This is a genomic window from Tomitella gaofuii (assembly GCF_014126825.1).
Classification (GTDB): Bacteria; Actinomycetota; Actinomycetes; order Mycobacteriales; family Mycobacteriaceae; genus Tomitella; species Tomitella gaofuii.
On record NZ_CP059900.1, the window covers coordinates 4182831 to 4238549 of the forward strand.

Annotated in this window: 55 protein-coding genes and 1 pseudogene (2 of these 56 running past the window's edge); 28 read left to right on the forward strand and 28 right to left on the reverse strand. The window is 71.5% G+C overall.

Going from position 1 to position 55719, the window contains the following annotated elements; translation table 11 throughout:
• The 3 genes in view from H4F70_RS19340 to H4F70_RS19350 are tightly spaced (at most 55 nt apart) and all read right to left on the reverse strand, a layout consistent with a single transcriptional unit that may run on beyond the window.
• A protein-coding gene (locus H4F70_RS19340; RefSeq protein WP_182358405.1) for an acyl-CoA dehydrogenase crosses the window boundary here: on the reverse strand, nt 1–59 show its start. Its footprint begins 1801 nt before the window's first position; the window shows 59 of its 1860 coding nt (coding positions 1–59); it begins with the start codon at nt 57–59; its stop codon lies beyond the left edge, outside the window.
• A gap of 55 nt (nt 60–114) precedes the next feature.
• The gene (locus H4F70_RS19345) at nt 115–573 is read right to left on the reverse strand and encodes a MaoC family dehydratase (RefSeq protein WP_182358406.1); all 459 of its coding nucleotides are present in this window, start codon (nt 571–573) and stop codon (nt 115–117) included.
• Nucleotides 570–1325, reverse strand: coding sequence for an SDR family oxidoreductase (locus H4F70_RS19350; protein ID WP_182358407.1), 756 nt, complete (start codon nt 1323–1325; stop codon nt 570–572). Before H4F70_RS19350 ends, H4F70_RS19345 begins: the two co-directional genes overlap by 4 nt.
• A 138-nt stretch (nt 1326–1463) precedes the next feature.
• Here H4F70_RS19350 and H4F70_RS19355 point away from each other — a divergent pair, with 138 nt between their 5' ends.
• From H4F70_RS19355 to H4F70_RS19375, 5 genes are all read left to right on the forward strand, one after another.
• Nucleotides 1464–2147: a TetR-type transcription factor C-terminal domain-containing protein gene (locus H4F70_RS19355; protein ID WP_182358408.1), complete on the forward strand. Its 684-nt coding sequence runs from the start codon at nt 1464–1466 to the stop codon at nt 2145–2147.
• Nucleotides 2144–3013 carry an MBL fold metallo-hydrolase gene (locus H4F70_RS19360; RefSeq protein WP_182358409.1) on the forward strand — a complete coding sequence of 290 codons (870 nt, stop codon included), beginning with the start codon at nt 2144–2146 and terminating at the stop codon, nt 3011–3013. Before H4F70_RS19355 ends, H4F70_RS19360 begins: the two co-directional genes overlap by 4 nt.
• Before the next feature lie 146 nt (nt 3014–3159).
• Entirely contained in the window at nt 3160–4671 is a 1512-nt protein-coding gene (locus H4F70_RS19365; RefSeq protein WP_182358410.1) for an AMP-binding protein, read from the forward strand.
• Nucleotides 4668–5720 carry an NADP-dependent oxidoreductase gene (locus H4F70_RS19370; RefSeq protein ID WP_182358411.1) on the forward strand — a complete coding sequence of 351 codons (1053 nt, stop codon included), beginning with the start codon at nt 4668–4670 and terminating at the stop codon, nt 5718–5720. Before H4F70_RS19365 ends, H4F70_RS19370 begins: the two co-directional genes overlap by 4 nt.
• Nucleotides 5721–5806: 86 nt before the next feature.
• Nucleotides 5807–7465: an amidohydrolase gene (locus H4F70_RS19375; protein ID WP_182358412.1), complete on the forward strand. Its 1659-nt coding sequence runs from the start codon at nt 5807–5809 to the stop codon at nt 7463–7465.
• On the opposite strand, the gene H4F70_RS19380 is transcribed toward H4F70_RS19375, so the two are convergent.
• The 5 genes from H4F70_RS19380 to H4F70_RS19400 form a co-directional block, all read right to left on the reverse strand.
• Nucleotides 7455–8093, reverse strand: coding sequence for an HAD family hydrolase (locus H4F70_RS19380; RefSeq protein ID WP_182358413.1), 639 nt, complete (start codon nt 8091–8093; stop codon nt 7455–7457). The two genes, H4F70_RS19375 and H4F70_RS19380, sit on opposite strands and share 11 nt — an antisense overlap.
• On the reverse strand, nt 8090–8770 hold the full coding sequence (locus H4F70_RS19385) for a TetR/AcrR family transcriptional regulator (protein WP_182358414.1): 681 nt from the start codon (nt 8768–8770) through the stop codon (nt 8090–8092). Before H4F70_RS19385 ends, H4F70_RS19380 begins: the two co-directional genes overlap by 4 nt.
• A 59-nt stretch (nt 8771–8829) precedes the next feature.
• On the reverse strand, nt 8830–10263 hold the full coding sequence (locus tag H4F70_RS19390; RefSeq protein WP_182358415.1) for an MFS transporter: 1434 nt from the start codon (nt 10261–10263) through the stop codon (nt 8830–8832).
• 187 nt (nt 10264–10450) lie between these two features.
• Nucleotides 10451–12088 carry an AMP-binding protein gene (locus H4F70_RS19395; RefSeq protein WP_182358416.1) on the reverse strand — a complete coding sequence of 546 codons (1638 nt, stop codon included), beginning with the start codon at nt 12086–12088 and terminating at the stop codon, nt 10451–10453.
• Nucleotides 12088–13062, reverse strand: coding sequence for a phosphotriesterase family protein (locus H4F70_RS19400; RefSeq protein ID WP_182358417.1), 975 nt, complete (start codon nt 13060–13062; stop codon nt 12088–12090). The genes H4F70_RS19395 and H4F70_RS19400 overlap by 1 nt, the downstream gene beginning before the upstream one ends.
• Before the next feature lie 116 nt (nt 13063–13178).
• Between H4F70_RS19400 and H4F70_RS19405 the strand changes: the two genes are divergently transcribed.
• A complete protein-coding gene (locus H4F70_RS19405; protein ID WP_182358418.1) occupies nt 13179–13739 on the forward strand; it encodes a QsdR family transcriptional regulator in 561 nt (186 codons plus the stop codon).
• Between the two features lie 53 nt (nt 13740–13792).
• Here the strand turns inward: H4F70_RS19405 and H4F70_RS19410 are convergent, their stop codons facing one another.
• Nucleotides 13793–14113 carry a YbjQ family protein gene (locus H4F70_RS19410; protein ID WP_182348455.1) on the reverse strand — a complete coding sequence of 107 codons (321 nt, stop codon included), beginning with the start codon at nt 14111–14113 and terminating at the stop codon, nt 13793–13795.
• A gap of 50 nt (nt 14114–14163) precedes the next feature.
• Here H4F70_RS19410 and H4F70_RS19415 point away from each other — a divergent pair, with 50 nt between their 5' ends.
• Nucleotides 14164–14568 (forward strand): MmcQ/YjbR family DNA-binding protein, encoded by a 405-nt coding sequence (locus tag H4F70_RS19415; RefSeq protein ID WP_182348454.1) that lies wholly within the window; start codon nt 14164–14166, stop codon nt 14566–14568.
• A 26-nt stretch (nt 14569–14594) separates the two neighbouring features.
• Here H4F70_RS19415 and H4F70_RS19420 read toward each other — a convergent pair whose 3' ends face one another.
• Together H4F70_RS19420 and H4F70_RS19425 are read right to left on the reverse strand one after the other, a co-directional pair.
• Nucleotides 14595–15212, reverse strand: coding sequence for a CE1759 family FMN reductase (locus H4F70_RS19420; protein ID WP_182358419.1), 618 nt, complete (start codon nt 15210–15212; stop codon nt 14595–14597).
• Nucleotides 15209–16324: an LLM class flavin-dependent oxidoreductase gene (locus tag H4F70_RS19425; protein WP_182358420.1), complete on the reverse strand. Its 1116-nt coding sequence runs from the start codon at nt 16322–16324 to the stop codon at nt 15209–15211. Before H4F70_RS19425 ends, H4F70_RS19420 begins: the two co-directional genes overlap by 4 nt.
• A 368-nt stretch (nt 16325–16692) precedes the next feature.
• Between H4F70_RS19425 and H4F70_RS19430 the strand changes: the two genes are divergently transcribed.
• Entirely contained in the window at nt 16693–17013 is a 321-nt protein-coding gene (locus H4F70_RS19430; protein ID WP_182358421.1) for a hypothetical protein, read from the forward strand.
• A gap of 201 nt (nt 17014–17214) precedes the next feature.
• On the opposite strand, the gene H4F70_RS19435 is transcribed toward H4F70_RS19430, so the two are convergent.
• Nucleotides 17215–17550, reverse strand: a complete 336-nt coding sequence (locus tag H4F70_RS19435) for a cold-shock protein (protein WP_182358422.1) — start codon at nt 17548–17550, stop codon at nt 17215–17217.
• 120 nt (nt 17551–17670) lie between these two features.
• Entirely contained in the window at nt 17671–18183 is a 513-nt protein-coding gene (locus H4F70_RS19440) for a GNAT family N-acetyltransferase (RefSeq protein WP_182358423.1), read from the reverse strand.
• Nucleotides 18184–18361: 178 nt separating this feature from the next.
• On the opposite strand from H4F70_RS19440, the gene H4F70_RS19445 reads away from it, so the two are divergent.
• Both H4F70_RS19445 and H4F70_RS19450 read left to right on the forward strand, forming a co-directional pair.
• Nucleotides 18362–19600 (forward strand): cation:proton antiporter, encoded by a 1239-nt coding sequence (locus tag H4F70_RS19445; RefSeq protein WP_182358424.1) that lies wholly within the window; start codon nt 18362–18364, stop codon nt 19598–19600.
• A gap of 241 nt (nt 19601–19841) precedes the next feature.
• On the forward strand, nt 19842–19979 hold the full coding sequence (locus H4F70_RS19450) for a hypothetical protein (protein ID WP_182358425.1): 138 nt from the start codon (nt 19842–19844) through the stop codon (nt 19977–19979).
• 10 nt (nt 19980–19989) lie between these two features.
• On the opposite strand, the gene H4F70_RS19455 is transcribed toward H4F70_RS19450, so the two are convergent.
• The 3 genes from H4F70_RS19455 to prpD are packed head-to-tail and all read right to left on the reverse strand — an operon-like array spanning nt 19990 to nt 23626.
• Nucleotides 19990–21210 carry a bifunctional 2-methylcitrate synthase/citrate synthase gene (locus H4F70_RS19455; RefSeq protein WP_182360551.1) on the reverse strand — a complete coding sequence of 407 codons (1221 nt, stop codon included), beginning with the start codon at nt 21208–21210 and terminating at the stop codon, nt 19990–19992.
• Complete coding sequence (prpB, locus tag H4F70_RS19460) at nt 21210–22124, reverse strand: methylisocitrate lyase (protein ID WP_182358426.1); 915 nt, start codon at nt 22122–22124, stop codon at nt 21210–21212. Before prpB ends, H4F70_RS19455 begins: the two co-directional genes overlap by 1 nt.
• Nucleotides 22124–23626, reverse strand: a complete 1503-nt coding sequence (prpD, locus tag H4F70_RS19465) for a 2-methylcitrate dehydratase PrpD (protein ID WP_182360552.1) — start codon at nt 23624–23626, stop codon at nt 22124–22126. The genes prpB and prpD overlap by 1 nt, the downstream gene beginning before the upstream one ends.
• A 191-nt stretch (nt 23627–23817) precedes the next feature.
• Between prpD and H4F70_RS19470 the strand changes: the two genes are divergently transcribed.
• Nucleotides 23818–24744 (forward strand): AEC family transporter, encoded by a 927-nt coding sequence (locus tag H4F70_RS19470; RefSeq protein ID WP_182358427.1) that lies wholly within the window; start codon nt 23818–23820, stop codon nt 24742–24744.
• A gap of 125 nt (nt 24745–24869) precedes the next feature.
• Here H4F70_RS19470 and H4F70_RS19475 read toward each other — a convergent pair whose 3' ends face one another.
• Together H4F70_RS19475 and H4F70_RS19480 are read right to left on the reverse strand one after the other, a co-directional pair.
• Complete coding sequence (locus tag H4F70_RS19475) at nt 24870–25781, reverse strand: hypothetical protein (RefSeq protein WP_182348443.1); 912 nt, start codon at nt 25779–25781, stop codon at nt 24870–24872.
• 152 nt (nt 25782–25933) lie between these two features.
• Nucleotides 25934–26455 carry a VOC family protein gene (locus H4F70_RS19480; RefSeq protein ID WP_182360553.1) on the reverse strand — a complete coding sequence of 174 codons (522 nt, stop codon included), beginning with the start codon at nt 26453–26455 and terminating at the stop codon, nt 25934–25936.
• Nucleotides 26456–26562: 107 nt separating this feature from the next.
• On the opposite strand from H4F70_RS19480, the gene H4F70_RS19485 reads away from it, so the two are divergent.
• Nucleotides 26563–27300, forward strand: a complete 738-nt coding sequence (locus H4F70_RS19485; protein WP_182358428.1) for a (2Fe-2S)-binding protein — start codon at nt 26563–26565, stop codon at nt 27298–27300.
• Between the two features lie 224 nt (nt 27301–27524).
• On the forward strand, nt 27525–28322 hold the full coding sequence (locus H4F70_RS19490) for a YdcF family protein (protein WP_182358429.1): 798 nt from the start codon (nt 27525–27527) through the stop codon (nt 28320–28322).
• 63 nt (nt 28323–28385) lie between these two features.
• Here H4F70_RS19490 and H4F70_RS19495 read toward each other — a convergent pair whose 3' ends face one another.
• Nucleotides 28386–29252: a class I SAM-dependent methyltransferase gene (locus tag H4F70_RS19495; RefSeq protein ID WP_220471737.1), complete on the reverse strand. Its 867-nt coding sequence runs from the start codon at nt 29250–29252 to the stop codon at nt 28386–28388.
• 128 nt (nt 29253–29380) lie between these two features.
• Here H4F70_RS19495 and H4F70_RS19500 point away from each other — a divergent pair, with 128 nt between their 5' ends.
• The 5 genes from H4F70_RS19500 to H4F70_RS19520 all read left to right on the forward strand — a co-directional run bounded on the left by H4F70_RS19500 (nt 29381) and on the right by H4F70_RS19520 (nt 35169).
• Nucleotides 29381–29764, forward strand: a complete 384-nt coding sequence (locus H4F70_RS19500) for a hypothetical protein (protein ID WP_182358431.1) — start codon at nt 29381–29383, stop codon at nt 29762–29764.
• Between the two features lie 314 nt (nt 29765–30078).
• The gene (locus tag H4F70_RS19505; protein WP_182358432.1) at nt 30079–31215 is read left to right on the forward strand and encodes a Glu/Leu/Phe/Val family dehydrogenase; all 1137 of its coding nucleotides are present in this window, start codon (nt 30079–30081) and stop codon (nt 31213–31215) included.
• A 93-nt stretch (nt 31216–31308) separates the two neighbouring features.
• Nucleotides 31309–32571 carry an aspartate aminotransferase family protein gene (locus H4F70_RS19510; RefSeq protein WP_182358433.1) on the forward strand — a complete coding sequence of 421 codons (1263 nt, stop codon included), beginning with the start codon at nt 31309–31311 and terminating at the stop codon, nt 32569–32571.
• Nucleotides 32572–32668: 97 nt separating this feature from the next.
• The gene (locus H4F70_RS19515) at nt 32669–33694 is read left to right on the forward strand and encodes a D-2-hydroxyacid dehydrogenase (protein WP_182358434.1); all 1026 of its coding nucleotides are present in this window, start codon (nt 32669–32671) and stop codon (nt 33692–33694) included.
• A 38-nt stretch (nt 33695–33732) separates the two neighbouring features.
• On the forward strand, nt 33733–35169 hold the full coding sequence (locus tag H4F70_RS19520; RefSeq protein WP_182358435.1) for an amidase: 1437 nt from the start codon (nt 33733–33735) through the stop codon (nt 35167–35169).
• Between the two features lie 35 nt (nt 35170–35204).
• On the opposite strand, the gene H4F70_RS19525 is transcribed toward H4F70_RS19520, so the two are convergent.
• The 4 genes from H4F70_RS19525 to efeU all read right to left on the reverse strand — a co-directional run bounded on the left by H4F70_RS19525 (nt 35205) and on the right by efeU (nt 39916).
• The gene (locus tag H4F70_RS19525) at nt 35205–36236 is read right to left on the reverse strand and encodes a siderophore-interacting protein (RefSeq protein WP_220471738.1); all 1032 of its coding nucleotides are present in this window, start codon (nt 36234–36236) and stop codon (nt 35205–35207) included.
• Nucleotides 36237–36300: 64 nt separating this feature from the next.
• Entirely contained in the window at nt 36301–37569 is a 1269-nt protein-coding gene (efeB, locus tag H4F70_RS19530) for an iron uptake transporter deferrochelatase/peroxidase subunit (RefSeq protein ID WP_235681607.1), read from the reverse strand.
• Nucleotides 37570–37702: 133 nt separating this feature from the next.
• Nucleotides 37703–38881, reverse strand: a complete 1179-nt coding sequence (gene efeO / locus H4F70_RS19535; protein WP_182358437.1) for an iron uptake system protein EfeO — start codon at nt 38879–38881, stop codon at nt 37703–37705.
• A gap of 84 nt (nt 38882–38965) precedes the next feature.
• Nucleotides 38966–39916 (reverse strand): iron uptake transporter permease EfeU, encoded by a 951-nt coding sequence (gene efeU / locus H4F70_RS19540; protein WP_182358438.1) that lies wholly within the window; start codon nt 39914–39916, stop codon nt 38966–38968.
• A 298-nt stretch (nt 39917–40214) separates the two neighbouring features.
• Here efeU and H4F70_RS19545 point away from each other — a divergent pair, with 298 nt between their 5' ends.
• The gene (locus H4F70_RS19545; RefSeq protein WP_182358439.1) at nt 40215–40829 is read left to right on the forward strand and encodes a phosphatase PAP2 family protein; all 615 of its coding nucleotides are present in this window, start codon (nt 40215–40217) and stop codon (nt 40827–40829) included.
• A 41-nt stretch (nt 40830–40870) separates the two neighbouring features.
• On the opposite strand, the gene H4F70_RS19550 is transcribed toward H4F70_RS19545, so the two are convergent.
• Complete coding sequence (locus H4F70_RS19550; RefSeq protein ID WP_235681229.1) at nt 40871–42598, reverse strand: penicillin-binding transpeptidase domain-containing protein; 1728 nt, start codon at nt 42596–42598, stop codon at nt 40871–40873.
• Nucleotides 42599–42851: 253 nt separating this feature from the next.
• Here H4F70_RS19550 and H4F70_RS19555 point away from each other — a divergent pair.
• Nucleotides 42852–43490 (forward strand): annotated as a pseudogene (locus H4F70_RS19555) (NUDIX hydrolase); the annotation flags it as partial.
• 183 nt (nt 43491–43673) lie between these two features.
• On the opposite strand, the gene H4F70_RS19560 reads toward H4F70_RS19555, so the two are convergent.
• Nucleotides 43674–44831, reverse strand: coding sequence for an MBL fold metallo-hydrolase (locus H4F70_RS19560; protein WP_220471739.1), 1158 nt, complete (start codon nt 44829–44831; stop codon nt 43674–43676).
• On the reverse strand, nt 44821–45687 hold the full coding sequence (locus H4F70_RS19565; RefSeq protein ID WP_182358441.1) for an SDR family oxidoreductase: 867 nt from the start codon (nt 45685–45687) through the stop codon (nt 44821–44823). The genes H4F70_RS19560 and H4F70_RS19565 overlap by 11 nt, the downstream gene beginning before the upstream one ends.
• Before the next feature lie 109 nt (nt 45688–45796).
• On the opposite strand from H4F70_RS19565, the gene H4F70_RS19570 reads away from it, so the two are divergent.
• From H4F70_RS19570 to H4F70_RS19600, 7 genes are all read left to right on the forward strand, one after another.
• On the forward strand, nt 45797–46480 hold the full coding sequence (locus H4F70_RS19570) for a TetR/AcrR family transcriptional regulator (RefSeq protein WP_182358442.1): 684 nt from the start codon (nt 45797–45799) through the stop codon (nt 46478–46480).
• A 77-nt stretch (nt 46481–46557) separates the two neighbouring features.
• On the forward strand, nt 46558–47823 hold the full coding sequence (locus H4F70_RS19575) for an esterase/lipase family protein (protein ID WP_235681230.1): 1266 nt from the start codon (nt 46558–46560) through the stop codon (nt 47821–47823).
• Between the two features lie 82 nt (nt 47824–47905).
• Nucleotides 47906–48526 (forward strand): 5,6-dimethylbenzimidazole synthase, encoded by a 621-nt coding sequence (gene bluB / locus H4F70_RS19580; protein WP_182360557.1) that lies wholly within the window; start codon nt 47906–47908, stop codon nt 48524–48526.
• A 124-nt stretch (nt 48527–48650) separates the two neighbouring features.
• Nucleotides 48651–49136, forward strand: coding sequence for a MarR family winged helix-turn-helix transcriptional regulator (locus H4F70_RS19585; protein ID WP_182358443.1), 486 nt, complete (start codon nt 48651–48653; stop codon nt 49134–49136).
• On the forward strand, nt 49133–50812 hold the full coding sequence (locus tag H4F70_RS19590; RefSeq protein ID WP_182358444.1) for an MDR family MFS transporter: 1680 nt from the start codon (nt 49133–49135) through the stop codon (nt 50810–50812). The genes H4F70_RS19585 and H4F70_RS19590 overlap by 4 nt, the downstream gene beginning before the upstream one ends.
• Before the next feature lie 109 nt (nt 50813–50921).
• Complete coding sequence (locus H4F70_RS19595) at nt 50922–52481, forward strand: HNH endonuclease signature motif containing protein (protein WP_220471740.1); 1560 nt, start codon at nt 50922–50924, stop codon at nt 52479–52481.
• A 204-nt stretch (nt 52482–52685) separates the two neighbouring features.
• A complete protein-coding gene (locus H4F70_RS19600; RefSeq protein ID WP_182358445.1) occupies nt 52686–53123 on the forward strand; it encodes a hypothetical protein in 438 nt (145 codons plus the stop codon).
• A 214-nt stretch (nt 53124–53337) separates the two neighbouring features.
• Here the strand turns inward: H4F70_RS19600 and H4F70_RS19605 are convergent, their stop codons facing one another.
• Nucleotides 53338–54780, reverse strand: coding sequence for an FAD-dependent oxidoreductase (locus H4F70_RS19605; protein WP_182358446.1), 1443 nt, complete (start codon nt 54778–54780; stop codon nt 53338–53340).
• A gap of 87 nt (nt 54781–54867) precedes the next feature.
• Nucleotides 54868–55341: a hypothetical protein gene (locus H4F70_RS19610; protein ID WP_182358447.1), complete on the reverse strand. Its 474-nt coding sequence runs from the start codon at nt 55339–55341 to the stop codon at nt 54868–54870.
• A 70-nt stretch (nt 55342–55411) separates the two neighbouring features.
• On the opposite strand from H4F70_RS19610, the gene H4F70_RS19615 reads away from it, so the two are divergent.
• On the forward strand, nt 55412–55719 hold the 5' end (the start) of the coding sequence (locus H4F70_RS19615) for a tocopherol cyclase family protein (RefSeq protein WP_182358448.1). It continues 766 nt past the right edge of the window; only the first 308 of its 1074 coding nucleotides appear in the window; its start codon is at nt 55412–55414; its stop codon lies beyond the right edge, outside the window.

A 55719-nucleotide genomic window follows, 5' to 3' on the forward strand; every position in this document is an offset into this window, starting at 1 on the left:
TCGTAGAGCAGGAAGGCGAGGTCTTCGCGGGACAGCGGGCGGGCGGGCGATCCGGTCATGGTTTCTCCAGGCGTGTCGGGCGGTCCGGGCGGGACTGTCAGGCGGCCGAGACTCTCAGGCCGCCGGGACGATGACGCTGACCATCTCGACCACGCATGCGGGCTTGTCGCCGCCCTCGCGCTCGACGGTCACCCGCGTCACCGCCTGGAACCCCTGGCCGGAGGGCTCCACCGCGAGCAGCTCCACGCCCGCCCGCACACGCGAGCCCGCGGGCACGGTGGACGGGAAGCGCAGCCGGTTGGCACCGTAGTTGATGCCCATCGCGATGCCCTCGACCGTGTAGACCTGCCATGCCAGCATGGGCACCAGGCTCAGCGTGAGGAACCCGTGCGCGATGGTGGTGCCGAAGGGCCCCTGCGCCGCCTTCTCCGGATCCACGTGGATCCACTGGTGATCGCCCGTGGCCTCGGCGAAGGTGTCGATCTGCTCCTGGGTGACCGTGTGCCAGCCGGAGTAGCCCAGGTGGGTGCCCGCCGCGGCCTGGAGCGCGGGGATGCCGTCGAAGACCCTCATGCCTTGGGCCCACCTGCCACGTAGAGCACCTGGCCGGAGACGTATCCGGCGCCCTCGCTCGCGAAGAACGACACCGCGTGCGCGATGTCCGCGGGCACGCCGGTGCGTGCCACCGGGATCTCGGTGGCCATGTGCGCCTTGAACTCGTCGAACGGCACCCCGATGCGCTCGGCCGTGGCCTGCGTCATCTCCGTCTCGATGAATCCGGGTGCGATCGCGTTGGCGGTGACGCCGAACTTGCCCAGCTCCAGCGCCAGCGTCTTGGTGAAGCCCTGCATGCCGGCCTTGGCCGCCGCGTAGTTGGCCTGGCCGCGGTTGCCCAGGGCCGAGGTGCTGGACAGGTTGACGATGCGCCCCCACCCGGCCCGGGTCATGTGCGCCTGCGCAGCCCGCGACATGAGGAACGCCCCGCGCAGGTGCACGCCCATCACCGCGTCCCAGTCGTCGACGCTCATCTTGAACAGCAGGTTGTCGCGGATGATGCCGGCGTTGTTCACCAGGATCGTCGGCGCGCCCAGCTCGGCGGCCACCCTGTCGACGGCGGCGGTGGCGGCGGCCTCGTCGGAGACGTCGGCCCCCACGGCCAGCGCGCGGCCGCCCGCGGATCCGATCCGCTCGACCACCGGGCGGCAGGCCTCCTCGTCCAGGTCGAGCACCGCGACGACGTGCCCGTCGGCCGCGAGCCGTTCGGCGACGCCGGCGCCGATGCCGCGCGCCGCGCCCGTGACGATGGCGATTCTGGAATCGTTCATGCAGATCCTCCTGTGGGGCCGCCCCCGCATCGAGATGCCGGATTGCAGGTTACTAAGCGCTTGCTTAGGCTTATCATGACGCATGACACGGCCCGCGTCAAGAGTCGACCGCACCACCGCGCCGGATGGGGAACCACAATGAACGACGACGAACACACCGGGGCCGCCGGACGGGAGGACGGCCCCGCACCGGCCAGTCCCGCACCCGACCGGGCCGCATCGACCCGCGACCGGCTCGCCGAGGCCGCCACCGCCGCGTTCGCGGAGAAGGGGTTCGCCGGCACCACCACCCGCGACATCGCGGCCGCCGCCGGCATGAGCCCTGCCGCGCTGTACGTGCATCACCGATCCAAGGAGGAGCTGCTCTACGTGATCTCCAGGGCGGGCCACCGGGAGGCGCTGCACACCGTGCGCTCGGCTGCGGCCTCCTCGGACGACCCCGCCACGGCCCTCCGCGCGCTGGTGCACGACTACGCCCTGCAGCACGCCCGCGGCAGCACCCGGGCGCGCATCGTCAACTACGAGCTCGGCGCCCTCACTCCCGAGCACTTCACCGAGATCCGCGCGCTGCGCCGGGACATCGAGCACGAGGTGCGCGCACTGGTGGAGCGGGGGATCGCCGCGGGGGTCTTCGACACGCCCGACCGCGACTTCGCCGCCCTGGCGCTGCTGTCGCTGGGCATCGACATCGCGCGGTGGTATCGCCCGCACGGCCGGTGGAGCCCGGAGGAGGTGGCCCGCGGCTACGCCGACATGGCGCTGCGCATCGTCGGCTGCGGCGCACATCATTCCGCGACCAGAAAGGACGAGGCGACGCGATGAGCGACCAGGCATCCCCTACGGGCGGCCGCGAGCTCCGCCTGAGCCCGCACGTCACGCAGCTGCGCGGGCCCCACGGCGGCAAGTACCCGGCCGGCAATCCGCTGCGGGTGACGGCGGGCGACACCACCGTCATCATCGACTCCACCTTCGGCACCGACGTCTCCGCGTGCGACCTGCTGTTGCTCAGCCACTACCACGAGGACCACGTCGTAGGCGCCGGCGTGCACCGCGGGCAGGTCGCCGTGCACGCACGCGACGCCGACGCCGTGCGCTCGTGGGACGGGTTCCGCGCGGCGCTCGGCGTGGAGCCGGGCGGCTGGGAGCACGACATGGTCGAGGAGTTCTCCTGGTCGGCGCTCCCGGACGCGTCCGCGTTCGGCGACGACGCCGTCTTCGAGGTGGGTGGCGGCGTGACGATCCGCGTCGTGCCGCTGCCCGGCCACGCCGCCGGGCACTGCGGGTTCATGATCGAGCCCGACGGGGTGCTGTACCTCGCGGACGTGGACATGTCGTCGTTCGGGCCCATGTACGGCGACGCCGGCTCCAGCCTGGCCGACACGCGCGCGACGCTCGCCGCGTGCGCCGCAATGGAGGCCGCGGTGTACGCGCCGTACCACCACAAGGGTCCGTACTCCGACCGCGACGAGTACCAGGCCGCCCTCGCCGCGCATTCCGCCGTGCTGGACCAGCGCGAGCGGCGGCTGCTGGACCTGGTGGCCCAGGGCCACGCCACGGCCGATGCGCTGGTGGGGCGCGGCGTGATCTTCCGGCCCGGGCCACGCCCCGTCTACGCCGACGCGGTGGAACGCACGATGTGCGCCGACCACCTGGCCGAGCTCACGCGCCGCGGAGTGCTGGGCGGGTAACGGGCACGCGCCGCCGCGGGCGCGCCCGCATCCGGGTAGTGACGCAGCTCTCACTACGCGCTATTGTTGAAGTTGTCGTCAACTTCAACTCGGCCCGCCGGCCGCGCCGTCGACGCGCTCCCGGGTCCGTCCTCCGAAAGGTGACCATGCCCAACGTCATCGACCCCGTCCGCCGCCACGCCGCGGACAGCCCGGACAAGACCGCCGTGCGCGAGGGCGCCACCGACTGGAGTTTCGGTCGGCTGTACGCGGCCGCCCTCGCCTACGGTGCGGCGCTGCGCCGCGACGGCATCACCACCGGCGACAGGGTCCTGCTGACCGCGCCCACCACACCGGAGTTCATCGTCGCCTACCTGGGCATCCAGGCCGTGGGCGCCATCGCGGTGCCGGTCAACACGATGTCCACGGCTGCCGAGGTGGAGTACTACCTGTCCGATTCTGGCGCGACGCTGGCCGTGGGCTGGCACGGGCTGGGCCCGGCCGTCGCCGACGGCGCCGGCACCGCGGGCGTGCCGTACCGGGCGCTGCCGTCGATGGACGCCGCCGCCGTGCACACTGCCACAAGCACGTATATCGACGTGGTGGACCGCGAAGCCGACGACACCTGCGCCATCCTCTACACCTCGGGCACCACCGGCCGTCCCAAGGGCGCCCAGATCACGGTGGACAACCTGCTGGCGGCGGGCGAGATCGGCGCACACGGCGCCCGCGGCGGGGCCGACGACCGCACCGGCACCGGGCTGCCGCTGTTCCACGTGTTCGGCCAGGCGTCGGTGATGATGGCGGCCTTCTGCGGCGGCGGCATGCTGTCGCTGCTGCCGCGCTTCGACCCGGTGGCGATGATCGAGATGCTGCGACGCGACAAGCTCACCATCATGTGCGGCGTGCCCACCATGTGGAACGCCATGCTGCACGCCGCCTCCGATGCCTCGCCCGCGGATTTCGCGAGCCTGCGCGTCGCCGTCTCCGGAGGGGCCTCACTGCCGGGCGAGGTGGCCCGGGCGTTCGAGGCGAAGTTCGGCTGCACCCTCCTCGAGGGCTACGGGCTCACCGAGACGGCCGCCATCGCCACGTTCAACGACATCGACAAGGGGGGCAAGATCGGTTCCGTCGGCGCGCCCATGACCCGCATGGCGGTGGAGATCCGCGACCCCATCGAGGGCCACGCGTGCCCGCCCGGCGAAGTGGGCGAGGTGTTCGTCCAGGGCCCCACCGTCACCACCGGCTACTGGAACCGCCCCGACGCAACAGAGGCCGCACTGCGCGACGGCTGGTTCCGCACCGGCGACCTGGGCGTGCTCGACGACGAGGGCGACCTGCGCATCGTCGACCGGCTCAAGGACCTCATCATCCGCGGCGGCTACAACGTGTACCCGGGCGAGGTGGAGGAGGTGCTCTACGCGCACCCCGACGTGGTGGAGGCGGCCGTGGTGGGCGTGCCCGACGACCACTACGGCGAGGAGGTCGCGGCGCTCATCGTCGTCCGCCCCGAATCCAGCGCCGACGCGGACGCGATCGACACCTGGTGCCGGGAGCGGCTGTCCGCCTACAAGGTTCCGCGGCTCGTCCGGTTCACCGACTCGCTGCCCAAGGGGGCCACGGGAAAGATCCTCAAACGCGCCATCGATCGCGCCGGGCTGCGGGGAGCAGACGCATGAGCGCCCTTTCCGCACACTGCACCGCCGGCGCTTCCCGGCAGGTGCGCCTCGCCGCACGGCCCCGTGGGCGCACGGACGGGGACACCTGGGAGATCACGACCGCCCCGGTGCCCGAGCCCGGCGACGGCGCGTTCGTCGTACGCACCGAGCTGATCTCCGTCGACCCGGCGATGCGCGGCTGGCTCGACGACGTCCGCTCCTACGTGCCGCCAGTCGGCGTCGGTGAGGTGATGCGCGCGCACGCCGTCGGCCGTGTCGTGACCTCGCGGCACCCGGACTACCCGGAGGGCTCCGTGGTGTCCGGGACGTTCGGGGTGTGCGAGCACGCGCTCGTCGGCCCGGGCGGCATCCCGCTGCGCGCCGCGGGCGTCGAGGTGGTCGACGAGTCCATCGCCCCCGCCTCGGTGTGGCTGGGGGCACTGGGGTTCCCCGGCAAAACCGCATACTTCGGGCTCACCGACGTGGCCCGCATGCGCCCCGGCGAGACGGTGCTGATCTCCGGCGCCGCCGGCGCGGTCGGGTCCACCGCGGTGCAGATCGCCAAGCTCCACGGGTGCCGCGTTGTCGGCGTCGCGGGCGGCCCGGACAAGTGCGCCTGGCTCACCGACGAGCTGGGCGCGGATGCCGCAGTCGACTACAAGGCCGGCTCCGTCGGCCGGGCGCTACGCGCCGCCGCGCCCGACGGCGTGGACGTGTACTTCGACAACGTCGGCGGTCCGCTACTGGACTCGGCGCTGGCACAGCTGCGCACCCACGCGCGCATCGCGTTGTGCGGGGCGATCTCCGGCTACAACGCCACCGAGCCGCAGCCCGGGCCGTCACGGTATCTGTCGCTGCTGGTCAATCGCGCGAGCATGCAGGGTTTCATCATCTTCGACTACGCCGACCGATTCCCCGAGGCCACCGCGGCGCTGTCCGCGTGGATCCGGCGCGGGCTGCTGGCCACGCCGACGCAGATCGTCGACGGGACGGTCGACGACTTCGGCGCCACGCTGAACAAGCTGTTCGACGGAGCCAACACCGGCAAGCTCATGCTGCGGATCGCCTGACCGCGGCCGCCGCCGAAAGGGGGTGGCTCCGTGCCGAACAGCGGGATCCTCACGCATGCGGCGGCGCAACGGCCGACAATGCGGACATGACCCACTACGCACCGCCGGCATCCGGCACTCCGACCGCAGACACGGTGTTCCTCGGCGGCACCGTGCACACCGTGGACGACGCGTTCTCCACGGCTGAGGCGGTGGCCGTCGCCGACGGCCGCATCCTGCGGGTGGGCACGCGCGCGGACGTCCTCGCGCTCGCGGGCCCGGACACCGAGACCGTCGAGCTGGACGGCGCCACCCTGCTGCCGGGATTCGTCGAAGCGCACGGGCACCCCACCGCCGAGATGGTGATGGCCGGGCCGGGCGCCGTGGACCTGCGCGCCGCGGTGTGCCCGTCGGCGGAGGCCGTGCTGACGCGACTGCGCGAGGCCGTCGCCGCCGCGCCGGAGGACGGGTGGGTCACCGCGTCGGGCTGGGATCCACTGCTCAACGACGACCTTCCCCCGCTGTCACGCGCGCTGCTCACCGAGCTGTCGCCGCGCATCCCCCTGTCGGTCATGCACTACTCGGGCCACGCCGCGTGGGCCAACGACGCCGCGATGGAACGGCTCGGCATCACCCGCGACACCCCCGACCCGGCCGGGTCGGTGTACGTGCGCGACGCGAACGGCGAGCCCACCGGCGAGGGCCGCGAGTTCCCCGCAGCAGGCATCATCATGGGCCCGGGCGCGCAGATCCCCGAGGGCACGTTCGGCGCCCGACTGCAGGCGGCGCTGGAGATCTCGGCCGCGGCGGGCGTGACGATGACCGGCGACCTGGCCTTCAGCCCCGACGCCGAGGCGGCCGTGCGCGCGTACTACGCCGCCGGCACCGCACCGGTGCGCATGCGCGCCTACGAGATCTCCGGCATCCGCGAGACGATCCCCCACTGCGACGAGGCCGACCCGTTCTTCCGCCCGGTGGGCGTGAAGATCTGGTCGGACGGCTCGCCGTGGATCGGCAACATCGCCACCAGCTTCGCCTACCACGCCGGGCACGCCACCGACGTCATCGGCGTGACGGAGGGGCATCGCGGCTGCGCCAACTACACAGCCGAGCAGCTGCTGGAGCTGTGCCGCCGGTACATGGGCCAGGGCTGGCAGATCGCCTGCCACGTGCACGGCGACGTCGCCGTCGACTCCGTGCTGGACGTGTACGAGACGGTGCAGGGCGAGAACCCGGGCACGGAGTTCCGGCTGCGCATGGAGCACTGCGGCAGCATCACCCCGGAGCAGGTGCGCAGGGCCGCAGGCCTGGGCGTGACCATCTCGTTCTTCCCCGCGCACATCTACTACTACGGCGAGGTGCTGCGCGAGTTCTTCGGCGAGCGCGCCGACGCGTGGGTGCCGGCCGGCGCGGCGGAGTCGTGCGGAATGCGGTTCTCGCTGCACAACGACCCGCCCGTCACCCCGGAGAGCCCGCTGCTCAACATGCAGACGGCGGTGGACCGGACCTCCCGCGGCGGCACCGTGCTGGGGGCGCAGTACGGGGTGTCGGTGCGCGAGGCGATCCGCGCGCAGACCATCCACGCGGCATGGCAGTTGCACTCCGACCATGAGGCCGGCTCGATCGAGCCGGGCAAGCTGGCCGACTTCGTGTTGCTCAGCGACGACCCGACGGCCGTGGACCCGAGCGCCCTCGGCGCCATCCGGGTGCTGGGGACCTGGATCGGCGGTCGGCGGGTGCCCGGCGCCCACGCCGCTACCGCGTGATACCGAACCGTTCGGCCAGTTGACGCTCGGTGTCCCGCGCCGAGGTGTGCAGCACGCCGACGATGCCCAGCCGCGCGGCGCCGTCGAGGTTCTGCTGCAGGTCGTCGATCATCACCGCCTGCTCCGGCGCGACGCCCAGCCGCTCGCACGCCACCTTGTACATCTTGCGGGACGGCTTGCGCACGCCGACGTCCGACGAGACCACCACCGCGTCGGCCAGCGCGTCCAGGTCGACGCCCGCGTAGGAGTCGCGGCCGAAGGCGTTGGACACCAGCGCCACCGGCAGCCCGGCCGACCGCAGGCCCATGACCAGGTCGGTCATCGCCTCGTCCGGCCGCAGCCGGGCCTTCATCCGCTCCTGCAGGCCGTCCGCGGCCACGTCCACGCCGTGCGCGCGCAGTCGTTCGGCGAACCCCTGCTCGAACTCGTCCGCGCCGATCAGGCCCCGTTCGTGTTCCGAGATCAGCCGCCTGGACGCCTCGTCGGTGGTGAGCAGCCGCACCGGGAGGTCCGGCTGCCCGTACTCCGCACCGAACGCCGCGAACGAGTCGAGCACGCTGGTGGTGAGCACGCCGCCGAAGTCGACGAACACGGCCGTCACCTGCGATGCCGATGAGCCGTCGGTCATGACTGTCCCTTCCCTCCCGGATCCGACTCCGGGATGCGCAGCGCGTTCACCCACAGCCGGCCGGCCGTGCGCACGATCTCGTCGAAATCCGCCCGCGGGTACTCGTCCAGTTCCACGTCCACCACGAAGTACGAGAACGCGACGCGGCTGATCATCCCGGACAGCGTGCGCGAGGCCAGGTCGGCGTCCACCTCCGGATCGGCGAGCCCGCGCGCCTGCAGATTGGCGATGGAGCGCGCGTTGCGGGCGACGAATGCCTCGGCGCGTTCATGCCGCAGCCGCCGGAACTCCGGCGAGATCCCGGCAACCTGCTCCATGAGCCCCATCAACTTGGCATTGCGCTGGTAGGCGATGAGGTAGGCGCGGGTGCTCGCCTCGATCACCGTCGCCGGGTCCGCGTCGTCCGGCACCCGCGGCGTGCCCGGATGCATCATCTCCTCCTTCGCCTGCTCGAGCACGGCGGAGAAGATCTGCTCCTTGCTGTCGAAATAGTTGTAGAAGGTGCCCGCCGAGCACTGCGCCTCGGTGGTGATGTCGATGAGCCGGGCGTCGAGGAAGCCCATGCGCTCGAACACGGCCCGCGCCGCCGCGACCAGCGCCGCGCGGGTGCGCAGGCCGCGCGCGCTCGTCGGCGGGGAGGGAAGGGCGAACAGCCGGGGTTCCACTGGGGCGGGCATGGCGTCCGTTATACCGGACCGCGCTCGCCGACCAGCGGAAACCCGCCGTATCGCGGTGGTCACGCGAGGGCCTCGCCGCCGACCCCGGCGCCCACGCCGCGCTGTGCGGGCACGGACTGCGCGGCGTCGATGCCGGGCACGGCCCGCGGATCCTCCCGCACCGCGGCCGGGTTGGTCTCCTTGAGAGCCACCGTGCACAGCAGCGTCACCAGGGCCATCGCCATGACGAACACGGCCACCAGCGTGGTGGAACCGGTGCCCGCGATGATCGCGGTCATGATCATCGGGGTGCCGCCGCTGATGGTGATGGCGGCCAGCTGGTAGGCCAGCGACATGCCCGAGTAGCGGATGCGCGGGGCGAAGATCTCCGACATGAACGCGGCGAGCGGGCCGTACGTCATCGACTGGAAGACCGCGCCCACCGTGACGGCGACCATGAACAGGGCCAGCGAGGCAGTGTCGACCAGCCAGAAGTAGGGGAACGCCCACACCATGATGCCGATGGCGCCGATGATGAGCAGCGGGCGCCGTCCGACCCGGTCCGATGCGCCGCCGGACCACAGGATCACCCCGGCGCCGATCACCGAGCTGACGAAGGCCATGGCCAGCAGCCCGTCGTAGTCCATCCCCAGTTCCGCGGTGGCGTAGCTGAGCACGCCCGCGATGGAGATGTAGAACAGCGAGTTGGTGGCGGCGAGCAGCCCGCAGCCCAGCAGGATCTTGCGCCAGTGGTGGCGGAGCACCTCGGCCAGCGGGGCCTTGGCGACGGCGTTGCCGGCGGCCTCGGCGGCCTTCGTGGCCTTGGCCTGCGCGGCGGCCTGCAGGTCGCGGAACTCGGGGGTGTCCTCCACCTTGGTCTGGATGTAGAGGACGACGGGGAACAGCAGCGCGCTCGCCAGGAACGGCACGCGCCAGCCCCAGGTGATGAAGGCGTCGTGCGACAGCGCCGCGGTGGCGCCCAGGAACACGAGGTTGCCGAGGATGACGCCGAATGGCACACCCATCTGGCCGAAGGTGCCGGCGAAGCCTTTGCGCTTGGGGTCGGCCGATTCGGTGAGCAGCAGGATGATGCCGCCCCACTGCCCGCCGCAGGCCATGCCCTGGATGAACCGCAGCGTCACCAGCAGTATCGGCGCGGCGATGCCGATCGCCGACGTGCTGGGCAGCAGGCCGATGAGGAACGTCGCGGCGCCCATGCCGATGAGACACACGACGACGGTGGGTTTGCGCCCGTACTTGTCGCCGAAGTGCCCGGCGATGACGCCGCCGAGCGGACGGGCGACGAACCCGGCCCAGAAGGTGCTGAACGACAGCAGCGTGCCCATCAGCGCCGACGCCTCGGGGAAGAACACGTGCGGGAACACCAGTGCCGCCGCCGTGCCGTAGAGGAAGAAGTCGTACCACTCGATCGAACTGCCGAAGAGCCCTGCCGCCAGCAGCTTCTTCTGCGCTCGTCCGCCGCCGTGCGCGCGGCCGGCCGTGTGATGGGTCATCAGATCACCTCTTGCCCGGATTCACGGGTCGCGGCCGACACACGCGGTACCGGCCGCGACCCACAGGTTGAAGTTGACTCCATCTTCAAATTGAAGTCCGCTTCAGCTTGCTCGGGAAACCGTGTGATGTCAATCACTACTCAGAGGTAATGTGCAGCGGATCTCGCGTCGTGACGCAGATTCCGCGCTACCCGCCCCGCAGCGCGCGGCGCAGGATCTTGCCGGTGACGGTCTTCGGCAGCTCATCGCGGATCTCGACGGCGCGCGGCACCTTGTAGGCAGCCATCCGCTCGCGGCAGAAGGCGATGAGCCCGTCCTCGTCCGCCTCAGCGCTGGACTTGAGCGAGACGACGGCCTTCACCGTCTCACCCCGGTACCGGTCGACGGCGCCGACCACCGCGGCCTCGCGCACCGCCGGGTGGGCGTACAGCACGTCCTCGACCTCCCGCGGCCACACCTTGAACCCCGACGCGTTGATCTGGTCCTTCTTGCGGTCGACGATGTAGAACCAGCCGTCCGCGTCCATCAGTCCGACGTCGCCCGTGTGGAACCGGCCGCCCGGCATGGCGCGCAACGTCTCGTCCGGCTTGTTCCAGTACCCGGCGCACACCTGCGGGCCGGCGATGACGATCTCGCCCACCTCGCCGACCGGCAGCACCGCGTCGTCGTCGCCGACCACCTCCGCGACCGTGTCCGCCACGGGCGTGCCGATGGACACCGCGCCCGAATCCGGGTCCACGGGGGCCGTTGCGCCGAACGGCACCGTGATGGCGGGACTGTTGGTCTCGGTCAGCCCGTAGCCGTTGTGGATGTAGTGGCCGAACTTGTCGCCGAACGCCGCCAGCGCCCCCTCCGGCACCGGCGCGCCCCCGGAGAACACCGACCGCAGGCTCGCCAGGTGCTCCCGGGTCACCTCCGCGGCGTCCGTCCAGGCGATGAACACCGTGATGGCCCCGATGATCCGCGTCGCCCCGTGCTCCCGGATGGCCTCGGCGGCGGTGACAGGATGGAAGCGGCATGTGAGCACCGCCGGGCAGCGCGTGAGCATCGGCGCCGCGATGTGCCCGATGAGCCCGGTGATGTGGAACAGCGGCGCCACGGCGAACATGCCGCCGCCGGCGGCCATTCCCACACTGTCCCGGTAGACCTGCGCGGTGAAGACCACGTTGGCGTGCGTGCTCATCGACCCCTTGGGCGGGCCCGTGGTGCCCGAGGTGTAGGGCAGGTAGGCGAGGTCGTCCGGCCCCAGGTCCACCGGCTCCGGCCGCCGCCCGCGATACCGCTCGATCGTCTCGAGCAGGTCGCCCGTGCCGATGCCGCGCCGACGCTCGGAGGAAGCGAAGATCCGCGGGTCGTAGCGGGTCTGCAGGTCGAGTTCGCTGGTGGTGAGGACGGTCCGCACGTCCGTGTCCGCCGCCGCGGCGACCAGCTCCTCGGCCACCGACTCCAGGCACACGGCCGCCGCGGCGCCGCTGTCGGCGAGGATCTCGTGCAGCTCGCGCCGCTTGTACATCGGGTTGATCGGCACGGGGACGGCGCCGATCTTCCACGCCGCGAGCACCACGGGAAAGTACTGCGGGATGTTCTGCAGCACCACGGCCACCCGGTCGCCCTTGGCCAGTCCGTGCTCCGACAGCGCGACGGCCAGCGCGTCGGACATCCCGTCCACCTCGGCGAAGGTCAGCGTCGTGTCGAAGTACCTGACCAGCGGCACGCCCGGGGCAGCCGCTGCGGAGGCGCGGAACATCGCGAGCGCGGTGGGGAACTCGTTCGGCAGAGTCCGGCCGTCGTGGGCCCCGGACCGGCTCATGGTCTGCGCGGCCATCACGCGGCCTCGAAGTAGCGGCGCGGGTTGTCCACCATCATGGTGGTGATCTGCGCATCGGTGACGCCCCGGTCGCGCAGCGCGGGCAGCACGTCGTCGCTGATGTGCGTGAAGTTCCACTTCGGCACGGCGGCACGCTTGGCATTCTCCTCGAACCAGTCGATGAAGCAGGCCGCATCGTGCGCGAGCACCATCTTCTCCGCGTAGCCGCGGCGGCACAGCTCGGCCACCGTCGCCACCCGCTCTTCGAAGGGCAGCAGCACGTCCAGCCCGAAGCGGTCCATGCCCAGATACGATCCGGCGTCGGCGATGCGGCACAGGTAGTCCAGGTCGGTGGAGTCGCCGGAGTGCCCGACGACGACCTTCGCCAGGTCGGCCCCCTCCTCCTTGAGCACCCGCTGCGCGACCAGCCCGGACCCCGAGTGCGGGTGGGTGTGCACGGTGATCGGCACACCGGTCTCGGCGTGCGCCTGGCCCACCGCGCGCATCACCCGCTCGACGCCGGGGGTGAGGCCCTGCTCTTCGATGGCGCACTTGAGGAACGCCGCCTTGACCGACGTGCCCGCGATGCCCTCGCGGATGTCCTGGACGAACAGCTCCACCATCGGCTCCGGCTGGTCGAAAAGCAGCCCAGGGCCGGTGTAGTGGAACTGAAAAGGCACTTCGTTGTATGTGTAGACGCCGGTGGCGGGCACGATGTTGATGTCCACCTGCTCGTTGATCCGCTGGATGCGGGGCAGGTAGCGGCCCAGGCCGATCACCGTCGGGTCGACGATCGTGTCGATCCCGCGCGCCTTGCATTCGCGCAGCTGGGCGACGGCGTCGGCGATGCGCGCCTCCTCATCCCAGCTGTTGGGGAAGTCCGGATAGTTCTGCTGCATCTCGGTGTTCAGCACGAACACGTGCTCGTGCATGAGGACGTGGCCGAGCTGCCCGCTCTCGACCGGTCCGCGGACGGTTTCCACTGGTGACATCGCACGCTCCCTTGCACGGCTCCGCAGGAGTGTGTCCTGCGACACTATGTGAGACAGATTACGAGACTGTCTCACCTGTGCGAGGATGTCAACGGCCGACGGGAGGAGCGCGGGCGATGACCACCGACGGACGGCGGCGCGTGATCGACGCGGCCACGCGGCGATACCTGGCGGGCGATCCGATCGACATGTCCGCGCTCGCAGCCGAACTCGGCGTCGGCCGCGCGACGCTCTACCGGCACGCGGGCAATCGCGACGCGCTGCTCGCCGCCGTGCTCGCCGAGGCCACCGAGCGGACCTACCGCAAGGCGATCGCCTCCGCACGGGGCACCGGGGCGGCGCGCGTGCTCGACTTCGTCGAAACGGTGATGCGGGACGTGGAGAGTGCGCCGCCGCTGCGTGCGCTCACCACACGCGAGCCGATGCTGTTCATCCGCCTCGCGCTCATGCCCGGCGCCATCGAGGACGTTTCCGCGGCGCTGACCGCCCAGGTGATCCAGGTGGAGGCCGACGCGGGCAGGCTCGCTCTGCCGCTGCCCGCCGCGACCCTGGCGAGCGCGATCGTGCGCATCTGCGATGTGCACCTGTACGCCCCGCTACTGGGGGGCGACCACGCCGAGATAGACACGGCCGTGGAGCTGGTGGGGCTGCTGCTACGCCCCAGCCCGGCGGGGTGAGACCCGGTCCCCATGACGCGTTGTCGACGGGGCCGATCCGGGCTGATCGGCCGCTACACCGCTTCGACGACCACCGCGGTGCCGTAGGCGCACACCTCGACCCCCGAGGACTCGTACTCGTTGGTCTCGAAGCGGAACGCCACCACCGCATTGGCCCCGCGCTTCTCGGCCTCCTCGGACAGCCGCGCCAGCGCCTCCTCGCGCGCCTCATGCAGCAGCTTGGTGATGCCCTTGAGCTCGCCGCCCGCCAGGGACTTGAGCCCGGCGCCGATGTTCGAGCCGACGTGCCGCGAGCGGACCGTCAGCCCGAAGCACTCGCCGATGGTGCGCGTGATGCGCGCGCCGGGGACGTCGTTGGTCGTCACGATGATCATGCCGCGCACGGTACCCGCCGCACCGGCGCGTTTGCGGCTAATCTGGCGGCATGCCGCACCCGATCATGTTCGACGACGACGATCCCGTGCTGGCCCGCGTGCGCGCCGCCGCGCTGGCGCTGCCCGGCGCGGCCGAAAAGATCTCGCACGGCCGCCCGAACTTCTTCACCGTCAAGGTGTTCGCCACCTACAGCGGTTCCCTGCGCCACGGCGACGGCCGCCGGTTCCCCCAGTCGATCCTGGTCAAGCCGGACCAGGGCGAGTATCCGGCGCTGCTGCAGCACCCGCGCTACTACGAGCCCAAGTACATGGCCCCGTACGGCTGGGTCGGCATCGACCTCGCCCCCGGCGGCGCGCCGCCCGTCGACTGGGACGAAGTGGCCGAGCTGCTGGACATGTCGTACCGGATGACCGCGCCCGCCAAGCGCATCCGGGAGCTCGACGGACGCGGGTGACCGGGCGCAGGCGACGCTGCCGCTGTCTACCCGTTCAGAAGTTCCTCGAACGGCACCGGGTCGGCGAAGCCGTCGCGCACCGGCTGCTGCACGGGGCCGCCGGCCACCATCGCGGCGAGTTCTGCGGCGGCGCGCCCGATCCGCTCGTCCAGCCCGGCCGCGCCCCAGTCGGTCGACGCCGCGTAGACGCCGGTGGGTACGGGCATGGCGCGCAGGTACGCCATCAGCGGGCGCATCGCGTGGTCGATCATCAGCGAGTGTCTCTCGGTGCCGCCGGTGGCGCCCAGAATCACCGGCTTGCCCTGCAGCGCATCGGGATCCAGAATGTCGATGAACGCCTTGATCAGCCCGCTGTAGGACGCGGTGAACGTCGGAGTGACGAGGATGAGGCCGTCGGCCGCCGCGACGTCGTCGACCACCCCGCGCAACGCGCCGGAGGGGAACCCGGTGAGCATCGCGTCGGCGATGGCGTGCGCATGCCCGCGCAGCTCGACGGTGCGCGTCTCGGCACTGCTGTTCTCCGCACCACCCAGTTCCGCGCCGCCCAACGCCGTTGCGGACTCGCGCGCCAGTCTGTCGGCCAGCAGGCGCGTGCTCGACGGCTCCGACATCCCGGAGGAGACGGCGATGATCCTGCGGGTCATGCCGGCACCCCCGCCTTCTGGTCTGCCGATCCCGCAGCGGCGTCGCGCGCCGCCACGAGCGAGGCGTGCGTCGGCGCCTCGGGCACGTGCGCGGGCCGCAGCGCGTCGAACTCCTTGCGCAGCACCGGAACCACCTGTTCGCCCAGCATGTCCAGCTGCTCGAGAACGGTCTTCAGCGGCAGCCCGGCATGGTCGACGAGGAACATCTGCCGCTGGTAGTCGCCCACGTAGTCGCGGAAGCCCAGAGTCCGGTCGATCACCTGCTGCGGGCTGCCGCCGGTGAGCGGCGTCTGCTCCGAGAAGTCCTCGAGCGACGGCCCGCCGCCGTAGACGGGGGCGTTGTCGAAGTAGGGCCGGAATTCGCGCACCGCGTCCTGCGAGTTCTTCGCCATGTACACCTGACCGCCGAGGCCGACGACGGCCTGGTCGGCGGCCCCGTGCCCGTAGTGCTCGTAGCGGCGGCGGTAGAGCTCCACCATCCGCCTGGTGTGCTCCGGCGGCCAGAAGATGTGGTTGTGGAAGAAGCCGTCGCCGTAGTACGCGGCCTGCTCGGCGATCTCGGGGCTGCGGATGGAGCCGTGCCACACGAACGGCGGCACCCCGTCCAGCGGCCGCGGCGTCGACGTGAACCCCTGCAGCGGCGTGCGGAAGCGGCCTTTCCAGTCCACCACGTCCTCGCGCCACAGGCGGTGCAGCAGGTTGTAGTTCTCCACGGCCAGCGGGATGCCCTGCCGGATGTCCTGGCCGAACCACGGGTACACCATCCCCTGGTTGCCGCGGCCCAGCATGAGGTCCACGCGCCCGCCGGCGAGGTGCTGCAGCGTCGCGTAGTCCTCGGCGATCTTCACCGGGTCGTTGGTGGTGATCAGCGTGGTGGAGGTGGACAGCATGATGCGCTCGGTGCTCGCCGCGATGTAGGCCAGCGTGGTGGTGGGCGAGGACGGCACGAACGGCGGGTTGTGGTGCTCGCCGGTCGCGAAGACGTCCAGGCCCACCTCTTCGGCCTTCTTCGCGATGGCGACCGTCGCCCGGATGCGCTCGTGCTCGGTGGGGGTGCGCCCCGTGGTGGGGTCGGCGGTGACGTCGCCGACGGTGAAGATGCCGAACTGCACTGGGAACCTCCCGGATCGCCTGCTGCTGGTGGCCTGTGTCTGTGCCTTCTGTGCCTGCGCCGTCTGCGTCGGGAACCACTCCCGTCGCCCATCTATTTGCGTGCGCAACTACCAGCATAACGGCGAACCTCGTGCGGATATTCCGGTCTGGGGCAGGAGTCGGCGGCCGGATTCCAGCGCGCCGTCCGCAGGGTTCGACGGGCCGGTCGTCCGCCGTTCGACCGTCACGCGCTCCGAAATAGGGCATCGGTGTAGTAGTTTCGTAGTATTGTGGGGGCGGATTGGCGGCACGGCGGCGGCTACTACGGCGCGACCGGGTGGGCATCGAACAGTAGCGACCAGAGGCGATACGAAGAAGGCGAGTAGCAGTGGGTACACCGGATGATGTGCGCCTCGTGCAAGCCGAAGCCGAGGCATCGCGTGACCGCCCCATTACGCGTGACGCCAAGGGCGAACGCCGCGGTGCGGGTCGATCGATCGTGCAGTCCGTGCGCCTGCCTGCCGACGCGTTCGTCGAGATCGAACACTATGCAGAAGAGGCCGGCGTCCCCACGAGTGCCCTGATACGCGGATGGATCCTCCACGCCCTCGCCGCCGAACGCAGCAGCTCGCTCAAAGACGCCATCGACCATCTCGTCGGCGAAACCGAACGCCTACGCCGCATCGCCGCCCGCACCGATGTTGCATAAGCGTGCCCTCGGCACGTCACATCCTTGCTGTTCGAAGCGACTCTCTCCGCGAGCTGCACGGCCCGATGCGCGACCTGCCGTGACTGCCCGAGGCCGGGCCCCTCGACGCTGAGCCATTCGCCCATTCCGGCTGCGAATCCATGCATACCGAGTGCAGTTGAGCTGGGACTCCAGGCGGCGGCGCAATGCCCCTCAACCTCGTCAGGCTTTGTCGTCGTCCCATTCGATCGTCAGCGAACTCGAATAGGCCCCCGGCCGGCCGATCGTCCGGCCGCCGGAGAGGTCCGCGGGTTCCTCGCCCTCCGCCCACACCCGCACCGCCCGGAAGGAGTAGCCGTCCTGATCGGCGGCCTCGAACTCCATCTCGACCGCCCGGCCCGCCTCCAGGCTCCGGAATCCCAACATCTGCAGGTCGCTGTAGTGCGCCCAGCACCCGCCCGGCGTGGACTTCGACTCGATGACGCCCCAGCCCTCCACGGCGCGCCACTCCCGTACAACCCCACGCACCGTCTCAGAACCGTCCTCGCGCTTCGCCATGCTGCCATTGTGACCTGGTGCCGCCCGCTATGACCGGTCCGCTGCCTCCATCCGCGCGGAAAGCCGGCAGAGGACATCGTGCCTTGGCCGGCGCACGCAGTTTCGAGGGGTCGGCCGCGATCAGAACGGCCGGGACATCGCCGTGCGAGGCCACCGGTCGAGGCCGAGCGCGTACTCGCGCTCCCGCACCACGCGCAAGCCTTCGGTGAGTTCATCCGGCGCAAGCTGCCGGAACCCCAACCGCGCGTAATAGGGCGCATTCCACGGCACGGAAGTGAAGGTCGTGAGGGTGAGACCGTCGAGGCCCGCCGCCCGCGCCCACCGGTCGACGTGCTCGATCAGCGTTGCGCCGAGGCCCCGGCGCGCGCTGTCGGGATCGACCGTGACCTGTGCGATGTGCGCGGCGCCCTCGAGCCGGTCGACGAGGACGTAGGCCGTAGGGCGGTCCTCCGCATCCACGGCCACCCAGGCGCGCCCGCCCTCGATGTACCGCGTCAGCTCTACAGCGCTCGGCGGGTTATCGTTCGCGACGGCGTCCATCCCGACCGTGCTGAACACTCGGCCCGCGCGGCGCTCGATCGCCTGAACGGCGACGATGTCGCCCCGGCGTGCGCCGCGGATTACGCTGCACATGCATTCCCCCTCGCGGCACGGGTCGACGATGGTCCGCTGCGCGCGTCATCGCGGTGCAGCACAGACTGTGCAGCATATCCAGTGGCGCGGCCCGACGGCACCGCCGCACATGCCCGGGCACCGCCCTTCCACAGCGGATACGCCCCGCATCCGCCCACCGCCGTGGCACGATGCGGTCATGACCCTGCTGGCGGACGCCGCCACTGCCACCGACGGCCCGTCGGACATCGTCTCGCTGTTCTGGGTGGCGCTCGCCGCGGTCGTCGCGCCGCTGCTGGCCCGCGCGATCCGCGGCTACGTCCCCAGCGTCGTGTTCCTGCTGGTGCTGGGCATGGTCCTCGGCCCGTCGGTGGCCGGGCTGGCCTCGGACACCGGCGGCCTGGAGCTCATCGACGAGCTCGGCCTGGGCATGCTGTTCCTGCTCGCCGGCTACGAGCTGGACCCGGCGCTCATGCGCGGACGCACCGGGCGGGTCGCCGGCAGCGCGTGGCTGATGAGCCTGCTCATCGCATTGGGCCTGGTCGCCCTGATCGCCACCGGCGACACGTCCGTCACGTCGATCATCGCCGTGGCGATCGCCATGTGCTCCACCACGCTCGGCACGTTGGTGCCCATCCTCAAATCCGAGAAGCTGATGGACAAGCCACTGGGCCGGGCGGTCATGGCCCATGGCGCTATCGGCGAGTTCGGCCCCGTCGTCGCCATGGCGCTGCTGCTCACCGGCCGTCAGGCGTGGGCGGCGGTCGCGGTGCTCGCGCTGTTCGTCGTCGCCGCGCTCGCGCTCACCGTCGTCCCGGCGCGCCTCGCCCGGCGGTTCCCTGCGATCGGCGGAGTGCTCGGCGCGCTGCGCGGCGGCACCGAGCAACTGCCGATCCGCGTCGTCTTCCTGCTGCTCGTCGTACTGATGGCGGTGGCGTCGGTGTTCGACCTCGACGTGGTGCTCGGGGCGTTCGCGGCGGGCATCATCCTGCGCCGGCTCGCCGGCGCTGCCCGGCCGGACCTGGACGAGCCCCTGGAGGCGATCGGCTACGGGGTGCTCATCCCCGCGTTCTTCGTGGTGTCCGGCATGGGCATCGACCCTGCCGCCGTGGCCGCGGCGCCAGGCACCTGGGTGGTGTTCGTCCTCATCATCCTGGTCGCCCGCGGGTTGCCGGTGTGGCTCAGCGATCGCATCTTCCCGCACGGCGCCAGCGTCGGCACCGCGGCCGACCGTGTGCAACTGGGCCTGTACGCGGCGGCCGGACTGCCGATCATCGTCGCCGTCACCGAGGTCGGCACCCGTACCGGTTTGCTCGACGAGGACCTCGCGTCGACGATGGTGGCCGCCGGCGCCACCACCGTGCTGCTGTTCCCGCTGGCCGCGAAGATCATCGGACGTCGGTACGCGGACGCGCGGGCGACGCAGGGCGCTCAGTGAGGAGGTCCGCACTGTGCACTGGTACGACACGGACGATTTCGACTACGGATACTTCCGTCTGGTGTGGAACGGGACGGCGGGCGAGTTGCGCGAGGACCGCCGACGTCGTCCTCGGAGGTTCCGGAACCCCCAAGAGGGCAATGCCCGGGCTGGCAATGCCCGGGCGGGCAATGCCCGGGCGCCGAATCCGCGAACGCGCGTCCAAGAGCTATTCGATGAGCTCGCCTCACAGGCGCGCGGTATGCCGGTGGAGGACATCAAACCTGCACTGGTCACGGCATGGGAGTCGGTGGAGGGGGAGCTCACCGAGCCCGAGCTCACCGAATACGCGCGGATGTTGAGTGCGGGGACGCGGATAGTCATCGAGTGGGAGGCGTGACCGCGGTTCGTCACCCCGCCACGGGCACGTCGCGCCGCGGCGGCCCTTCGTAGTGGGCCAGCGGGCGGATCAGGTGATTCGACCGCCGCTGCTCGATGATGTGCGCCCCCCAGCCGGCGATGCGCGCCATCGCGAAGATCGGCGTGAACATCACGATGTCGATGCCCAGCAGGTAGTACGACAAGCCCACGGGATAGTCGACATTGGGCTTGAGCCCGGTCGCATCGGCCATTGCGCGTTCAAGCTCGTCGTAGACCGCGAGCAGCTCGTGCCCGCCCCGCCGCTCGGCGATCTCCCCGAGCGCCGCCCGCATCGTCGGCACCCGCGAGTCGCCGTTCTTGTACACCCGGTGCCCGAAACCCATCACCTTGCGGTGCGCGGCCAGCTCGCCGCGCAGCCACGGGTCGACTCGTTCCGGGCTGCCGATCTCGAGGAGGTTGCGCATGGCCGCCTCGTTGGCCCCGCCGTGCAGCGGGCCCTTGAGTGCGCCGACGGCGCCGGTGACCGCACTGTACAGGTCGGACTGCGTGGACGTGATCACCCGCGCGGTGAAGGCCGAGGCGTTGAAACTGTGCTCGGCGTACAGGATCAGCGACGTTTCGAAGGCACGGGCCAGCTCCGGATCGGGCACCTCGCCGTGACACATGTGCAGGAAGTTCGCGGCGAAACCCAGCCGCTCGTCGGGCGCGACGGCGGTCAAGCCCCGCCGTCGGCGCATGTCTGCCGCGACCACCGTGGGCATCAGCGCCATGAGCCGCAGCGCCTCGTCCTGCTGACGCCCCTCCTGCAACGCCGCCGCGCCGCGCGCGCCGCCGGGGTCGACCATCGCCGCGTCCTCGTCCGGGTCGCGCGCTCCTAGGAAGCCCACCACGGTGCGCAGCACGTCCATCGGCGGGCACCGCTGCGGCATCAACGCCAGCAGGTCGTTCACCGGCCGGTCCGTGCGGCGATGCTCGCGCTCGCGCTCGAGGAACCGGTGCAGCCGCGCCGGCTCCGGCAGCTCCCCGTTCCACAGCAGGTAGGCGACCTCCTCGAAGCTGCACTGCCGGGCCAACTGCTCCACCGGGTAGCCGCGGTAGGTGAGCGATTGCGTTGCGGGGTCGATCGCCGCGATCGCCGTCGAGTCGACGACCACGTCGGCCAGCCCCCGGTGGATGTCGGGTACGGGCTCGCGGGTTCCATGCACAGTCGCCGCGCCTCCGCGGCCTGCGCCGTCGGTGGAATCCGGCATCATGCGCCTCCTTCCAGCGTGAAGTCGTACACCGAGCCGTCGAACGCGTTGTAGCCCTCGTAGTCGAGCAGCGCGTAGAGGCGGCTGCGGTGCTGCATCCGGTGCAGCATCCCGGCCTGCGTGCCCTGGGCGGCGAGCTCGCGCAGTCCCTCCTCGGCCGCGAACATGGCCAGGCGCAGCGTCGTCACCGGGTAGATCACCGCGTTGTAGCCGATGTCCTGCAGTCGCCGGGCGGGGATGAGCTCCGACTTGCCGAACTCGGTCATGTTCGCCAGCAGCGGCACGTCCACCGCCGCGCGGAACTCTTCGAACTCCGCCTCGTCGGCCAGCGCCTCGGTGAAGATCATGTCGGCGCCCGCGTCCGCGTAGGCCTTGGCGCGGTCGATGGCGGCGGGCAGACCCTCGATGCCGCGGGCGTCGGTGCGGGCGCACACCACGAAGTCCGCGTCGCGCCGGGCCCCCACCGCCGCGCCGATCCTGCGCACCATGTCGGCGGCCGGCACCACGGCCTTGCCGTCGAGGTGCCCGCAGCGCTTGGGGTTCACCTGGTCCTCCAGGTGGCAGCCCGCCACGCCGGCGTCCTCCAGGTGGGTGATGGTGCGCGCCGCGTTCATCGGCTCGCCGAATCCCGTGTCGGCGTCGACGAGGGCGGGCAGGTCGGTGACGCGGGCGATCTGCCGGCTGCGGTCGGTCACCTCGGTGAGCGTGGTCAGCCCGATATCCGGCAGCGCGAGATCCGCAGACACGACGGCGCCCGAGACGTAGACGCCCTCGAAACCGATCTCCTCGATGAGCTTCGCGGTGAGCGGATTGAACGCGCCGGGAAGCCGCTGGATGGTGCCCGACGCCAGGCCCGCGCGCAGAGCCTTGCGCTTGTCCGCGGCGGAGGCCGCCGCGGTGATGAGTCCGGTCATCAGAGCAGTCCTTCCGGGATGGCGGGCACGCGGGCCGCCGCCTCGTCGGTCACGGTGAACCCCAGCCGGTGCAGCTGCCCGGCGGGCAGGTCGGCGACGGTGTCCACCGCGCCCAGGAAGCGGTCCTGCTCGTCGGGGGCGACGATGCCGTCGGCGAGCGACCGGAACTTGGCCACGTACCGGGAGCGGGTGAACGGGTGGGCGCCCTGCGGGTGGGCGTCCGCCACGGAAAGCTCGTCGACGATCGTCTCGCCGGAGTCCAGGGTGATCTCGGCGCGCGCGCCGAAGGCCCGCTTGCCCGGGTCGGGGTCGTGGTAGCGCCGGGTCCACTCGGGGTCCTCGGCGGTGGAGACCTTCCGCCACAGCTCCACGGTGTCGGGCCGCCGGGCACGCTCGGGGGCATAGGAGCGCTCATGGTGCCATTCGCCGTCCTGCAACGCGACGGCGAAGACGTACATCACCGAGTGGTCGAGGGTCTCGCGGCTCGCGTGCGGATCGAACTTCTGCGGGTCGTCCGCGCCGGTGCCGATGACGTTGTGCGTGTGGTCGCTGGTGTGCAGGGTGACGGAGGAGATCCGCGCCGGGTCGCCGACCCGCTCCCGGAGCCGGAATGCCAGGTCGATGACCGCCTGCGCCTGGTATTCCGCCGAGTGCTCCTTGGTGTAACTGTCGAGGATGGCGCGCTTCGGGGAGCCGTCCGCGGGCAGCGGCACCCGGTATTCGGCGTCGGGCCCGCCCAGGAGCCAGGCGATCACGCCGTCCTCGCCCTCCCAGATCGGCGCCGGCGCACCCTCGCCGCGCATGGCGCGGTCGACGGCCTCGACGGCGGCCTTGCCCGCATGGGCGGGGGCGTAGGCCTTCCAGCTCGAGATCGCGCCCTTGCGGGACTGCCGCGTCGCGGTGGTGGTGTGCAGGGCCTGGCCGATCGCCTGATAGATCACCTCCGGCTCGAGGCGGAGCAGGGTGCCGATCCCCGCCGCGACCGACGGCCCCAGGTGGGCGACGTGGTCGATCTTGTGCTCGTGCAAGCACATCCCGCGCGCCAGGTCGATCTGGATCTCATATCCGGTGGCGATGCCGCGCACGAGGTCCGCGCCGGAGACGCCGGCGTGCTGCGCCACGGCGACGATCGGGGGGATGTTGTCGCCCGGGTGCGAGTATTCGGCCGCCAGGAACGTGTCGTGGAAGTCGAGTTCGCGCACCGCGACGCCGTTGGCCCATGCCGCCCACTCGGGGGCGAAGCGGCCGTGGACACCCCACACCGTGCCGCCCGGGGAGTACGGGCGCACCAGCGCCTGCGCCCGGGCCGCCGCGACCGGGCGGCGGGCGAACGCGGCGGCTGCCGCCGCGGCGTCGTCGATGATCCGGTTGACCACCATCTCCCGCACGTCGTCGTCGACGGCGACGGGATCGGCCGCGACCCGCGCGATCTTCCACGCCAGGTGCTCGTCGCGCGGGAAGTCCTCCGCGGATCGGCGGGTACGGACCACGTGGGTCCGCATCTGCCGTGCACCCGGCTGCGTCGCGGTGTCGGGCTCCTCCAGCATGCGGCCTCCAGCGTTGCGCTCGTCGCCCGGATCCGCCGCTGCGGCCTCGCGGGCCCCTTCTTCCGACGCTACTCGCGCCGCGGCCCACCGCCGCCCGCCCTAGACTTGCCGGGTTCCCCGCAGCCGCGTCCCCGGAGGTGCCCCGCGTGTCCGGTGTGCTCTCGGGGTTTGTGGTGATCTTCGTGGTGATCGCCGTCGGCTACCTGCTGGGCCGGCGCGGCACGCTGGGAGGCCAGGGCCGGATGGTGCTCACCCGCCTGGTGTTCTACGTGGCCACCCCGGCGCTGCTCATCGACGTGGTGGCGCATGCCGACCTGCAGACGCTGTTCTCGTCGGGACTTGCCGTCGCCGCGGGCACCGCCCTCGCCGTGGCCGTCGTGTACGCGGCGGTGGCGCGGTACGTCCTGCGGCGTGCGGGGCCCGAGGTGATGGTGGGCGCCATGGCGTCGTCGTACCTCAACGGCGGCAACCTGGGCATCCCCATCGCCGTGTTCGTCCTCGGCGACGCATCGTATGTGGCGCCGGTGATGCTGTTCCAGATCATCGTGTACGCACCGATCGCCCTGACCGTTCTGGACGTGACCACCACCGGGCGGGCCGGCTCGCTGCGCGGCGTGGCGGCGTCGATCGTGCGCAACCCCATCGCGCTCGGCGGCATCGCGGGCCTGGTCCTGTCGGCGGCCCGGTGGCTGCCGCCCGAGCCGATCATGGACTCGATCTCGCTGATCGGCGGCGCCGCCGTGCCGGGCGCGCTCATGGCGTTCGGCTTGTCGCTCTCCGGGGCGCAGGTGCTCAAGAAGGGCACGAGCCCCCGGCGCGATGTGGCCGTCGCTTCCCTGCTCAAGGCCGTCGCGCAGCCGGTCCTGGCCTACCTGCTGGGCCGGTACGGGCTGGGGCTCGACGGGCATGCACTGTTCGCGGTGGTCGTCGTCTCCGCGCTGCCCACCGCGCAGAACGTGTTCATCTACGCCTCGAAGTACGGGCGGGGCACGGTGCTGGCGCGCGACGCCGCCCTGGTCACCACCATCGCCGCGGTGCCCGTGATCCTCGTGGTCTCCGCGCTGCTGGGGTGAGCTCGGGGTGCGGGGCCGCACTCAGCCTGCCTGCCCCTCGCAACCCGCAGCCTTTGGTGGACATTTGGCTGGTTTTCCGCCGACTTCCAGCCAAATGTCCACCAAACGCGGGGCAGGCGGGCTGTTCACAGAGCGGGCAGTTCCCCGGGGTCTGCGCCGGCCGCCAGCAAGGCGTCGCGCACGTCGCGGAGGAACCTGTCGAGCCCGTCGCCGCGCAGATGGCGGGCCCGTACCCGCACCCAGTTCCAGCCGTCCTTGTACAGCGCGTTCCCTCGGCGCACGTCCTTGTCCAATTGCGCTCGTTCCGTATGACCGCCGCCCTCGTAGTCCAGCAGCACCCGCCAGCGTCGCCACCCCAGGTCGATGTACCCGCGAAACGCCCCGTCGCCGGTGCGCACGTAGATCTGCGACTCCGGCGGCGGGAAGCCTGCACGGACTATCGCCAGGCGCATTCGAGTTTCCTGCGGCGAGTCGGCACCCTCATCCGAGAGTGCGATCACCTCACTCGCCCGCCGCGCGCCGTGCACTCGCGGATGGCATCGCGCATAGAGCTCCAGTTGATGCTTGCGCACACTGCGGGTCCTGTACATGGCGTCGACCTTGATCACGGCATCGTCCCCGGGGACGCGGCGCGCCAGATCGAATGCCGTTCGTGCGGGCGAAGTGATCGCGACGCCCCGGATCGTGACGATGTCTTCTTCGCCGAGCCTGTCGCGATACACGTCCACACCTTCGAGTGCCTGCACCGCGTGGTGACTGTTGCAGGCGCCGCGTTCGTCGTCACCGATCCACTTCGCGCCCCAGAATGCGGCGGCGGACCTGCCGGCCAGCACAACCCGGCAGCGGCTGCTCGGCTTGCTCGCCGCCCAGACGGCGATCGCCTCGGCACGTCGCGCCGCAGTCATCGGAACGCCCCTGAGGAGGTAGACCCCCGGCAGGATTCGCTTGCACTTCTTACGTACGAAATCCCTGGTCACACGACCGCTTGATATCGCATCCGCCGCCTGGAACGGCTCGCTCCCCTCCACAACCGTCATGATCGCACCGATAGGAGGGGTTCACCGTCGCGAGAACCACCGCCTGTGGATAACTCCCGATGCGCAGCGCGCTTTGGTGGACATTCGGTTGAGATTCAGCCGATTTCCAGCCAAATGTCCACCAAACGCCGGGCACTCGGGGTGCCGGGACGTCACCGCGCGCGGATCTGCTCCCACACGTCGAAGTCCTCGCGCGGCCCGCCGGGGGTGTCGGCCCCGTACTTGGCGATCTCCGCGTCGAGATCCAGCGGCCGGGTGGGCGGGGTGCCGGGCTTGAGCTCGTCGAGGATGGAAGCGTCGGGCACCATCCAGCACACCTCGAACTCGATGCCGTCCGGGTCCGCCCCGTAGAGGGCCTTGGTGGAACCGTGGTCGCCGGCGCCGGTGAGGGCGCCCGCCTCGGAGAGCCGCCGCCCCATCTCCGCCAGCGCGCCGAGCGTGTCCACCTCCCACGCCAGGTGGTAGAGCCCCACGCCGCGCGCCGGCCGGGGACCGGTGTCGCCCACCTGGAACAGGCCCAGGTCGTGGTCGTTGGCCGAGTCGGCCGCCTGCAGGAACGCCGCGCCCGGGAACTGGCTGAGCACCCGGAATCCCAGGGTTCCCACGTAGAAGTCGACGCTGCGCTGCAGGTCCGACACGTACAGCACGGCATGGTTGAGGCGCTTGATCGACATGGCCTCATTGTCCCACCCGGCGTTGTCCCGCTCGGCGTCGCGCGCCGACCGGTCCTGCCCCGCGGGGCGCACCTCGCGCACCCCACGCTCACGGCAGGATGGCCACCATGGACGACTCCCATGATCGTGTGCCGCGCAGTGGAACGCCGTTCTCCGGTGCGCTGCTGAGCGACGACGCGTGGCTCGCGCGGCGGGTCGCCGACACGCGCCGCAGGTGGAGCTGCCGCGACGACCGCACCGCAGGAACCCTCTGGTGGTACTCGGCCGCGGCGGTGCTCACCGACGCCGGCCCGCGGATGCTGCTCGCACACGGCGTCGCTCCCGACCCTGCTCTGGACCGGCTCCAGTGCACGCTCACCGAACAGGGCTACCTCGGTGCGGTTCGCGCAGACGGCGGTGTGCGCGAGCCCGGCGAGTACGGCGCGGCCCTGGCGTCGGCGCTCTCGGTGGTCATCGCGCCGCTGTCCGCCGTGTCGGGGGCGTCGGAGCGGGCGTTGTGGGCCGTGGCGTCGGATGCGCTCGCGGGCCGTGCGCTCGCCGCCGGCTCCGCGGCCGGTCGACTCGCCGAGGCCTGCACCCTCGCGCGCCGTCTCACCGTGCCGCCGTTGGTGCCGGCACGGTTCGACGACGTCGTGCCGCACCCGGACACGCCGCCCACGGACCGGATCCGGCGGCTGCCCGCCGATCCATCCTCTCCTGTGCCGGCGACGGGCCGGCGGATAGTGCGGCGCTGCTCGTGCTGCCTGATCTTCCAGGCGCCGGGTCAGGCGAAGTGCGTGAGCTGCCCGCGTCGCAGCCCTGCCGACCGGGATGCGGCGCTCGCAGCATGGTTCCGGAGCTCCTGATCCCCGCCTGACGCGGTCCGTGTGCGAGGCCGCCCGGTCGCCCCCCTTTCCGCGTGCGACGCAATCCGCAACGTTACATAATCGAGATCTTCACACATGTAATAACTGCCGAATTGTCTTAATTCAATGGCCCTGCCAGTGCAGTCCAATTCCGTCTGGCGGGATTGGACTGACACACGTACCTTCCCTCCCGTCGTAACACCTGAACGGGGAGGTCAACACGAATGAAGGTTTTCACGACCGCATCCGCATCCCGGTCGCGCGGCCTTTCGGCCGTCGGCGCGGCAGCCGCATCCGTCGCGATCGCGGCGACCACGGCGATCGCCGCGCCGGGCGCTGCCGGCGCCTCGTCGCTGTCGCCCAGTGCGCTGCTCGAGTCCGCGGGCGTCCCCCCGCGCATCGCCGCGCTGGCCGACTCCGGCAGCCTCTCGGTCGAGTCGGTGGACCTGATCCCCGAAGCGATCGCCGCCGTATCCGGGTCGGTGGGGCTGCCGACCACCGTTTCCAACGCGATCCTGTCCACCGTCGGCGGATGCCGGAGCGACGCCCCCGAGGCCATCATCGCCTGCACGGAAGACCAGACACTCACCACCGAACCGCCGCTGTCGCTGCGCGTCAACCCGGCGAATACGGACATCGTCGTCCTCGGCGCGGGACTGCACGAGGACGGCTCCATGCGCCCAGTGCTGGAAAGCCGTCTGCGCGCAGCACTCGCACTGGCGAACAGCTTCCCGTCCGCGCCGATCATCGTCACGGGAGGCGTGCCGCAGAGCGGGCGCACCGAGGCCGACGCGATGTTCGACTGGCTCGTCGCCAATGGAGTCCCCGCCGAGAGAATCACGAAGGAAGAACGGTCCACCTCGACCGTCGAGAACGCGCAGTTCACGGACGAGATCCTCGATGCGCGGCGATCGCCCGCGGCGGTCGTCGTCACCTCACCCGGGCACCTGCAGCGCGCGCTGGTCGACTTCCGCAAGGCCGTCGACGGGCAGCGATCGATTCAGGGCGTTGTCGCACCGTAGGCCCTGGCGGGCCTGCGTGTCGGCCTGGCGCGGGGCCGCCCGGTCCGTCGCCGCGGACCGGTATCAGCCCACACGCCCGACCCTCATCGACACCGGCCACTCCACCGGACGCCGTACTTCCCGCGGTCCCCAGAGCCCGGTGATGTCGGCGACGAAACGGTCGTGGAGATCGCTGCGGCCTCGTGCGCGAAGATTACGCGTCGCCGACCACGTGCCGACATAGCCGAGCAGGTCGTCGAGGGTCCAGGACCTGCGGATCGCGGCGGCGGGTGCCGCACATTCGTCGAAGGGGAACTCGACGTCCGCGTAGCCGTTCTCCACCATCGCGCGTTCCGGCGGCCAGAATTCGGCGATCTCCTCGCTATAGAATCGCTGGAATCGCACACCCGCAGAGTCGATTCCCCTATCTCGATCCGATTGCGGCGGATCATCCGCGATACCCGTCCGGCCCGCCGCAGCCCCGGCGCGACCCGCACCGCCATCGACCCGCGGGTCATCGCCGGGTCTGCCCACGACGAGCTTTCCGTAGGTCGCCAGCGCGACGACCGCGCCGGGGGCGGTCACCCGCCGCACCTCGCCCCAGAACCGGGGCAGGTCGAACCAGTGGGCGGCCTGCGCCGCGGTGACCAGGGAAACCGCGCCGTCCGCGATGGGCAGCCTCTCGGCCGTACCGCACGCATACTCGATCCGTCCTCCCGTGCGGTGCGCGACGGCGTTGGCGAGCTGGTCCGCGCTCGGGTCCACTCCGATGACGGCGGGATACACCGCCGCGAGCTGCTCGGTGAACTGCCCTGTGCCGCAGCCGACATCGATCACCCAGCGTGCACCCGCCCCGGGCGGCGCTACTTCGGCGAGAAAGCGAACGACCTCCCGCGGGTAGTCGGGACGCGATTGCGCGTAGTCCGCTCCGCCGTCGCTGAACCAATTCACCCCGCCAGTGTGCTCCGCCAGGCCACCGGCGTCCGGCTGTCCCGACTCGCAACGCACCGCAACCGCCGGCCTCATGCCGGCGTTCCGCATGCCCGACGCGCCACCGGTACTGCCGGTTCCACCACCGCATGAAGCACACCGGCCTGTGGCAAGAAGAGATCGACGCGGACCGGACCCTGCGACTCATTGCGCCGACCGGCCATCGGTACGAGTCCGCCGCGTTCGGAGTACTCGACGTGCTGAGCATCGACGCGGACGAGGTCGCAGACGGCGCCCATGCGTCGGCGAGGGGCCGCACTGATGAAGCCGCCGGCACCGCCGACACCCCGGGGGCCGACGGACGGAAACCCCGTCGCCGGCGCACCCGCGCCGAGAATCGCGCGGCCGCCGTCCGCCGCGAACGCCGGGCGTGCCGGGCGAAGCGCACCGGCGGCGTCGGTTCCGGACGGACCGAGTCCGTCGACCCATGGCAGCCCTCGCCGTCGGAGAACTGCAGCGATGCACCGTTCTGAACCGACACGGCCGCCAGAACCGCGTTTGCGGCGTGGACCCGGGCGGCGCTCCCGTTCGTTTGTCGCGACGCTTCCTGCTGATTCCGACCCCCGCGCACCGTTCGGACGTACCCTGCGAGTACGGCCCCGATCGTCGCCCGGTCGCCCGCACGAAGCCGGAGGCGCACCCTCCGGATCACCTTCCGCGCTCCGCGCCGAGCGACACCAGGCCGCCGTCCCGGCCGGCCACCGGCCCGCCCGTCCCCGACAGAAAGTCATCCCACCAGCAACACCGCGAACGTCCCAACGGGGCACGTCATCTCCAGGAGGCACCCATGCAACCGAAGCCGGTCCTGCAGACCAAACCGCATCTCACCGTCACCTGGCATGACAACCAATCCCCGGCCGTCGGCTATCTCGCGGTGCACGACCTGGTCGACGGCATCGCGACGGGCGGCTGCCGGATGCGCCCCGGCTGCACGCTCCGCGAGGTGGAGGACCTGGCCTACGCGATGTCCACGAAGTCTGCCGCGTTCGACCTCCCCGTGGGCGGGGCGAAGGGCGGCATCGACTTCGACCCCAAGGACGACCGCAGCGACGGCGTCCTCCTCCGGTTCATCGACGCCATGCGGCCTTTCCTCGAACGCACCTGGGTCACCGCTGAGGACCTCGGCGTCTCCCAGCACGTGCTCGACGCGCAGTTCGAGAAGGCGGGCCTGGGACCGTCCTCGTACCACGCGCAGATCTCCCGCTCACCGGATCGCGACGCCACCCTGCACCGTGTCGAGGAGGCCATGGGCGCCACCACCCAGGACGGCCTGGTGTGCGACTTGATCGGCGGCTACGGGGTGGCGCAGGCCGCCGCCGCCACGCTCAGCGAACTGGGCGACACGCCGGAGTCGACGACGATGGCGGTGCAGGGCTTCGGCACGATCGGCGGGTCGACGGCACTCTACGCACAGCACCTCGGGATCACCGTGGTCGCGGTGTCCGATGCCCTCGGCACCGTCTACAACCCCGACGGCCTCGACATCCCGGCCATGCTCGCGACGCGCAACGAGTGGGGCGAGTTCGACCGCTCCGGGCTCAGCGCAGGCACGGAGGAGCTCCCGCGTGACGCCCTCCTCGGCCTCACCGTCGACGTGCTCGTCCCCGCCGCCGTGTCCTACGCACTCACCGCGCACAACCACGACCAGGTCAACGCGCGGATCGTCGTCGAGGGCGCCAACGCGGCGGCCACCCACGAGGCGGAGTTGGAGCTGGCGGTGCGCGACATCCCCGTGGTGCCCGACTTCATCGCCAACGCCGGCGCGGTCGCATGGGCCTGGTGGATCCTCCTAGACGAGGACGACGACGTGTACGGCCGCCTACGGAACGAGATGTTCACACTGGTCAAGAAGGTTCTCACGCCGTGGCTGCTGGACGGCACCATGCCACGGCAGACCGCCCTGTCGCTGGCCATGCGCGGCTGAACCCCCGCGTGCCGGCCGGACGGGCATCGACCAGCACCGGCCGTCGCGCGCACGATTGTCGGCAATCCCCCATCCGAAAGTGACAGTGATCGCATGACGGCATTGAGCCCCCTCCTCAAGCAGGCAACACCCGTGGTGGTCGACCATGCCGAAGGCTGCTGGATCCACGGCACCGACGGCCGCCGCTACCTCGACTTCACCGCCGGCATCGGTGTCACCAGCACCGGCCACTGCCACCCTCGGGTGGTCGAGGCGGCCCGAGCCCAGGTGGGCACGGTCATCCACGCGCAGTACACCACCGTCATGCACACACCGCTGCTGGAACTGACGGACAAGCTGGGCGAGGTCCTCCCGCCGGCCCTCGACTCGCTGTTCTACGCCAACTCGGGTTCGGAGGCGGTCGAGGCCGCCATGCGCCTGGCCCGCATGGCCACCGGCCGACCCAACATCATCGCCTTCCACGGCGGATTCCACGGGCGCACCGTCGCAACCGCCTCGATGACCAGCTCCGGCACCAAGTTCCGCTCCGGCTACGCCCCGCTGATGGCCGGCGTGCACTTCGCGCCGTACCCCACCGCCTACCGGTACGGATGGGACATCGACACGGCCGTCGACTTCTGCCTGCGCGAGCTCGACTTCCTGTTCCAGACCGTCTCCAGCCCGCAGGACACCGCCGCGCTGATCATCGAACCCGTCCTGGGGGAGGGCGGCTACATCCCCACCCCGCCCCGGTTCCTCGAGGGCCTGCGCGAGCGCGCCGACAGGCACGAGATCCTGCTCATCGCCGACGAAATCCAGTCGGGCGTGGGCCGCACGGGCAAGTTCTGGGGCCACCAGCACTCCACCGTCGTCCCCGACATCATGACCATCGCCAAGGGGGTGGCCAGCGGCTTCCCCATCTCCGCGATCGCCGCCCCCACCGAACTGATGTCCACCGCCTGGCCGGGCTCGCAGGGCGGCACCTACGGGGGCAACGCGGTGGCGGCGGCCGCCGCGGTCGCCACCCTCGACGTCATCCGCAACGAGGCGCTCGTCGACAACGCCCGCGATCGCGGCGCATCCCTCCACACGGCGCTACGCGGGCTGGCGTCGGCGCACCCCCGCATCGGCGACGTCCGCGGTTTGGGGCTCATGCAGGCCATCGAGTTCACCGCACCCGACGGCTCACCCGACGTCGCCACCGGTCACGCCGTGCAGCACGCCGCCGTCGACCAGGGCCTCCTGCTGCTCAACTGCGGACTCGGCAACGTCGTGCGGATCATCCCGCCGCTCATCGTCACGGACGAACAGATCGCCGACGGCGCCGCACGACTGTCCGCCGCGATCGAGGCGGTGCTGCAGGGGGAGGAGGAGTGACGTCGGCGGGCCGCGGCCGGTCGCACCCCAGAGCACAACCCACCACAGCATCTTCCGATACAGCACGTCCCGACGAACCGAGGAGTTCTTCCGCCCCATGAGTCCCGCCCAGCCCACCGTCGTCGTCCTCGAATCCGACGACGCCCCCCGCCGGTTCCCCCGCGTCGAGGCGGCCGCCGACGTCCGCTACACCACGGCGGCGAACCTGGGCCGCGACCTGCCGGGCGCCGACGTGCTCCTGATGTGGGACTTCTTCTCCGGCGCGCTGCACGACGCCTGGCCGCACGCCGACGCGCTGCGCTGGGTGCACATCGCCGCGGCCGGAGTCGACACGCTGCTGTTCGACGAACTCGTCGCCTCCGACGTGGCGGTCACCAACTCGCGCGGCGTCTTCGACCGGCCGATCGCCGAGTTCGTCCTGGGCTCGATCCTCGCCTTCGCCAAGGACCTGCCCCGGTCATTGCGGCTCCAGTCCCAGTCCCGGTGGCAGCACCGCGAGACCGAGCGCATCGAGGGCACCCACGCGATGGTCGTCGGCACCGGGGCCATCGGCCGCGAGATCGCCCGGCTGCTGCGGGCCGTCGGCATGCGCGTCACGGGGGTGGGACGCACCGCCCGCGACCGTGACGACGACTTCGGCATCGTGCATGCCAGCGCCGACCTCGCCTCGGTGGTCGGCGACGTCGACCACCTGGTGCTCGCCGCGCCCCTCACCGACCAGACGCGCGGGCTCGTCGACGCCGAAGTCCTTCGCGCACTGCCGCCGCGGGCGCGGCTGATCAACATCGCGCGCGGCGAACTCGTCGTCACAGACGACCTGGTGGGGGCGCTGAAGGACGGCATGCAGGGCGGCGGGGCAGGCAGCGGCGATCACGGCGGCGACACGCCAGGCATCGCCGGGGCCGCCCTCGACGTGTTCGAGACCGAGCCCCTGCCCGCCGACCACCCGTTGTGGTCGATCGACACGGCCATCCTCACCGCGCACATGAGCGGCGACGCGGCCGGCTGGCGGGACCGGCTCGACGAGATCTTCGTCGACAACTTCGAGCGGTACGTCCGCGCGTCGGGGCCCGGCGAACTGCAGAACATCGTCGACAAGCACCGCGGATACGTGCGCGGATAGGCACGCACCAGTCGCCGGCGGAAACACAGGAGGAGACCATGGATCCGACCACACCGGGCGCACGCCCCACCGACCTGGCCGACTGGACAGCCGCCGAGCTCGTCGACGCGTTCCGGCGCCGCGACGTCTCACCCGTCGAGGCCATCCGGGCCGTGCTGCGGCGCATCGCCGACGAGAACGAGTCGCTCAACGCCTACTGCCTCATCGACGAGGAACATGCCCTGGCCGCGGCCGCCGACTCCGAGCGGCGATGGACGTCGGGCGCGCCGCTCAGCGGCATCGACGGGGTCCCCACCTCCATCAAGGACATCTTCCTCACCGACGGCTGGCCCACGCTGCGCGGCTCGCGCACCATCGACCCGGCCGGCCCCTGGACCGAGGACGCCCCCGCCGTCGCACGCCTGCGGGCTGCGGGCGTGGTGTGCCCGGGCAAGACCACCACGCCGGAACTGGCGTGGAAGGGCGTCACCGACAGCCCCCTCTGCGGCGCCACCCGCACCCCCTGGGACACCTCCCGCACCAGCGGCGGGTCCAGTGGCGGCGCCGCGGCCGCCGTCTCCGCCGGCATGGGCCCGCTCGCCATCGGCACCGACGGCGGGGGATCGGTGCGCATCCCCGGAAGCTTCTGCGGCGTCGTCGGTTTCAAACCCACCTACGGCACAGTCCCCATGTATCCGCCGAGCCCGTTCGGCACCCTCGCCCACGTCGGGCCGATCACCCGCACCGTCGAGGATGCGGCGCTGCTCATGGACGTGATCACCGGCTTCGACTCGCGTGACTGGTCCGCGCTGGCCACCCCCACCCGGCCGTACAGCCACGACCAGCAGGAGACGGCGACCGGCCTGCGGGCACTCGACGGGCTGCGCGTCGCCTACAGCCGCACCCTCGGCTTCGCCCCGCTCGACGGGGAGGTCGGCGAGGTCGTGGACAAGGCCGTCGACGTGCTCGCATCGCTCGGGGCCCGCGTCGAACGCACCGACCCCGGCTTCGAGGACCCGCTGCGGCACTTCGAATGCCTCTGGTACTCGGGCGCCGCCAAGGCCACCGCCCGCCTCACCGACCGGCAGCGCGACCTGATGGAACCCGCACTGCGCAAGGTCTGCGAGCAGGGCCTCGAATACAGCGCGCAGGACTACCTCGACGCCATGGAGGTGCGCATGAACATGGGTGTGCGCATGGGCGCGTTCCACGAGACCTACGACCTGCTCATCACCCCGTCGATGCCGATCCCCCCGTTCGAGGCGGGCCTGGAGGTGCCGCCCGGCTGGCCGGGCGAACGCTGGCCCACCTGGTGCCAGTACTCCTACCCGTTCAACATGACCCAGCAGCCGGCCGCGTCGGTGCCGTGCGGGTTCACCGCCGATCGGTTGCCCGTCGGCATGCAGATCGTGGGCCCCCGCCACGGCGACCGCCTGGTCCTCACGGCGGCGCGCGCCTACCAGGACGCGACACGGTGGTGGCGGTCCAGGCCGTGACCCGGCCGGGCCGGCGGCCGGGCCCCGCGGCCGGGTCAGGACGCAGGAGCCGCGAACGTCTCCGCGGCGACCTCACGCACCCAGGCCCCCTTGACGGCGCGCCACTGCTCGTCGTCGTGGCCGCTGCGCCAGTACGGCGAACATGACAGGTCGTCGGCGTCGACGAGCCGGTCGGCCAGCAGCACCCGCCGCACGGCGCGGGTGGCGGCCGCCTCGCCGTGCACGAACGCGCTCACCACGCCCGCGGGCAACGTCATGGCGGCGACGACGTCGGCCAGCAGGTGTTCCGGGTCCGCCACCCCGGAACGGTGCACCCAGGTCACCTGCAGCTCGCCCGGACAGTCCAGTGCGATCTCGTCGTGGCCGTCGTGCACTTCGGCGACCACCTGGACCGGACGACCGGCCGGCACGGATTCCGCGCAGACGGCGATCGCGGGCAGCGCGCTCTCGTCGCCCACGAACAGGTAGGAATCCGCATCGGGATCCGGCCGGTACCCGCCCGCTGGGCCACGCATCTGCAGCCTGTCGCCGGGCCGGGCGGCGACGGCCCAGCGTCCCGCGTAGCCCTCATCGCCGTGAACGGCGATGTCCAGCGTGAGCTCGCGCCGCGACTCATCCCAGGCGCGGACCGTGATCCTGCGCGGGTACGGCCGCTGTTCCCGCGGCAACTCACGCACCGCGGCGTCCTCGAACGGGACGCCGTACCGTGCCGCGGCCGGCAGAAAAAAGCAGTTGACATACGCGTCGGCGTGCTGGGGCGCCGCGAACCCGGCGAGCCCGTCGCCGCCCAGCACCACCCGCATCAAGTGCGGCGTCAGCACCCGGGTCCTGATGACTTCTCCGTACATGATTCCCACTCCTCGAATGTCGTCGGCGAGGTCGACGGCCTCATCACCCCGTTCCGGCGAGACCGCCGCATCGGGCGATCCGGGCGCGGCCGGATCGTCGACCTCGCCGGAGGCTCGATCGCCTGCCCCTCCGGCGATAGTGCGTGCGGACCGCCGGAACGGTCCGATCCGGTCCGGCGCCCGTCCGTCGCCGCGGGAGGCGGGATCGGAAGGCGGCATTGCGCCGAGGTTAGCATTGCCTAACCACAACGGATAGCCTCGCCGGCACTCCAGCCCCGGCCCGTCAGGCGAACAGCGCCGAACCCCAGTAGTCGTCGCCGGAGTCGACCCCCGGGGGTACGGCGAACACCGCCGAGCCGACGTGCGTGATGTACTCGTTGAGCAGGTCGTTGCGCGACAGCGCCTGCTGCAACGGCACGAACTGCTTCTGCGGATCGCGGCAGTAGGCGATGAAGAACAACCCCGCGTCCAGATGTCCCAACCCGTCCGAGCCGTCGGTGAAGTTGTAGCCGCGGCGCAGGATCCGGATGCCGCCGTTCTCCTCGGCCGAGGCCAGCCGCACGTGTGCGTCCTCGTCGATGAACAGTCCGTGCGGCCCCTTCGACTGCAGGTCCAACGGGTCGAACTCGTCGTCCTGGCCCAGCGGCGCACCCGAGCCCTTCTCACGCCCGAACACCCGCTCCTGCTCGTGCAGCGTGGTGCGGTCCCACGGCTCGATGCGCATGCGGATGCGCCGGGCCACCAGGTAGGAGCCGCCCGCCATCCACGGCTGGTCATCGGCGCCGTCCACCCAGATGAACCGGTCGACGGCGTCGGTGTCCTCGGCCTTGATGTTGCGGGTGCCGTCCTTGAAGCCGAACAGGTTGCGCGGGGTCTCCTGACTCGTCGACGTCGACGACGTGCGTCCGAACCCCAGCTGCGACCAGCGCACGGCCACCACACCGAAACCCACGCGGGCCAGGTTGCGCACCGCGTGCACCGCCACCTGCGGATCGTTGGCGCAGGCCTGGATGCACAGGTCCCCCTCGCTGCGCGCCGGGTCGAGTGCGTCGAGCATGAACCGCGGCATCTGCTCGAGCGCCGCCGGCTTGCGCGCCGCGAGGCCGAACCGGTCCACGCCCTCGGCGGGCGTGCCCGGCGCGCCCACGAACAGCCCCGGCCCGAAGCCGATCGTGATAGTCAACTGCGACGGGTTCAGGCCCAGCGCCTCGCCGGTGTCCTCAGGCGGTGAATACTCGCCGGATCCGGTGGCGCCGTCCGGCGTCGCCTGCAGCCCCTGCGACATGCGCTCGGCCATCGACGTCCAGGTGCGCAGCAGCGAGGCCAGCTTCTCGCGCGAGTCGGTGATCACGTCGAACGCGACGAAGTGCATCCGGTCCTGCGCCGGCGTGACGATGCCCGCCTGGTGCGCCCCACGGAAGTCGACGGTGCCCGCCATCGCGCTGTGGTCCGTCGCGGTCGCCCTGCCCACGGCCGTGCCGACCGCCCCGCCGGCCGCAGCGCCCGCGACAACGCCCGCCCCGGCGAGACCGAACAGCGACCGGCGGGACAGCCCGCGGCGCGGCGCGTGCTGCGAGCCTGTCTCACGCGCCGCGTTCCCCTCCGGAACGGGTCCGCCCCCGGGGCCTGTGCCGCTGTCGGCCGGACCCGCGCCGTCGACTGGACCCGCGCTGTCGGGCTCCTGCTCACGCACTCGCGACCACTCCCTGCACCTGACTCACCACCGCGGACAGCGCGTCGATCTTCTGCGACAGCTCCCGCCGCTGCTCCTCGGTGACCTGGTCGTACGTCACGAAGCCGTCGCCCTGGTGGTACTGCGCCAGCGTCGCGTCGAGGTCGTCGAACCGCTGGTCGATCTGCGTGCCCAGCTGCGGGTCCTGCTCGTCGATGATCGGGCGCAGCGAGGCCACCGCCGCCTGCGATCCGTCCACGTTGGCCTGGAAGTCGTACAGGTCGGTGTGGCTGAAGATGTCCTCTTCGCCGGTGATCTTCGTGGCCGCCACCTCGTCCAGCAGCCCCTGCGCGCCGCCCGCCACCTGCAGCGGGTCCACCGTGAAGTCCGGCGCGGAGACCCCGTCCGCGAGCTCGTCGATGTCGGCCATGAGTTGATCGGCCATCGCCGCGCTGTCCGGCTGCAGGCCGGTTACCCACAGGTCCTTCTCCAGGCGGTGGAAGCCCGTCCACTGCTGCCCCTCGGCCAGGTCCGCCTCGCGAAGGTCGATACGCGGGTCGAGGTTGTCGGGGAACGACTCGGCGATGGGCTCGATGCGCTCGTAGTAGGTGCGCACCAGCGGGTACCGGGCCTTGGCCGATTCCACGTCGCCCGCCTTGATCGCGTCGACGAACTGCTGCCCGGTCTCCTGCAGCGCCTCGATCTGGCTGACCACGTACCGCTTGTAGCCTTCTGCGGCCGCGACGAGCTTGGCCGATTTGTCGGTGGGCTGCTGCGCCTCGCCGGACACCGTGAACGTGCCGCGGATGCCGTCGCCGACCATCCCGGGCTTGCAGGCGGTCTCGTAGTCGCCCGGCTGCGGCAGGTTGACGATGAGGGTGCGGGTGAGTCCCGGCCCGATGTTCTCCACCTCGCCCATCACCCGGTCGCCGTCGTCGTAGACGTAGAACTCGGTGGTCTTCGACCCGTTGTTGGTGATCTCGAAGGTGCTCTGCCCGGTCTGGGCGGAATCGGCCGACAGCTCGCAGGAGGTATCGGTGGCGTTCACCGTGATCGCATCCGCGTCCGCGCTGGATTTGGCGGTGCACGCGGCCAACGCCAGCGGGCTCAGCGCGACGAGCCCCGCCGCGACGGGAACGGCCAGGCGCCGGTGCGGGCGGCCGTGCGGACGGGCGGGGGCATTGCGGGTCATGCGGAATCCTTCTTCGTGAACGGGCGGGATGGTCGGGCGCGATGGTCTGAGGCCGGTGCCGGGTCGCGGAAATGGAGAGGGCCGTCAGGCGGTCTGCGGTTCGTCCGCCGCCTGCGGGTTTTGTCCGGACTCCGCCTGCGGTGCGGGTGCCGGCTTGGGCTTGACGGGCCGCAGGAACAGCGGCAGCACGATGACGATGTAGGCCACCCACACGACGAGCTGCGCCACCGTGGGATCAGGCCGGAAGTTGAAGATGCCCTGCAGGACGGTGCCGTACCAGCTGGACGCATCGAAAGAATCCGACCAGTCGAACGCCATCGTCGAGCCGCCCGGCAGCACCCCGCCGATCTGCAACGCCCGCACCCCGTAGCCGAGGATCCCCGCGGCCACCAGCACGAGGAAGGCACCGGTGTACTGGAAGAACCGGGCGAAGTTGATGCGCACCGCCCCGAAGTACAGCGCCACCGTCAACGCGGCGGCCACTGCGACGCCGGCCACCAGGCCCACCAGCGGCCACGCGCTGGAACCGGCGTTCTCGGCGTATCCCACCAGCAGCAGCGCGGTCTCCACGCCCTCGCGGCCCACCGCGAAGAACGCCAGCGCCGTCACCGCCAGCGGGCCCACGTCCAGAGCACGGCTCAGGCCGGCGCGCAGGTGCCCGGAGATCGACACGGCGGCGGTGCGCATCCACAGCACCATCGCGGTGACGATGGCGACGGCCACCAGCGAGGCGATGCCGCTGATCAACTCGGCCGCGGTGCCGGTGACCGTGGACGTGCCGAAGTGGATGCCCGCGAACAGGCCCAGCACCATCAGGACGGCGACCACCACACCCAGCCACACCCACTTGAGCGCGTCGCGGCGATCGGACTTCACGAGGAACGCGACCAGGATCATCACGACGATGCCGGTCTCGAGGCCCTCGCGGATGCCGATCAGGCCGCTGCCGAACAGTTGCGTCCACACGCTGGGGGCCGCGGAATCCGCTGCCAGGGATTCCGCTGCCAGCACCGCGCCTGCGGCGAGAACATGCATGGGTTGACCTTCGTGTTTCATCGGTCGCCCCACGCAGGAGCAGGCCGTACCAGGCAAGGCTTACCTTTGCCGATTGCCTGAAAAACCTATCACCCGACCGGCGGCGGCACGCAAGTGAATCGCGTCACGATCGGTTGCACAATCGTCCAGGACCCGCTCTTCCCGGCTGCCGCGGAAAGGGCCGCGCACGGGCGCTGACGGTACCCTCGACGCGGTCGGGGCCGGGCCGCACAGGCGCCGGCGCCCACCCCGTACACCGACCGAAGAAGGACGCCCGCGTGAACCAGGAGCCCGCAGCATGACCGCCGTACTCGCCTCCCTCGACGGCGCCTCCATCGACGGCTCGCTGTACCTGGACGTCAACGACTTCGCCCGCGACACCGGCTGGCTGCACGGGTTCATGACCGCGTTCACCGACATCGGCCTGGGCATCTTCGCGCTGCTCATGGTCGTCGCCTGGTGGCGGGCCCGGCGCCGCGGCCCCGCGGCGATGGCGGCCGCGCTCGCCGTGCCGGTGGCCACCGTCGTCGCCTACATCGTCAGCGACCTGGTCAAGGCAGTCTTCGACGAGACCCGCCCCTGCCACGTCTACCCGCGGGCGCTCGTCCTCGGCGGCTGCGACCCGGTGAACGACTACGCCTTCCCCAGCAACCACTCGGTCATCGTGGCCGCCGCCGCGGTGGGGCTGTTCCTCGTGGAGAAGCGGTGGGGGATCGTCGCCGCCGTCGTCGCCCTGGTCCTCGGGTTCTCCCGGGTGTACGTGGGGGCGCACTACCCGCACGACGTGCTCGCGGGCCTGGTCGGCGGTACGGTCGTCGGCCTGCTGGTGGCGCTCGTCGTCGCCCGGCTCCTGCGGCCCGTGGTGCGCGGGCTCACCCGTACTCCGCTGCGGCCGCTCGTCTCGGCGGGGTGAGCGGCGCGGGGTGAGCGGCACAGGGCCTACCTGTTCTGGGCCTACCCGTTCCGGGCGCCCCGCAGGAAGTCGCCCGCCATCGTCACTGCCGGCCCCGACGAGTCGGCGCCCTGGATGAACGCGGTGAACGCCACGTCGCCCCGGATGCCCGCGAACCAGCCGTGCGCCGGGCCGTCCGCCACCTCCGCGGTGCCCGTCTTGCCGCCCAGGCCGTCGATGTCCGACAGGCTGCGCGCGGTGCCCGACCGCACGGCCTCGCGCATCATCGCCCGCACGGCGTCCACCGTGGCGGGCTCGAGCGGCGGGGGCTGCTGGTCCGCGGTCGCCGGCTCGCCCTCCACGAGCATCGGCAGCACCATGCGCCCGCCGTTGGCCAGCGACGCCACCATCTCGGTGATCCCGAACGGGCTGGCCGTCACGGTGCCCTGCCCGATGGCGGCCTCCACCCGCGCCGGGCCGGGTTCGGTCACCGGCACGGTGCCGGTCACCGTCGTCAGCGCCGGGGTGACGAAGTCGACGCCGAATCCCAGCGACGCGGCGGCGTCGCGCATCGCCGACGGCGCCAGGTCGGCCGACATGATCGCCTGCGTCGTGTTGCACGACTGCGCGAATGCCGTGTGCAGCGGCACCGACCCCAGGTCGAAGTCGTCGTCGTTGGGGATCGAACGCCCGTCCACGGTGACACGCGCCGGGCAGGGGAGCATCGAGTCCGGCTCGGCGACGCCCGCCTGCAGCGCGGCGGAGGTGGTGACGGTCTTGAAGGTGGACCCCGGCGGGAACAGCCCCGTCAGCGCGATGGGCCCCTGCCGACGGGCGGCCTCGTTCTGCGCCACCGCCAGCACGCCCCCGGTCTCGGGGCTCATCGCCACGATCGCCGCCGGCTCCGTGCGCGCGTCCACCGCGCGCTGGGCCGCCGCCTGCATCGTCACGTCCATCGTGGTGCGCACCGCGTCGAGCGGCGCCGGCGCCTGCCCGCCGATCTGCGCGTCGCCCTCGGGATTCGACACGGTCAGCGACCATCCCGCGCCCTCGTCGAGCTCGACGCGCCAGTACTCGCGCAACTCCCCGAACACCGGCGAATCGAGGTTCCTGCCGGCCGAGATGAGCTTGCCCTGCTCGACCAGCTGCACGCCGTCGACGGCCTCCAGCTCGCCGCGGATCGGATCGAGGTCCTCGTCGCGCAGCGTGATCACCGTGTAGGGGGCGGCCGGGTCGGCGGCCACCGCGTCCGCGATCTGCTGCGCCGTGATCGACGGCTCGACGGTGGACACCGCGTCCGCCACCGGTCCGGCGGCGGCGAGGTTGCCGGCGTCGACGACGACCTGCGTCACCGGGGCCCAATGCATCAGGTCCACCCCGCTCCGATCGACGATCGGGGCGGTGAACCTGCGCACGTCCGAGTACACGATGCCGCCGCCGGGCCGCAGCCGCGCGTCGATGATCTGCGGCGACCACTGCACCCGCGACCCGTCCGGGCTCAGCGCGATGGCGCCCTCGGTGTGCACCGTGTCGCCCGCGGGAACCGTCCAGTCGAACTCGGTGGGCAGCTCCGCCCCGTCGCCGTCCGGGGTGTCCATGTGCGCCTCGGTGTCGCCGATGCCGTCGAACACCGCCTGCAGGGTCTCCCGGGCCGCGGCCGGATCGGTCGTCAGCTCCGCGGCGGCCGCCACGTCGCCCTTGTTGAAGGCCGCGGCGAACCGGTCCATCGGGCCGTCGTCGGAGCCGAACACCCCGCAGCCGGAGAGGAGAAGTGCTGCGCTGACAGCCACTGCGGCCCCTGCACGCACCGTCGACCGGCCCTGCCTGCTCCCGAAGGGTCTCATCCCACTATCGGACCAGGACCGACTCGCCCTGTCGAACGGAGGCGCGGTGCTGCGACGTCGATCACGTCGGTGAACAGCGGCAGTGCGGTTTCAGGCTGGGCGTGCGAGGCGCCGGATCCCGCGCGGGTCCTGGATGACGGGCGGTACCGGAATGGACCTCGCCCGACCGACGCCGCCCGTGCTCTAGCATGATCGCGTCATGGAACAGTCCTCGGTGTCGGTCGACGTGGTGGTCCTGCGCTTCGGCAGCCCCTACCCGGGCAGCCTGCGCCTGGCCGTGTCGCCGCGGCGCCGCGAGCCCTACACCGGACGCCTGGCGTTGCCCGGCGTGCTGCTGCGCTCGGGCGAACGGCTGCAGGACGGCGCCCGGCGTGCCGCGCAGGTGAAGCTGGGGATTCCCGAGGACGCGATCGTCGACGTCGGCCAGCTCGCCGTGTTCGACGAGCCCAGCCGAGACCCCCGCGGCCCCACACTCTCGGTGGCCATGTGGGCGGTGGTGGGCGCCGACGACTACACCCCCACCGACGACGTGGACGTGCACTGGCTCGGTTTCGACGAGGCGACCGCGCTGGCGTTCGACCACGACCGCATCGTCTACCACGGCCGGCGCATCCTCGGCGGCATCCTGTGGCGGCACGACAGGTTCACCCGCGCCATCACCGGGCCCAAGTTCCCGGCGACGTTCGCCGTGGAGATCACCGCCGAGCTGATGGGCTCGCGCCCCGACGCCGGCAACCTCAACCGCACGCTCAAGATGCTGCCCGGGCTCGAACGCACCGACGAGCGCATGCGCATCCAGGCCACCGGCCGCCCGTCCGTGGTGTGGCGATGGTCCAGTGATGGGTCCCGTCAGGGCGCGCCCGAGGACCTCGGCGGCACGGAGCACCTCGCGACCCCCGGCGAGCACAGAGACGACGCCGGACATCGGGAGGACACCACGGACGGGAACGACGTGCCGGCAGGCGGTTCCGGCTGATCATGGGGGAGACCGCCCGCGCATGGGGGAGACCGCCCCGGACCGTCAGCCGCGCCCGGGAACGGTGATCGTCCCGTAGTCCAGCGGGCGGTGCCGGAACGTGGGCCGCAGCGGCCACTGGCGTTTGCGCGTGGAGCACTCCGACGACGGGATCACCTGCGAGAACCGCGGATCCACCGACGAGCGCGAGGCCACGGTCTTCTCCTTGACCATCGAGTCGTACTGGTCGAGCGTGTCCTCGAGCGTGTTGGCGTTGAGCACCACCTCGCGCCCGTAGAACGCGGCCTGCTGCCGCACGCCCGGGATCGCCGAGTGCTCCGGGTGCCAGTTGTCCGGAGCCATGCCGTTCTCCGACTGCACCCACACCCCGTCCGGCGTGTTGATGCACAGCGAGTGGTTGCCGTCGGTGTGCCCCGGGGTCCACAGCAGCGCCACGCCCTCGCCCAGTTCCACGTCGCCGTCGAACACCTCCAGGCGTTCGGCCGGCACCCCGTCCATGCCGCGCTCCACGTACCAGGCCCACTGCATGGGGTGCATCGATTCGAAGGTGCCCAGCTCCTTGCGGTGCACCAGCAGCTTCGCCCCCGGGAACAACGGCTCACGCGGCGCCGACTCGCCCGCGATCGGCTCGGCCGACCCCATGATCATGCGCACGTCCTGCACGTGCAGATGGTCGAAGCTGACGTAGTCGACGTCCTCGTTGCGCAGCCCCATCGACGGCAGCACGGCGTCGGGGTCGTTGAGGTACTGGGCGAAGAAGCGCTCGACGTGCAGCCTGTTGCCCAGGCGCTGGATCGCGTTGTAGAACGGCGCCTCGGCCGAGCCCTGCGCCACCGTCGGCTCCCACACCAGGGTCTTCATCGCGCCGTCGAACCCGGTGAACTGGATGACCATCATGCGGTTGATGATCGAGATGAACGGGTTGGCGTGCAGCGAATACCCCTGGAACGCGAAGCGCGACGGGTAGGGCGCCTCGGCGATCTCGACCGTCTTCACCGCCTGGACCTGGCCTTGCGCGGCGAACCTTTCGTGGAACCGCTGCGACGCCCGGCGCACCGCGTCGAGCCGGTCCCCGCGCGGCCAGATCGCATGCACGCCGTCGAACTCCGGGATCGGGCGCGGGGCCGCCGAGCCGGTGGAGTCGCCGCGTCCGGCGCCGTCGTCAGTGGTGGCGTGGGATGTGGTCTCGTCGTCAGTGCGCATTCCGCTCCTCTCCTGCGGCGCCGCCGAGCGCCCGCGATTCGTAATCGGCACGCGCGCCCGACCCGCGCACGGCCTCGACCTGATCCGGCACCAACCGCCGGTGCACCGCGTCCCGCACACGCTGGGGCAGCAGCGCGACGGCGCGGGCGAGCGGGCCGACGTAGCCGGGCACCGTCACCTCGAACCGGGGCCGGCGGATCGCCGATGCCACCGCCTGGGCCACGTCCTCCGGTTGCAGCAGCGCCGCCCCGCCGGCATCGGTGCCCTCGGCGAGTTTCGTATCCACCACCACCGGCATGACCGCCGTGATCGCGACCCCGCTGCCGCGCAACTCCTCCCGCACCGCGGTGAGGTACCCCAGCACCCCGTGCTTGGTGGCCGCGTACGTCGCCTCCCCGGGCGGGGCGAGGCGGGCTGCCGCGGACGCGACGGTGACGATGTGCCCGGCGCCGCGCTCGCGCATCGCCGGGGCCGCGAGCCGCACCCCGCGGATCACGCCGCGCAGGTTGACCGCGAGCATCGCGTCCGTCGCCGAGTCCGGCTCCGCGTCGAAGGGACCCACCCACATGACGCCGGCGTTGTTGACCAGCACGTCCAGCGGGCCCACCGCATCCTCGGCGCCAGTGAGGAATCCGAGGAACGACTCGGTGGACGTGACGTCCAGCGCCAGCGCGACAGCACGCGGGCCCAGCTCCGCCGCCGTCGACCGCGCCGCGTCGACATCCCGATCGCCGATGACGACCCAGGCGCCGGATTCGACCAGCAGACGCGCGATCTCCCGCCCGATTCCCTGCGCGCCTCCCGTGACGGCGACGGCCTTGCCTGAAACCGGCCCACCCGCCTTGCATACGACCATGCCGGTCCGCCTTCCCGGCCCGTCGCGCCGGGCCCGTCTATGACACGCCGTCGTGTCACATATCCTGTCGACGAGTATGCCATGCGATCGAGCAAAGGGGAATGCCGTCATGTCAGACAACGTCGGCCGACGATACGGCGGGCTCACGGCACCGGAACGCACGGCACGCCGCCGGGCCGCGATCCTCGCCGCCGCACTCGACCGTTTCGGCACCGAGGGCTACCGGGCCGCCTCCGTCAAGCAGGTCTGCCGGAGCGCGCAACTCACCGAACGCTACTTCTACGAGTCGTTCGCCGACCGTGAGGACTGCCTCGGCGCCCTCTACGACGAACTCGTCGCCGAATTGCGCGACGCCACGCACTCCGCCGTCGACGGCATCCCGACCGGGGGGAGTGCGGCCGAGGGCGGCCTGTCCGAAGGCGGTGCTCGCGGGTCCGCGGCGGATGCCGCCGCGGCCGCCGGCCTCGAGGCGTTCGTCCGCAACCTCACCGGCGACCCGCGCCGCGCCCGGGTCGTCCTCATCGAAGTCGTCGGCGTTTCCGAGGAGATGGAGCGCCGGCGCCACCGCGTGCTGCGCGAGTTCGCCGATCTGGCGGTGGCGGTATGGACCCGCGACGGCGTCCAGACGCCCCCCGAGGAGGCGCGGCTCGCCGCGACCGCGCTCGTCGGCGGGGTCAACCACCTTCTCGTCGACTGGCTCATGGACGGTCGCCGCACCGATCCCGCCGTCCTGTCACGCCTGTGCACGCGCCTCTTCCAGGCCGCCCGCCGGAGCGTGGAGGGGGCCGGGTAGGCCGGAACCGGCACGCGCCGCGTGACCGATCCACCGGAACACCCCCGACCCCGGAACGCCCCGGGTACATTCCAGCTGTGCCGAACTCCCCCCTGGCCCACGCTCTCGGCGACGCGATCGCCGCCCCCATCCGCCTGGCCACGGTGCTGCAGCAGTCGATCGCCGCGCTCGACCAGGTGACCGGCGACGCCGTCCGCGATGCCGCGGCACTCACGCTGGCCGCCACCGCGCGTTCGGCCGCCGTCTCGGCGCGCGCCCGCACGGCCGCCGCCGGCACTGAGCCCACCGGCACCCCGAACGGCCCGGAGGCCGGCGCGACTCCCGACGCCGGCGCCACGACAGTGGCCGTCACCCTGCCCGGGGCGGACGTGGAGCCGGCCGGGCCCGACGCGGCCGCGGTGCACGTGCTCACCGGCCCCGCACTCGAAGCGGACGCCGTCGCCTCCTACGCCGCGCCGGAACTCGTCCCGCACAAGCATCGCCGCGTGGACTACGACTTCTTCTCCGGTATCGCCCCCGAGATCCGCAATCCCGGCGGAGCCCTCCCCGGGGCCAACCTGTGGGATACGCCCCCCAGCGCCGAGCGCCCGGTGCCCGTCGTCCTGGTCCACGGCACTGCCGGCGGCGGGCAGACCAACTGGGGCCCGTATGTCCCGCTGCTCACCAACCACGGCTTCTCCGTGTTCACGCTGACCTACGGCGCGATCCCCGGCTCGGCCTGGCCCGTCTCCGCGATGGGCGGGATGCGCCGCATCGAAGACAGCGCGGCGGAGTTCGGCGCGTTCGTCGAGCGCGTGCTCGACGCCACCGGGGCCCGGCAGGTGGACGTCGTCGGTCATTCCCAAGGCACCCTGGTCCCCGGCTACTGGGCCAAGCACCTCGGCGGGGCCGACCGCATCCGCCGGTACGTCTCGCTGGCACCGCTGTGGCACGGCACCCGGGCGTTCGGCGGGCTGCGCGGCACGCTGGCCGCGGTCGGCATGCGGTTCGGCGTCGCCGGGCTCGACGTGGCGGCCAGCCTGTCCATCCCGCAGATGATCACCGGATCCGACTTCCTCGCCGAGCTGTGGTCCGGCGGGAGCCCGTACGTGGCGGGGATCGAGTACACCAACATCTCCACCCGGCACGACGAGTTCGTGGTGCCCTACACGAGCGGACAGGTGCCCGGCGGCCCCGGGATGGACGTCACCAACATCGTCGTCCAGGACGGGTGCCCCGCCGACCACAGCGACCACCTGGGCATCTGCGGATCCCGGCGCGCCGCCACCATTGCCCTCAACGCCCTCGACGACATCGACCAGACGCCCGTGCCCGTCGAGTTCGTGCCGCCGTTCTTCGGATAGCCGCGCCCCGGCTACGGTGGTGGCCGTGACTTCGCCCGACCATCCCGCCACCGCGGCCCGCCGTCCCGGCGCGCCGGACCCGATGAGCGTCCACGAGGCCATCGCCCTGCGCCGCGACGTGCGCGCCGAGTTCAGCGGCGACCCCATCGACGACGCCACGCTCATGCGCATCCTCGGCTCGGCGCACCGGGCGCCGTCCGTCGGCAATACCCAGCCCTGGGATTTCGTCGTGATCCGCGACCCTGACACGCTGGACGCGTTCGCCGGGCACGTCGCGGGCAAGCGGCGTGCGTTCGCCGAATCGCTGCCGCCGGAACGCACGGACACGTTCAACCCGATCAAGATCGAGGGTATCCGCGAGAGCCGCACCGGCATCGTCGTCACCTACGACGGATCGCGCGGGGGCCCGAACATCCTGGGCCGGCACACCATCGAGGACACCGGGCTGTTCTCGGCGGTGCTGGCCATCCAGAACCTGTGGCTCGCGGCCGTGTCCGAGGGGATCGGCGTGGGCTGGGTGTCCTTCTACGACGAGGACTACCTCACCCGCCTGGTGGGGATCCCGGCTCCGGTCCGCCCCATCGCGTGGCTGTGCGTCGGCCCGGTGACCGGGTTCCAGCAGGTTCCCGACCTGGAACGGTTCGGCTGGCGGGGGCGGCGGCCACTGGAGGACGCGGTGCACCAGGAGCGCTACCGCGGCTGACGGGCGCCACCTGCGGTCTCGCTGTCGGCGGCCCCGTGTCGCGGTGGGGCGCCTCGCCACCGGCACCACGGTGTGACCCCGGCCCTGCTATATTGTTGCTTTCGGTAAGCAACAAGGAGTGGACGTGATCGAGGGAGCACAGGCGGGGGTCATCCTCGGCGAGATGGTGGAGATCGGCCGCACATTCCGTGCGGCCGGCCGGCGGAGCAGGGAACGGGGCCTCACCGGCACCAAGTTCAGCGTGCTCCAGCAATTGCGCGCCTCGAGCACCAGACTCACGGACCTTGCAGTACGGCTTGAGCTATCCACCCCCGTCACATCGCGCGCGGTCCAGGCACTGGAGTCGGAGAGCCTGGTCGAACGCAATCCCGACCCCGACGACGCACGCGCCGTCCGGGTCTCCATCACCGACGCCGGCCTGGCGTATCTCACCGTGCGGGAGAATGCCGCCGTCAGCGCATTCGCGGCCCACCTGGGCGACTGGTCGCCTTCCGAGGCCGCCCGCACCATCGAGACCCTGCGAACGCTGCGGGACAGGCTCGCCCGCGCATTCGACGATCTGGAAGGCCCCGGCGCACAGTCCTCCGACGAGGCCGGGATCCCCGCATGAGCGCGCCCGCCGCCGCGCGCACACCGCGCGAGTACTCGCATTCCGAAGTCCTCGGCGTCATGGCCGGCCTGCTCGCGGCCTTGTTCACCGCGATGCTCTCCACCACCGTCGTCGCCACCGCGCTGCCCACGATCATGGCCGACCTGCACGGCACACAACGGCAATACACGTGGGTGATCACGGCAAGTCTGCTGATGATGACGATCAGCACGCCGATCTGGGGCAAGCTGTCGGATCTGTTCAGCAAGAAGCTGCTCACCCAACTGGCGATCCTGCTGTTCGTCGCGGGATCGTTGGCGGCCGGCTTCACCCATTCCATCGCGCTGATGATGGTGGCGCGCGCCGTGCAGGGCATGGCGATGGGCGGCCTGATCGCGCTGGTGCAGTCCGTGATGGGGTCGATCGTCTCGCCCCGCGACCGCGGCCGCTACGCCGGTTACATGGGCGCCGTCATGACCGTCGCCACCGTGTCCGGGCCGCTGCTGGGCGGGATCATCACCGACGGTATCGGCTGGCGCTGGACGTTCTTCGTGTGCGTGCCGCTCGCCGTCGTCGCGCTCGCCCTCATCCAGTGGAAGCTGGACCTGCCCGCCAACCCCCGCTCCGGCCGCGCCCGCATCGACTACCTCGGCGGCATCCTGCTGTCCATCGCCGCCGCCCTGCCGATGCTGTGGGTGACGTTCGCGGGCAGCGACTACGCCTGGATCTCCTGGCAGTCGGGCGCATTCCTGGCCGGGTTCCTCGTGACCGCCGCCCTCACCGTGCTCGTCGAGCTGCGCGCACCCGAGCCGATGCTGCCGCTGCGGGTGCTCCGCAACTCCACCGCGGTGCTGATGATCGTCGCCAGCCTGGCCGTGGGCGTGGCCATGTTCGGCGCCGGGGTGTTCCTCACCCAGTACTTCCAGCTGGGCGCCGGGTACACGCCCACTAAGGCCGGGATGATGACGATCCCGATGATCATCTCCCAGATGCTCTCCGCCACCATCGGGGGCCAGATCGTCAGCCGCACCGGCCGATGGAAACCGATCATGGTGGTCGGCAGCATCACCATGCTCGCAGGACTGGTCGGGCTGGGCACCATCTCGCACACCACGTCCTACCCCCTCGTCGCGCTCTACATGGTGCTGCTGGGGCTCGGCGTGGGCACCCTGGTGCAGAACATCGTGCTCGCGGTGCAGAACACCGTCGACGTCACCGAGGTGGGCGCCGCCTCCGCGGCCATCGCATTCTTCCGCTCCCTCGGCGGCGCGGTCGGCGTTTCCGTCCTCGGCGCGGTGCTGACCAACCTGGTGGCGGGCAACATCCGGGAAGGCCTCGGCCAGATGGGGATCCCCGCCGATCGGCTCGGTTCGTCCGGCGACACGCAGCTCGACGTAAGCGGGCTGCCGCCGGAGGTGCGCGGAGTGTTCCACGACGCATACGCCGACGGGTTCGGGCCGTTGTTCATGATCGCGGCCGGCATCGCCGTCGTGACGGTGCTGGCAGTGATCGCGGTGCGCGAGACGCCGCTGCGGCTCACGATCGCGATGGACCGGCCCGAGGGCGGCGCGCCGGCCTCGGCAAAGGCCTCCCCACCGGCCTCCGCAGAGGCAACGCCCTCGCCCTCAGTCTCTGCGGATTCACCACCGGCGAGTGCCGCGGCCGATGAGACGGCCGGCACGTCGCGCGGCTCCTGACGCTCGTCCACACCTGATGACTCGACCGATGTGATGCAGTTTATAGAACGTCCTTGCTATCGAATGCACGTACCAGTACCGTGGTACGTGAGGGGATCGGGGGCATGTCATGGGGGAAGCAGCGGCCGGGGACGCGACGCGGGGGACGGTGTTCGAGGCGACCCGGGTGGTGGACGGGGCGGGTATGGCCGGGCCGGACGCCGCCCGCGGCGGTGACGGTGTGGCGACGATGGCGGATCTGCTGATGGCGCCGATGTCCGGCGGTTTGTGGCGGTGTACCGACCGGATGCTCGACGGGTTCGTCGCCGAGATGGCCGGCTGGCGCCGCTGCCTCGAGGTCGCCGAGACCCGGGTGCTCGCCGAGCAGGTACGCCGCCGCACCGAAGCCACCGGCATGGCCGCGCATGCGGCGGTCAACCGGGTCGGCGACGGGCTGGCGCTGGCCGCATCGCTGTCGACCGATCAGGCCCGGGCCCGGGTCGGGTTCGCGACGGGCTTGGCCGCACTGCCCGATACGCTCGCAGGCGTCGCCGACGGGTCGGTCTCGCGCGAGCAGGCCGGCAAGATCGTCAAGCTCGCCGACGCGGTGCCCGATATGCCGGGCCGGGCGCAGACGGTCGCGATGTGCGAGAGGGCGCTGGTCGAGGCCGCGCGGATCAGCACCGGGGTGGGCCGCGCGTTCGGCGCTGCCCTATCGAATCTGCGTACCGCGTTGGACCCGGACGGCAAGGCCCCGGCCGACGACCCGTCGCGCAACGAGTTCACGCTGTCGCCGCTGCTCGATGGCCGGTACCGCGTGCGCGGCAACCTCGATGCGGCGAGCGCCGAGGCGCTGTACGCGGCGATTCTGCCGATGGCCGCGCCGCGCCCGGAGGACGACGGCACCCGGGACCGGCGCGGCGCCCCGCAGCGCCGCGCGGACGCGCTCGGCGAGCTGGTGCGCCGGTTCCTCGCCGGCCTGGGCCCCGACATCGCCGCCGCAGTGGGCGGGGACGACGCTGCTGACGGGCATGACGCTGCCAATGCGCCCGCAGGGTCCAGTGCCGCCGCAGGAAACAGGGACGGGCCGGTGCCGGGCGGGTATGCGCGGCCGCAGGTGCACGTGCATATCCGTGCCGAGGATCTGGCCGGCGTGCCCGGCGGGCGCGAGGCGTTCCTGGAGTTGCTGCGTGCGGGGCGTATCAGTGAGATGTTCGCGGCGCTGCACGCGGGGCGCGGCGAGTACACCGGCACGCTGGGCTTCGGGGAGGTCCGCGGGATCGCCTGTGATGCGGCGGTGACGCCGGTGATCGTCGATGGTCATGGAGTGCCGTTGGCGTTGGGGCGCACGGTGCGCCTGGCGAGCGCGGCGCAGCGGCGGGCGCTGGCGGTGCGTGATCAGGGGTGCGCGTTCCCGGCGTGTTCGCGGCCCACCGCGTGGACCGAGGCGCATCACATCGTTGCGTGGTCCGCGGGGGGCCGTACCGATCTGGATAATCTGGTGTCGTTGTGTTCCGCGCATCACCGGGCGGTGCACAACGATGGCTGGGAGATCGCACTTTCGGAGCACCGTTTGCCGGTGTTCCGGCCACCGGCGCGGATCGATCCGCACCGGCGGTGGGTCGATACCCACGGCCTTGCCACCGGCGGACCGGCCACGCCCGGCGACGGGGACCCGCCGCCACGGTGACCGACCCGGGCACACCAGACCCGGCACCCCTGCCCCCCGCGCCATGCACGACGACGCGGGGGCAACGGCGCGCGACCGGTCAGCAGCAGACGCCGGCGGGTGCGCAGCGTTGCGCACCCGCCGGCCACCCGCAGCCACCCGCCGCCCGCCGACGCGCGCCCTTTACCGTGGGACCGACCGACGGAGCCACCGAAAAGGACCTCGATGCCCCGCACCCGCCGTATCACGCACGTACTCACCGCGTTCGCCACGGCCGCCGCCACCGCGATCGGCCTCGCTGCCGCGGCAGGCACCGCCACCGCCGCACCCCCGCCCGGGTTCGCCCTGGTCGGGACGCAACTGACGCTCGCCCCGGACGGCGCGTGCCGGGGCAACATCCTCGTCGGCCTCGACCAAACCCCGCACAGCGGCGAACTCACCGTCACTCTCACCCCCGCTGGAACATGGGGCACTGCAGGCTGCGCCGCAGACGTGCAGGTGGACACCATCAGCGCGGCCGGACCGCAGCACCGGCTCGTACACGTCGACGGCGGGCCCGCGAGCACGACCGTCGACATCGGCTACGGGTTCGCCATGGTCAACGTGGACAGTGTCGACCCGGCCGGCTGGAACGCGGGCTACCACATCGTGATGGTGCCCTGACCTCCCCGGCGACCGTTTCCCGCCGTGTCACGGCAGCACGGGAATACGTCCCCGGCCGATCCGGTTGCACCGGGTGGATCGGCCACGTTCCGTGTCCCCCGGGCTCACATCACTGCCTTCGCGGAATACCGTCCGGCTGGAGCCGCGTCGCGCCTTTCGCCGAGAGGCGACCGAGCGTGGTCGATCCGCCTCCTTCAACGCGCCGCCACCGCCTTCAACATACGGCTGCCTCCGCAAGCGCCGCCGCCTCCCGCCCCGCGATGCGCCCGAACGCGAGCGCGTCGGCGATGTGGAACCCCCCGTCCTTGCACCAGCTGTAGGTGGAGCTCACCTCACCCGCCGCGAACAGCCCGGGGATCGGCTCGCCACGCACGTCCAGCACCCGGGAACGCCCGTCACGTCGGGGCCCGCCGCTGCTCCAGCCGATCATCGGTACCACCTCGAGCGCGTAGTACGGTGCCCTGTCCACCGCACCCAGCGTCGCCGGATCGCGCCCGAACCAGTCGTCACGGCCCGAAGCGCACGCCGCGTTGTAGTGGCGTAGCGTCGTCTCCAGGGTCTCCGGGTCCACCCCGATGGCCTCTGCGAGAGCCCCCGGGGTGTCGGCCGAGGTGATCCGCCCGTCGGCGATCTCCGCGGAGTTGTCGGCACTCCACCGCGTGCCGTTCTCCAGCAGCTCCCACCCGACCGGCAGCACTCCGCGGTCGGGGCTCAGCGGTCCGGCCGCGAACAGGCGTCCGTCGAACACCACATGGAACCGGTGCGTGGGGAAATGCTCATACCGGCCGTCGTGTTCGACGTGTCCGTGCCGCGCCTCCGCGGTCTCGTCGGCGAAGCGGCGCCCGGCCGCCGAGACGAACAGGTAATGCGGCGAACCCCACAGCGCCAGGTACATCCCCGTCCGCCGGCCCGTCTCCACGCCGGTGATCGTCATCATGTTGTCCATGTGCCACAGGTCGGCGCCCGCCTGCTGCGCCATCCGGTGGCCGTCGCCCGTGGAGTTCGGCGAACCCCACAGCACGTGGTCCGGCACGCGCAGGTAGTCCCTCACCATCTGCGGGTTCGCGGCGAAACCGCCGGTCGCCAGCACCACGCCCCGGGCCCCGATCGTCGTCCCGTCGTCGAGCACGATCCCTCCGACCCGGCCGGCCCCGTCGCGGAGCAGCTCTCGGGCGGCGGCACCCTCCCGCACCTCGATGCCGTTGTCCGCCAGGGCGCCCCGCAGGAAGGCGAGGAGCGCGCCGTTGCCCATCCGGCCGTCCACCGTGTCCATACCCGTGTAGCAGTCGGCGCCGTCCACGCCGAGGTACTCCGGGCTGGTGTGGTATTCGCCGCTGCGCGCCACCGGCGCGCCGAGCGATCGCATCCATTGCGAGTTCACGGCCGTCTCCGCGGCCCAGGCGCGGATGACCTCCTCGTCGAGCCCGTACGGGCCACACAGGGCGCGGAGGAACACCGCGGCACGCTCGGGGTCGTCGTGGGTGAACCAGCCGCCGCCGGAGACCCGCGTGTTCCCACCCGCAGAATCGGCGTCCCCCTTCTCCAGCACCAGCACGCGGGCGCCCGCCTGGTGCGCACTCAGCGCGGCGGCCGCACCGGCCGCGCCCGCGCCGACGACCACCACGTCATGACCACCTGCTGCCGGTCCCGCTGCCATGCCCACTCCCTTCGCGCCTTTCCGCGAACGTAATCCGGGTCACAGCAGAACCATCGGGCCCCTCTCAGCCAGCGGGAGGTTCAGGTGCTACAGCTGCTCGTCCAGTGCGAAGCGCACGATGCGGGCGCGTTCCGCGGCGGCGTCCGCCTCCGCCCGCGTCGGGATCCGCCCCTTCGGCAGCCCCAGGAACGGGTCCTGCGAAGCGCTGGTGACGCCACGCTCCACGAGCTCGATCACCAGGTCCGACACCTCCGTCCGGTTGTCCACGAGCAGGCCCTCCGCACGGTGATCGCGCCCGCGCAGCCGCAGCGACACCGGCCGGGGCAACCGGAAGTTGCTCATCCACCCGGTGCGCGCACCGAACGCCCAGACCTCGTCCGGGCCGAACGCGTAGTACGCGACGGGGATCGCGAAGCTCCGCCCCGACTTGGCGCCCGTGTATGACACGACCATCAGCCGCCTGCTGACCACCCTGTGCACCGGGGAGCGCAGCAGCGGGACGACGAGGCGGTTCGCGGCGTTGAATGCCACCGCCAACGGGCGGGGATACGGCGAGCTCATGCGTCGACGGTACACAGATCGGTGACCGCACAGCCCTCAAACAGGCAGCGGATGCGGGTAGCGTGAACCGATGGGATCGCTGTACGACGCATACCGCGGCACCGGTGCCGACCTGCCCTTCGGCGACCCGCTCCGGGCGCACGGCGTCGCGATGGAGGGCTATTTCTGGCGGTTCACCCGGCCGGACACGGGTGATGTGGTGATCGCCCTGTGCGGGGTCAATCAGGGCAAGGTGCATGAGCGCGGAGCCGGCGACCGGTGGGCGACCGTGGGGCTGGCCGGGCACCCGGGCGGATTCCTGCGCACCGCCGCGGTGCCGGGCGCGTCGGCGGCGAAGCACCGCCTGGGGGCATGCGCGGGCAAGACGGGCGGCGCCGC

Bases quoted from the DNA above. Each gene is read 5' to 3' on its own strand.
- H4F70_RS19345 (WP_182358406.1), bottom strand. From the start codon at position 573: ATGAGGGTCTTCGACGGCATCCCCGCGCTCCAGGCCGCGGCGGGCACC.
- H4F70_RS19350 (WP_182358407.1), bottom strand. From the start codon at position 1,325: ATGAACGATTCCAGAATCGCCATCGTCACGGGCGCGGCGCGCGGCATC.
- H4F70_RS19355 (WP_182358408.1), top strand. From the start codon at position 1,464: ATGAACGACGACGAACACACCGGGGCCGCCGGACGGGAGGACGGCCCC.
- H4F70_RS19360 (WP_182358409.1), top strand. From the start codon at position 2,144: ATGAGCGACCAGGCATCCCCTACGGGCGGCCGCGAGCTCCGCCTGAGC.
- H4F70_RS19365 (WP_182358410.1), top strand. From the start codon at position 3,160: ATGCCCAACGTCATCGACCCCGTCCGCCGCCACGCCGCGGACAGCCCG.
- H4F70_RS19370 (WP_182358411.1), top strand. From the start codon at position 4,668: ATGAGCGCCCTTTCCGCACACTGCACCGCCGGCGCTTCCCGGCAGGTG.
- H4F70_RS19375 (WP_182358412.1), top strand. From the start codon at position 5,807: ATGACCCACTACGCACCGCCGGCATCCGGCACTCCGACCGCAGACACG.
- H4F70_RS19380 (WP_182358413.1), bottom strand. From the start codon at position 8,093: ATGACCGACGGCTCATCGGCATCGCAGGTGACGGCCGTGTTCGTCGAC.
- H4F70_RS19385 (WP_182358414.1), bottom strand. From the start codon at position 8,770: ATGCCCGCCCCAGTGGAACCCCGGCTGTTCGCCCTTCCCTCCCCGCCG.
- H4F70_RS19390 (WP_182358415.1), bottom strand. From the start codon at position 10,263: ATGACCCATCACACGGCCGGCCGCGCGCACGGCGGCGGACGAGCGCAG.
- H4F70_RS19395 (WP_182358416.1), bottom strand. From the start codon at position 12,088: ATGGCCGCGCAGACCATGAGCCGGTCCGGGGCCCACGACGGCCGGACT.
- H4F70_RS19400 (WP_182358417.1), bottom strand. From the start codon at position 13,062: ATGTCACCAGTGGAAACCGTCCGCGGACCGGTCGAGAGCGGGCAGCTC.
- H4F70_RS19405 (WP_182358418.1), top strand. From the start codon at position 13,179: ATGACCACCGACGGACGGCGGCGCGTGATCGACGCGGCCACGCGGCGA.
- H4F70_RS19410 (WP_182348455.1), bottom strand. From the start codon at position 14,113: ATGATCATCGTGACGACCAACGACGTCCCCGGCGCGCGCATCACGCGC.
- H4F70_RS19415 (WP_182348454.1), top strand. From the start codon at position 14,164: ATGCCGCACCCGATCATGTTCGACGACGACGATCCCGTGCTGGCCCGC.
- H4F70_RS19420 (WP_182358419.1), bottom strand. From the start codon at position 15,212: ATGACCCGCAGGATCATCGCCGTCTCCTCCGGGATGTCGGAGCCGTCG.
- H4F70_RS19435 (WP_182358422.1), bottom strand. From the start codon at position 17,550: ATGGCGAAGCGCGAGGACGGTTCTGAGACGGTGCGTGGGGTTGTACGG.
- H4F70_RS19440 (WP_182358423.1), bottom strand. From the start codon at position 18,183: ATGTGCAGCGTAATCCGCGGCGCACGCCGGGGCGACATCGTCGCCGTT.
- H4F70_RS19445 (WP_182358424.1), top strand. From the start codon at position 18,362: ATGACCCTGCTGGCGGACGCCGCCACTGCCACCGACGGCCCGTCGGAC.
- H4F70_RS19450 (WP_182358425.1), top strand. From the start codon at position 19,842: ATGCCGGTGGAGGACATCAAACCTGCACTGGTCACGGCATGGGAGTCG.
- H4F70_RS19455 (WP_182360551.1), bottom strand. From the start codon at position 21,210: ATGCCGGATTCCACCGACGGCGCAGGCCGCGGAGGCGCGGCGACTGTG.
- prpB (WP_182358426.1), bottom strand. From the start codon at position 22,124: ATGACCGGACTCATCACCGCGGCGGCCTCCGCCGCGGACAAGCGCAAG.
- prpD (WP_182360552.1), bottom strand. From the start codon at position 23,626: ATGCGGACCCACGTGGTCCGTACCCGCCGATCCGCGGAGGACTTCCCG.
- H4F70_RS19475 (WP_182348443.1), bottom strand. From the start codon at position 25,781: ATGACGGTTGTGGAGGGGAGCGAGCCGTTCCAGGCGGCGGATGCGATA.
- H4F70_RS19480 (WP_182360553.1), bottom strand. From the start codon at position 26,455: ATGTCGATCAAGCGCCTCAACCATGCCGTGCTGTACGTGTCGGACCTG.
- H4F70_RS19485 (WP_182358428.1), top strand. From the start codon at position 26,563: ATGGACGACTCCCATGATCGTGTGCCGCGCAGTGGAACGCCGTTCTCC.
- H4F70_RS19490 (WP_182358429.1), top strand. From the start codon at position 27,525: ATGAAGGTTTTCACGACCGCATCCGCATCCCGGTCGCGCGGCCTTTCG.
- H4F70_RS19500 (WP_182358431.1), top strand. From the start codon at position 29,381: ATGAAGCACACCGGCCTGTGGCAAGAAGAGATCGACGCGGACCGGACC.
- H4F70_RS19505 (WP_182358432.1), top strand. From the start codon at position 30,079: ATGCAACCGAAGCCGGTCCTGCAGACCAAACCGCATCTCACCGTCACC.
- H4F70_RS19510 (WP_182358433.1), top strand. From the start codon at position 31,309: ATGACGGCATTGAGCCCCCTCCTCAAGCAGGCAACACCCGTGGTGGTC.
- H4F70_RS19515 (WP_182358434.1), top strand. From the start codon at position 32,669: ATGAGTCCCGCCCAGCCCACCGTCGTCGTCCTCGAATCCGACGACGCC.
- H4F70_RS19520 (WP_182358435.1), top strand. From the start codon at position 33,733: ATGGATCCGACCACACCGGGCGCACGCCCCACCGACCTGGCCGACTGG.
- H4F70_RS19525 (WP_220471738.1), bottom strand. From the start codon at position 36,236: ATGCCGCCTTCCGATCCCGCCTCCCGCGGCGACGGACGGGCGCCGGAC.
- efeO (WP_182358437.1), bottom strand. From the start codon at position 38,881: ATGACCCGCAATGCCCCCGCCCGTCCGCACGGCCGCCCGCACCGGCGC.
- efeU (WP_182358438.1), bottom strand. From the start codon at position 39,916: ATGCATGTTCTCGCCGCAGGCGCGGTGCTGGCAGCGGAATCCCTGGCA.
- H4F70_RS19545 (WP_182358439.1), top strand. From the start codon at position 40,215: ATGACCGCCGTACTCGCCTCCCTCGACGGCGCCTCCATCGACGGCTCG.
- H4F70_RS19560 (WP_220471739.1), bottom strand. From the start codon at position 44,831: ATGCGCACTGACGACGAGACCACATCCCACGCCACCACTGACGACGGC.
- H4F70_RS19565 (WP_182358441.1), bottom strand. From the start codon at position 45,687: ATGGTCGTATGCAAGGCGGGTGGGCCGGTTTCAGGCAAGGCCGTCGCC.
- H4F70_RS19570 (WP_182358442.1), top strand. From the start codon at position 45,797: ATGTCAGACAACGTCGGCCGACGATACGGCGGGCTCACGGCACCGGAA.
- bluB (WP_182360557.1), top strand. From the start codon at position 47,906: ATGAGCGTCCACGAGGCCATCGCCCTGCGCCGCGACGTGCGCGCCGAG.
- H4F70_RS19590 (WP_182358444.1), top strand. From the start codon at position 49,133: ATGAGCGCGCCCGCCGCCGCGCGCACACCGCGCGAGTACTCGCATTCC.
- H4F70_RS19595 (WP_220471740.1), top strand. From the start codon at position 50,922: ATGGGGGAAGCAGCGGCCGGGGACGCGACGCGGGGGACGGTGTTCGAG.
- H4F70_RS19600 (WP_182358445.1), top strand. From the start codon at position 52,686: ATGCCCCGCACCCGCCGTATCACGCACGTACTCACCGCGTTCGCCACG.
- H4F70_RS19605 (WP_182358446.1), bottom strand. From the start codon at position 54,780: ATGGCAGCGGGACCGGCAGCAGGTGGTCATGACGTGGTGGTCGTCGGC.
- H4F70_RS19610 (WP_182358447.1), bottom strand. From the start codon at position 55,341: ATGAGCTCGCCGTATCCCCGCCCGTTGGCGGTGGCATTCAACGCCGCG.